This is a genomic window from Janthinobacterium sp. B9-8 (genome assembly GCF_000969645.2).
Lineage (GTDB): Bacteria > Pseudomonadota > Gammaproteobacteria > Burkholderiales > Chitinibacteraceae > Iodobacter.
The window spans coordinates 3621584-3679254 of record NZ_CP014222.1; the positions used below are offsets into that span (position 1 = coordinate 3621584).

At 49.7% G+C, this 57671-nt stretch carries 51 protein-coding genes and 3 rRNA genes (2 of these 54 running past the window's edge); 23 read left to right on the forward strand and 31 right to left on the reverse strand.

From position 1 onward, the window contains the following. A protein-coding gene (locus VN23_RS22195; protein ID WP_231743285.1) for a patatin-like phospholipase family protein crosses the window boundary here: on the reverse strand, positions 1 to 94 show its beginning. Its footprint begins 152 nt before the window's first position; only the first 94 of its 246 coding nucleotides appear in the window; the start codon lies at positions 92 to 94; the stop codon falls past the left edge of the window. A 357-nt stretch (positions 95 to 451) separates the two neighbouring features. Between VN23_RS22195 and creB the strand changes: the two genes are divergently transcribed. From creB to creD, 3 genes are all read left to right on the forward strand, one after another. Next, positions 452 to 1135, forward strand: a complete 684-nt coding sequence (gene creB / locus VN23_RS16325) for a two-component system response regulator CreB (RefSeq protein WP_046352509.1) — start codon at positions 452 to 454, stop codon at positions 1133 to 1135. Continuing rightward, on the forward strand, positions 1135 to 2568 hold the full coding sequence (gene creC / locus VN23_RS16330) for a two-component system sensor histidine kinase CreC (protein ID WP_046352508.1): 1434 nt from the start codon (positions 1135 to 1137) through the stop codon (positions 2566 to 2568). Before creB ends, creC begins: the two co-directional genes overlap by 1 nt. Before the next feature lie 492 nt (positions 2569 to 3060). Beyond that, entirely contained in the window at positions 3061 to 4491 is a 1431-nt protein-coding gene (gene creD / locus VN23_RS16335) for a cell envelope integrity protein CreD (RefSeq protein ID WP_046352507.1), read from the forward strand. A 150-nt stretch (positions 4492 to 4641) separates the two neighbouring features. Here the strand turns inward: creD and VN23_RS16340 are convergent, their stop codons facing one another. Next, positions 4642 to 5763, reverse strand: a complete 1122-nt coding sequence (locus VN23_RS16340; RefSeq protein WP_052746656.1) for an efflux RND transporter periplasmic adaptor subunit — start codon at positions 5761 to 5763, stop codon at positions 4642 to 4644. A 73-nt stretch (positions 5764 to 5836) separates the two neighbouring features. Then, the gene (locus VN23_RS16345) at positions 5837 to 8920 is read right to left on the reverse strand and encodes an efflux RND transporter permease subunit (protein ID WP_046352506.1); all 3084 of its coding nucleotides are present in this window, start codon (positions 8918 to 8920) and stop codon (positions 5837 to 5839) included. A gap of 266 nt (positions 8921 to 9186) precedes the next feature. Here VN23_RS16345 and VN23_RS16350 point away from each other — a divergent pair, with 266 nt between their 5' ends. From VN23_RS16350 to tyrS, 6 genes are all read left to right on the forward strand, one after another. Beyond that, positions 9187 to 9903, forward strand: a complete 717-nt coding sequence (locus VN23_RS16350; protein ID WP_046352636.1) for a 16S rRNA (uracil(1498)-N(3))-methyltransferase — start codon at positions 9187 to 9189, stop codon at positions 9901 to 9903. 143 nt (positions 9904 to 10046) lie between these two features. Continuing rightward, the gene (gene msbA / locus VN23_RS16355) at positions 10047 to 11792 is read left to right on the forward strand and encodes a lipid A export permease/ATP-binding protein MsbA (RefSeq protein ID WP_046352635.1); all 1746 of its coding nucleotides are present in this window, start codon (positions 10047 to 10049) and stop codon (positions 11790 to 11792) included. A gap of 287 nt (positions 11793 to 12079) precedes the next feature. Continuing rightward, the gene (gene purE / locus VN23_RS16360; RefSeq protein WP_046352505.1) at positions 12080 to 12568 is read left to right on the forward strand and encodes a 5-(carboxyamino)imidazole ribonucleotide mutase; all 489 of its coding nucleotides are present in this window, start codon (positions 12080 to 12082) and stop codon (positions 12566 to 12568) included. Continuing rightward, entirely contained in the window at positions 12565 to 12825 is a 261-nt protein-coding gene (locus VN23_RS16365; protein ID WP_046352504.1) for a hypothetical protein, read from the forward strand. The genes purE and VN23_RS16365 overlap by 4 nt, the downstream gene beginning before the upstream one ends. A 4-nt stretch (positions 12826 to 12829) precedes the next feature. Next, positions 12830 to 13969 carry a 5-(carboxyamino)imidazole ribonucleotide synthase gene (locus tag VN23_RS16370; protein WP_046352503.1) on the forward strand — a complete coding sequence of 380 codons (1140 nt, stop codon included), beginning with the start codon at positions 12830 to 12832 and terminating at the stop codon, positions 13967 to 13969. A gap of 246 nt (positions 13970 to 14215) precedes the next feature. Beyond that, a complete protein-coding gene (gene tyrS / locus VN23_RS16375) occupies positions 14216 to 15481 on the forward strand; it encodes a tyrosine--tRNA ligase (protein ID WP_046352502.1) in 1266 nt (421 codons plus the stop codon). 59 nt (positions 15482 to 15540) lie between these two features. Here tyrS and VN23_RS16380 read toward each other — a convergent pair whose 3' ends face one another. Continuing rightward, positions 15541 to 15867, reverse strand: a complete 327-nt coding sequence (locus tag VN23_RS16380) for a hypothetical protein (RefSeq protein ID WP_046352501.1) — start codon at positions 15865 to 15867, stop codon at positions 15541 to 15543. Positions 15868 to 15959: 92 nt separating this feature from the next. Between VN23_RS16380 and VN23_RS22310 the strand changes: the two genes are divergently transcribed. Continuing rightward, entirely contained in the window at positions 15960 to 16082 is a 123-nt protein-coding gene (locus VN23_RS22310; protein WP_257722031.1) for a hypothetical protein, read from the forward strand. Between the two features lie 177 nt (positions 16083 to 16259). Here VN23_RS22310 and pssA read toward each other — a convergent pair whose 3' ends face one another. Continuing rightward, positions 16260 to 17603 carry a CDP-diacylglycerol--serine O-phosphatidyltransferase gene (gene pssA, locus VN23_RS16385; RefSeq protein ID WP_052746655.1) on the reverse strand — a complete coding sequence of 448 codons (1344 nt, stop codon included), beginning with the start codon at positions 17601 to 17603 and terminating at the stop codon, positions 16260 to 16262. 127 nt (positions 17604 to 17730) lie between these two features. Further along, on the reverse strand, positions 17731 to 18939 hold the full coding sequence (gene pncB, locus VN23_RS16390; protein WP_046352500.1) for a nicotinate phosphoribosyltransferase: 1209 nt from the start codon (positions 18937 to 18939) through the stop codon (positions 17731 to 17733). Between the two features lie 318 nt (positions 18940 to 19257). Between pncB and VN23_RS16395 the strand changes: the two genes are divergently transcribed. The 4 genes from VN23_RS16395 to fabI are packed head-to-tail and all read left to right on the forward strand — an operon-like array spanning position 19258 to position 24896. Further along, positions 19258 to 21423, forward strand: coding sequence for a DUF3141 domain-containing protein (locus VN23_RS16395; RefSeq protein WP_046352499.1), 2166 nt, complete (start codon positions 19258 to 19260; stop codon positions 21421 to 21423). Positions 21424 to 21435: 12 nt separating this feature from the next. Next, positions 21436 to 22824 carry a bifunctional enoyl-CoA hydratase/phosphate acetyltransferase gene (locus VN23_RS16400; protein ID WP_046352498.1) on the forward strand — a complete coding sequence of 463 codons (1389 nt, stop codon included), beginning with the start codon at positions 21436 to 21438 and terminating at the stop codon, positions 22822 to 22824. A gap of 37 nt (positions 22825 to 22861) precedes the next feature. Next, positions 22862 to 24049 carry an acetate/propionate family kinase gene (locus VN23_RS16405; protein ID WP_046352497.1) on the forward strand — a complete coding sequence of 396 codons (1188 nt, stop codon included), beginning with the start codon at positions 22862 to 22864 and terminating at the stop codon, positions 24047 to 24049. Positions 24050 to 24107: 58 nt separating this feature from the next. Next, positions 24108 to 24896: an enoyl-ACP reductase FabI gene (fabI, locus tag VN23_RS16410; protein ID WP_046352496.1), complete on the forward strand. Its 789-nt coding sequence runs from the start codon at positions 24108 to 24110 to the stop codon at positions 24894 to 24896. An 86-nt stretch (positions 24897 to 24982) separates the two neighbouring features. Here fabI and VN23_RS16415 read toward each other — a convergent pair whose 3' ends face one another. Next, the gene (locus VN23_RS16415) at positions 24983 to 26188 is read right to left on the reverse strand and encodes a glycerophosphodiester phosphodiesterase (RefSeq protein ID WP_046352495.1); all 1206 of its coding nucleotides are present in this window, start codon (positions 26186 to 26188) and stop codon (positions 24983 to 24985) included. Between the two features lie 215 nt (positions 26189 to 26403). Between VN23_RS16415 and VN23_RS16420 the strand changes: the two genes are divergently transcribed. Continuing rightward, complete coding sequence (locus VN23_RS16420) at positions 26404 to 27420, forward strand: transporter (RefSeq protein ID WP_046352633.1); 1017 nt, start codon at positions 26404 to 26406, stop codon at positions 27418 to 27420. An 11-nt stretch (positions 27421 to 27431) separates the two neighbouring features. On the opposite strand, the gene VN23_RS16425 is transcribed toward VN23_RS16420, so the two are convergent. From VN23_RS16425 to VN23_RS16510, 18 genes are all read right to left on the reverse strand, one after another. After that, complete coding sequence (locus VN23_RS16425) at positions 27432 to 28196, reverse strand: CHAD domain-containing protein (RefSeq protein ID WP_046352494.1); 765 nt, start codon at positions 28194 to 28196, stop codon at positions 27432 to 27434. 360 nt (positions 28197 to 28556) lie between these two features. Then, a 5S ribosomal RNA gene (rrf, locus tag VN23_RS16430) occupies positions 28557 to 28670 on the reverse strand. 131 nt (positions 28671 to 28801) lie between these two features. Next, a 23S ribosomal RNA gene (locus VN23_RS16435) occupies positions 28802 to 31691 on the reverse strand. Between the two features lie 332 nt (positions 31692 to 32023). After that, positions 32024 to 33557: ribosomal RNA gene (locus VN23_RS16440) — 16S ribosomal RNA — on the reverse strand. Together the 16S, 23S and 5S rRNA genes form the textbook arrangement of a ribosomal RNA operon. Before the next feature lie 415 nt (positions 33558 to 33972). Continuing rightward, entirely contained in the window at positions 33973 to 34938 is a 966-nt protein-coding gene (locus tag VN23_RS16445) for a flagellar motor protein MotB (protein WP_046353550.1), read from the reverse strand. After that, positions 34939 to 35805 (reverse strand): flagellar motor stator protein MotA, encoded by an 867-nt coding sequence (motA, locus tag VN23_RS16450; RefSeq protein ID WP_046353551.1) that lies wholly within the window; start codon positions 35803 to 35805, stop codon positions 34939 to 34941. It lies immediately after the preceding gene. A 19-nt stretch (positions 35806 to 35824) separates the two neighbouring features. Next, positions 35825 to 36526, reverse strand: a complete 702-nt coding sequence (gene fliA / locus VN23_RS16455) for an RNA polymerase sigma factor FliA (RefSeq protein WP_046353552.1) — start codon at positions 36524 to 36526, stop codon at positions 35825 to 35827. A gap of 3 nt (positions 36527 to 36529) precedes the next feature. Then, positions 36530 to 36970, reverse strand: coding sequence for a hypothetical protein (locus VN23_RS16460; RefSeq protein WP_046353553.1), 441 nt, complete (start codon positions 36968 to 36970; stop codon positions 36530 to 36532). Positions 36971 to 36987: 17 nt separating this feature from the next. Beyond that, complete coding sequence (locus VN23_RS16465) at positions 36988 to 37920, reverse strand: flagellar hook-length control protein FliK (protein WP_052746787.1); 933 nt, start codon at positions 37918 to 37920, stop codon at positions 36988 to 36990. Beyond that, positions 37917 to 38198, reverse strand: coding sequence for a hypothetical protein (locus tag VN23_RS16470; RefSeq protein WP_046353554.1), 282 nt, complete (start codon positions 38196 to 38198; stop codon positions 37917 to 37919). Before VN23_RS16470 ends, VN23_RS16465 begins: the two co-directional genes overlap by 4 nt. Beyond that, entirely contained in the window at positions 38185 to 38571 is a 387-nt protein-coding gene (gene fliS, locus VN23_RS16475; RefSeq protein ID WP_046353555.1) for a flagellar export chaperone FliS, read from the reverse strand. The genes VN23_RS16470 and fliS overlap by 14 nt, the downstream gene beginning before the upstream one ends. 69 nt (positions 38572 to 38640) lie before the next feature. Next, a complete protein-coding gene (fliD, locus tag VN23_RS16480) occupies positions 38641 to 40002 on the reverse strand; it encodes a flagellar filament capping protein FliD (RefSeq protein WP_046353556.1) in 1362 nt (453 codons plus the stop codon). Between the two features lie 81 nt (positions 40003 to 40083). Further along, on the reverse strand, positions 40084 to 40524 hold the full coding sequence (locus tag VN23_RS16485; RefSeq protein ID WP_046353557.1) for a flagellar export protein FliJ: 441 nt from the start codon (positions 40522 to 40524) through the stop codon (positions 40084 to 40086). Continuing rightward, entirely contained in the window at positions 40521 to 41831 is a 1311-nt protein-coding gene (gene fliI / locus VN23_RS16490) for a flagellar protein export ATPase FliI (protein WP_046353832.1), read from the reverse strand. The genes VN23_RS16485 and fliI overlap by 4 nt, the downstream gene beginning before the upstream one ends. Positions 41832 to 41833: 2 nt before the next feature. Continuing rightward, positions 41834 to 42493: a flagellar assembly protein FliH gene (fliH, locus tag VN23_RS16495; protein WP_046353558.1), complete on the reverse strand. Its 660-nt coding sequence runs from the start codon at positions 42491 to 42493 to the stop codon at positions 41834 to 41836. Continuing rightward, complete coding sequence (locus VN23_RS16500; RefSeq protein ID WP_046353559.1) at positions 42490 to 43506, reverse strand: flagellar motor switch protein FliG; 1017 nt, start codon at positions 43504 to 43506, stop codon at positions 42490 to 42492. Before VN23_RS16500 ends, fliH begins: the two co-directional genes overlap by 4 nt. Beyond that, a complete protein-coding gene (gene fliF, locus VN23_RS16505; protein WP_046353560.1) occupies positions 43490 to 45160 on the reverse strand; it encodes a flagellar basal-body MS-ring/collar protein FliF in 1671 nt (556 codons plus the stop codon). The genes VN23_RS16500 and fliF overlap by 17 nt, the downstream gene beginning before the upstream one ends. A 15-nt stretch (positions 45161 to 45175) precedes the next feature. After that, positions 45176 to 45508 carry a flagellar hook-basal body complex protein FliE gene (locus VN23_RS16510; RefSeq protein WP_046353561.1) on the reverse strand — a complete coding sequence of 111 codons (333 nt, stop codon included), beginning with the start codon at positions 45506 to 45508 and terminating at the stop codon, positions 45176 to 45178. Positions 45509 to 45728: 220 nt separating this feature from the next. On the opposite strand from VN23_RS16510, the gene VN23_RS16515 reads away from it, so the two are divergent. From VN23_RS16515 to flhA, 8 genes are all read left to right on the forward strand, one after another. Continuing rightward, positions 45729 to 46544: a FliM/FliN family flagellar motor switch protein gene (locus VN23_RS16515; RefSeq protein WP_046353562.1), complete on the forward strand. Its 816-nt coding sequence runs from the start codon at positions 45729 to 45731 to the stop codon at positions 46542 to 46544. A gap of 4 nt (positions 46545 to 46548) precedes the next feature. Continuing rightward, positions 46549 to 46893 (forward strand): flagellar motor switch protein FliN, encoded by a 345-nt coding sequence (gene fliN / locus VN23_RS16520; protein ID WP_046353833.1) that lies wholly within the window; start codon positions 46549 to 46551, stop codon positions 46891 to 46893. Then, a complete protein-coding gene (gene fliP, locus VN23_RS16525; RefSeq protein WP_046353563.1) occupies positions 46890 to 47621 on the forward strand; it encodes a flagellar type III secretion system pore protein FliP in 732 nt (243 codons plus the stop codon). Before fliN ends, fliP begins: the two co-directional genes overlap by 4 nt. Next, the gene (locus VN23_RS16530) at positions 47621 to 47893 is read left to right on the forward strand and encodes a flagellar biosynthetic protein FliQ (protein WP_046353564.1); all 273 of its coding nucleotides are present in this window, start codon (positions 47621 to 47623) and stop codon (positions 47891 to 47893) included. Before fliP ends, VN23_RS16530 begins: the two co-directional genes overlap by 1 nt. Before the next feature lie 344 nt (positions 47894 to 48237). Further along, on the forward strand, positions 48238 to 49023 hold the full coding sequence (gene fliR, locus VN23_RS16540; protein WP_046353566.1) for a flagellar biosynthetic protein FliR: 786 nt from the start codon (positions 48238 to 48240) through the stop codon (positions 49021 to 49023). Further along, on the forward strand, positions 49016 to 50158 hold the full coding sequence (gene flhB / locus VN23_RS16545; RefSeq protein ID WP_046353567.1) for a flagellar biosynthesis protein FlhB: 1143 nt from the start codon (positions 49016 to 49018) through the stop codon (positions 50156 to 50158). The genes fliR and flhB overlap by 8 nt, the downstream gene beginning before the upstream one ends. Beyond that, positions 50155 to 50307, forward strand: a complete 153-nt coding sequence (locus VN23_RS21880) for a hypothetical protein (RefSeq protein ID WP_156455215.1) — start codon at positions 50155 to 50157, stop codon at positions 50305 to 50307. The genes flhB and VN23_RS21880 overlap by 4 nt, the downstream gene beginning before the upstream one ends. Then, on the forward strand, positions 50304 to 52397 hold the full coding sequence (gene flhA, locus VN23_RS16550) for a flagellar biosynthesis protein FlhA (protein ID WP_046353568.1): 2094 nt from the start codon (positions 50304 to 50306) through the stop codon (positions 52395 to 52397). Before VN23_RS21880 ends, flhA begins: the two co-directional genes overlap by 4 nt. A gap of 383 nt (positions 52398 to 52780) precedes the next feature. Here flhA and VN23_RS16555 read toward each other — a convergent pair whose 3' ends face one another. From VN23_RS16555 to flgK, 6 genes are all read right to left on the reverse strand, one after another. After that, positions 52781 to 53680 carry a hypothetical protein gene (locus VN23_RS16555; RefSeq protein WP_046353569.1) on the reverse strand — a complete coding sequence of 300 codons (900 nt, stop codon included), beginning with the start codon at positions 53678 to 53680 and terminating at the stop codon, positions 52781 to 52783. 178 nt (positions 53681 to 53858) lie between these two features. Beyond that, positions 53859 to 54713 (reverse strand): flagellin N-terminal helical domain-containing protein, encoded by an 855-nt coding sequence (locus tag VN23_RS16560; RefSeq protein ID WP_046353570.1) that lies wholly within the window; start codon positions 54711 to 54713, stop codon positions 53859 to 53861. 134 nt (positions 54714 to 54847) lie between these two features. After that, positions 54848 to 55582, reverse strand: a complete 735-nt coding sequence (locus tag VN23_RS16565; protein WP_046353571.1) for a substrate-binding periplasmic protein — start codon at positions 55580 to 55582, stop codon at positions 54848 to 54850. Between the two features lie 100 nt (positions 55583 to 55682). Then, the gene (locus VN23_RS16570; protein WP_052746788.1) at positions 55683 to 56714 is read right to left on the reverse strand and encodes a hypothetical protein; all 1032 of its coding nucleotides are present in this window, start codon (positions 56712 to 56714) and stop codon (positions 55683 to 55685) included. A gap of 49 nt (positions 56715 to 56763) precedes the next feature. Further along, a complete protein-coding gene (locus VN23_RS16575) occupies positions 56764 to 57660 on the reverse strand; it encodes a flagellin N-terminal helical domain-containing protein (RefSeq protein ID WP_046353572.1) in 897 nt (298 codons plus the stop codon). Between the two features lie 10 nt (positions 57661 to 57670). After that, position 57671, reverse strand: a 1-nt sliver of a protein-coding gene (gene flgK / locus VN23_RS16580) for a flagellar hook-associated protein FlgK (RefSeq protein WP_046353573.1). It continues 1397 nt past the right edge of the window; only 1 of the gene's 1398 nt is visible here; the start codon falls outside the window, past its right edge — the gene reads right to left on this strand; only part of the stop codon is in view: it crosses the right edge, with 1 base visible at position 57671.

Genomic DNA, 57671 nt, shown 5'->3' on the forward strand with positions numbered 1-57671 from the left:
GTCCGTCTTCAAGCAAAGCATCCAGCACGCCCCAAGTAAACGCGCCATGCGCGCCGCCACCTTGCAAAGCAAGATTAATCACTTTCTTAGTCATAGCCAGCCCTCTGCGGCTTAAACCTTGCTGTGCAGGTTTCAAACCGTGGTATCTAGCAGCCTGTCAGACTTAAGAGTGTCCTACTGAGGAAACGCCGGATTTGGCCATATTTCGAGCTTTTTCTCGTTAAATAGCCAGCTATCCGCCTCAAAAAACCTCAAAATCCATCTCAAACCGGACGTTTTCTCGCTACGGACGCTCAGGTCCGACAGGCTGCTAGCGTGTGATGTAGCAAAGCCACTCAGCTTAAAGTACGGAGATTAAACTTATGCTGCAATGCAGCATAGCAGGAAATATGCTGACAACAATGGCATAAAGTCACTTACAATCAAGGCCATCCAATAAGAGTTCCTCCCTATGTCATCCATCATCCTGATCGAAGACGAAGCGGCCATTACCGATACGCTGCGCTTTGCGCTGGAGCGGGAAGGTTTTGCCGTGAGCTGCTACACACTCGCCCGAGAAGGCGAGGCGGCAATTCAGGCGCAAAAACCCGATCTGCTGATTCTAGATATTGGCCTGCCCGACGATAGCGGGCTGGAAGTGCTCAAACGCCTGCGCCGCCATAGCGAGCTACCCGTGCTGCTACTCACCGCCAGAAGCGAGGAGTTCGATCGGATTTTAGGATTGGAATTAGGCGCGGACGATTATGTACTCAAGCCCTTTAGCCCGCGCGAAGTTGCTGCCCGAGTAAAAGCGATTTTAAAGCGCAGCAGCCTAAGCGCTGCCATTAGCCATTCCGCCATCAATAATGGGCTGTTTGTTCACGATACCCACGCCAAACGAGTGCAATACGCAGGCAATAATCTGACGCTTACGCCATCAGAATACCGCCTGCTGATCACCCTGCTCGCCCATCCCGGCCAAGTATTTAGCCGCTCCCAATTACTGGATGCCCTCGGTGAAGCCGCCGAAGATAGCTTTGAGCGCACCATTGATAGCCATATCAAAAGCCTGCGCGCCAAATTGCGTGTGGTGAGGCCCGATCTTGACCCCATCGCCACCCACCGTGGCTTTGGCTATGCGCTGGAGCAGGTTTAATGCGCTTTTCACTGCGAATTTTCTTTGGCTACTTTTTGCTGGTCAGCCTGCTGGCAACCTATGTACTCAGCCTCGTAAGAGATGAAATCAAACCCGCAGTGCGCCAATCCAGCGAGGAAGTCTTGGTCGATACCGCCAATCTGCTAGCCGAGCTGATTCAGCCAGATTTTATAGCTGGGCGCCTCGATGCGGGCCGCTTTGCCAAAGCGATCAAGCTGTTTGCCGAAAGAAACCCTCAAGCCCAGGTTTGGGGTGTGCAGCGCGATAAAACCTTTCTGCGTGTGTATGTGACCGACGCCCAAGGCAAGGTCATTATGGATTCCACCGGCCAGGCGCTAGGTCAGGATTACAGCCAGTGGCGCGATGTTTACCTTACGCTACGCGGCCAATACGGTGCGCGCAGCTCGCTGGCCGACCCAAAAAATGAGCTATCTACCGTGATGCACGTTGCCGCCCCGATTACCAAGGGCAAAGAGATTGTGGGCGTGCTCACCGTCGCCCGCCCCAATTGGGCCATGCAACCGTTTATTGACCGTAGTGAAAATAAACTCTGGCGGGCAGGCCTCTTGCTGCTAGCCATTGGTTTAGTGATTGGCGCAATGTTTTCATGGTGGCTAAGCCGAGGTATTAACAAACTCACCGGTTTTGCACTCGCCGTGAGCGAGGGCCAGACCGTGCCCGTGCCGGTCTTTACCGCCAATCGCGAGCTCACCACTTTGGCTACGGCACTCGGCACGATGCGTGAACGCTTGGAAGGCAAAGCCTATATAGAAAACTATGTGCACGATCTGACCCATGAGCTGAAATCGCCCTTGGCAGGCATCCGAGGCGCGGCAGAAATTTTATTTGAAGAAGGCCTAGCGCTCAAAGAAGGTGATCACAGCCGTTTTACCGGCCATATCCGCCAGGAAACCGCCCGTATGCAGCAAATTGTCGACCGCCTGCTGCAACTAGCCACACTGGAAGCGAGGCATGCCCTTAAAGATGCCGAGCCGGTAGATATCGCCAGGCTGCTCGACGAAGTGATCACCGCACTCAGCCCACAAGCTGGTACACGGCAAATCCTGCACGCGCCGTGGCCATCCGCCATCATCCACGGCGAAGCCTTTTTACTCACCCAAGCCATCAGAAATCTGCTGCAAAACGCACTGGACTTCACCCCTGAGCACGGCCAAATCCATATCGGGATGACGATAGCAGCGCAAAGCTTGCAAATTGCCATCCACAACCAAGGCGAGCCCATCCCCGATTACGCCCTCACCCGCCTATTCGAGCGCTTCTACTCCCTACCCCGCCCCGCCACCGGCAAAAAAAGCACCGGTCTGGGGCTAGCTCTCACCCGCACCATGCTGGAATTGCATGGTGGAAGTGTGAGCCTGGCGAATCATGCGGAGGGAGGTGTGGTGGCGAGGGTTTGCTTGCCCTTGGGTTAACTAAATAGCAAAAACCCAAATCTTGAGGAGGAAAGCATTTTCTTGAATTAAGCTATTTGCTCTTTGCGCTTTGAGCATTTCCAAATTCAATGATCTGGATTTATATCGTGACTCGTAGCACGGGGCTTTAAATCCCCCTGAAGCACGCCGAAGCGAGGAACAAGCGGGGCGGGGTTTCTTTGATCCTGTTTGAGCGAGCGAAGCGAGTGAGTCCCGCAGCCGCCGACTCGATTGTCCGCAGTGAGGGGCCTTCGTGCTTTGGGGGTTGCGGCTTGGCTTCGTTTCTTGGCCGTTCAAGAAAGGAAGGCCCCCGCGGCTACCGCTCCTAAATCAACGTGCCGAAGGCACTACTTAAAAACACACGGCTAGATTTGAAGCATTTCACCTCGAGAACAAAACACCCATCTCCACACAATCTCCACATTCCCCGCATTTTCCCTCCACATCAGCCCCTCAAAATGCCCCCATCACACAAGCGCACTGGGGAATATCATGAAGTTAAAGTGGAAAATCATCACCATCGGCCTGCTGATGCTGGGGATGCTGTTTGTTTTAAATCTGGTGCGACATTTGGTTTTTGAGCGGCAACAACGCGCTCAGGAAGTCCGCCAAGAGATTTCGCAATTTAGCGCGGGTGAGCAAACGGTGAAAGGGCCTTTCTTGGTGCTGCCATTAACAGAAACCACCAGCAAACTGATTGAGCAAACCACCCCACAAGGTAAAACCAGCAGTTGGGAAGAAAGCACCAGCAGCCGCAATATCATTATCAGCCCCGAGCAGTTCTCAGCTAAGGGACAATTAGCCGTAGAAAGCCTGAAACGCGGCATTTTTGAAGCGCCCATTTACCGCAGTGATTTAATTCTATCCGGGCGCTTTGCCTTAGCACCACTCCTCAGCTTTGAGCAGCAGCCCAGCTCTAGCCGTGAAAAAATCAGCAGCCGCTGGGGCCAGCCTTATCTGGTGCTCAGCTTATCGGATGTACGCGGTATCCAAAATATGGGCGGAACGCTGGCGGCCGATACGCTGAATTTTGAGCCGGGCACCTCCCAATCAGCAATCGGGACTCATACTACGGCCAACACAGCAGAAGACAGTGCTGCAGCCGTTGCAGTAGCAGCACCTGCTCCAGTTGCCAAAACAAATCTCGGCAATGGCGTGCATGCCATGATTAAGCTGCCGGACTCCGGGCAATCACTGGATTTCAAACTCCACCTTAAACTCAGTGGCACTACGCAATTGCTGATCGAGCCGGTGGGTAAAGAAAGCCATGTGGCACTCGCAGGCAACTGGCCGCACCCTAGCTTTAGCGGCAACTTTGCACCGGTAGAGCGCAGCGTAACGGCTCAAGGGTTCAGCGCACGCTGGCAAACCAGCCAGCTGGCTACAGGCGGCGCTCAAACCAGCAAATGCAGCGAATCAGAATGCTCATCCGCCTCACTAGGCCTGCGCCTTGTTGATCCTGTAGACAGATACGTCTTAAACGAGCGCACCATTAAATATGCAGAATTATTTGTACTGGTGATTTTTGGCGCGGTGTTTTTAATGTCGCTGATGAGACGAATCGAGATCCACCCCGTGCAATACGCCTTAGTCGGCGCAGCCTTAGCCCTGTTTTTCCTGCTAACGCTATCGCTATCCGAGCATTTGGGCTTTGCCAAAGCCTATTGGACTGCCGCAGCGGCATCGGTGTTATTGCTCGGCTATTACGTGAGTTTTGTCTTAGCCGCATGGCAACGCGGGGTGGGGTTTGCTGTGGTATTAGCTGCACTATACGGCTTGCTATATGGCATCTTGCAATCAGAAGACATGGCGCTACTGATGGGCAGTATCACGCTATTTGGCTTACTCAGCTGCGTAATGATCCTTACCCGTAAAATGGATTGGCAAGCATTACGGCCAGCGAGTGCAGAGACTGTGGTTTAAAGATATGTAGGGTGGGTTAGGCCACTCCTGATGGTGATTAGGGAGCTAATTTATCTTGGCCGTAACCCACCGTGACACTGTGGTGGGTTACGGCCAAGCTACGGTTGCGCCCATATTGAATGCATTTTCTGGCCTAACCCACCCTAAAAATTAGCCACCCACCGCAGTCGCCACCATGCCCGGCTTGATGCCATCCATTTTTCTGGCCAGCACTTTGGCTCCGGCATTCAGGCCTGCGGTGATTTCTATTAAGCCGCTGCGCTCGTCACTGCTTCCCAACTTCACCTTGCTTTGAGCGATTTTTCCGTTTTCCAGGCTGTAAACATAAGGATCGGTTGCACCGCCTTGCACAGCGCTATTAGGGATCGTGAGCTTAGGCTGCGATTGCCCCAAAGCCAGCTGGCCTTTGGCAAACATGCCGCCGCGTAAAGCGCCGTTGGGGTTTTTCACCGCAATAAAAACAGTAATGGCGCGGGAGTTTTTTTCAACTTCCGGGTTAATGCGCTGCACCGTGCCATTAAATACTTTGCCGTTAAATCCATCCACTTGAAACTCCGCGGGCTGGCCTGCCGATACATTGGCAATCTGGCTGGCTGGCACCGCTACTTGCAGCTCCATGGCGGATAAATCGACGATATTAAACAGCTCGGAATTCTGATCAACTTTTTCACCGGGCTGAATAAAACGCTTACTAATCTGGCCATTAATAGGCGCACGCAGCACCATATCGTCCATCGCATTTTTAGCCACCGCCACTTGTGCTTGCATGGCTTTTAATTTGGCTTGGCTGACGGTCAGGCTGCTGGAGCTGCTATCAAAGGCATTGCCAGAAATAAAACCCTGCTTTTGCAAAGTTAAATTCTTGCCGTGGGTTTTTTCTGCAAGGGTAAGCTCGGCCCTGGCCATTTCCAGATTGCTTTGCCGCTCGTTTAATTGCGCCGCAATATTGCTGGCATCAAAGCGCGCCAAGATCTGCCCTGCTTTAACTTCCTCGCCTTCACGCACCAAAACGCTATCAACCTGAGCCGATACTTTAGAGCGCAGCGCAGCATAGTTCACCGCCTGCAAAGCGCCATTAATCAAAATGGACTGATCCAGCGGGCGCAACGACGCCACAGCTAAATCTGCGGCGGCAAATTCAAGTTTGCGCGGGGATTTATGGTCTTCTGACTTATCCGCTTTGCCCTTGCCCTGAGTAAATGCCACTCCACCAATAGCAAGCACAAGGAACAGCACACCCAAGCCAATACTTCTTTTTTTAAACACAGTCATCGCATTCATCCTGATTAAAGAGTTTTGTAGCATGGGCGACATTCGATACCCATCGCAACAGCCTTGCCTATGGCTAAACGATGGCTAGCTTCAAAGCCTTACGCGCTTTCCGCTTGACAGCCCAGCCATCCAGATAGGCGTATAAAATCGGCACCACAATCAAGGTGAGTACCGTGGATGAAATCACCCCGCCGATAATTGCCCGGCCCATAGCCGCCTGAGTTTCACCACCCTCGCCAAAGCCAATTGACATCGGCAACATGCCAAAAATCATGGCTGCTGTGGTCATCAGAATAGGGCGTAAACGCACTTGCCCTGCTGCCAGCAAGGCCTCTCTGACGGCTTGCCCGCTACGTTTGGCCGTGTTAGCAAAATCCACCAGCAGAATCGCATTTTTAACAGCCAGCCCCAGCAACATCATAAAGCCGATCATTGAGAATAAATTGATGGTGGTGCCGGTTAAGAATAAAGCCAGTAAAGCGCCTGTGAGTGAGAATGGCAAAGAAGCCATAATCGCCAAGGGCTGTAAAAAACTGCCAAATTGCGAAGCCAAAACAAAGTAAATAAAGATCACCGCCAAGCCAATTGCAGCTAAGAATGCAGCAAATGCTTCTTGCATCTCGGCCTGCTGACCGCCCGCGCCAAAGTGATAACCCGGCGGCAATTCGGTTTTATCCAGCAGCGCCTGCACTTCTCCGCTAACCGTGCCGCTAGGACGGCCTTGCACATTGGCGTAAAGCGAAATACGGCGTTGCATATCCAGCCGCTTTAATTGCTGGGCACTGCTGCTTGGCTCTAAAGACGCCACCTGACGCAAAAGCACAAGCTTGGGCGATCCATCAGCATTGCTTTTACTGCTGCTTAAATATAAATCGCCTAAGTCAGCCGCAGTGCGCCGGTCGGCTTCTGCCAATTGCACTACCACATCATAATTTTGCCCATCACTGGCCAGATAATGGCTAATAGTTTCGCCTGAAATCAATGAGCGCAATGCACTGCCGATTTGAGCGTTATTCAGGCCCAAATCATTAGCAGCTTCATTATCAATTTTGATCGCCACCGTAGGGGTAAAGGCTTTTTCGCTGCTTTCCAGATCAACCACGCCCGGAATCTTGGCGATCTTCTTCATTAAATCGCCCGTGATCTGGGTGAGCTTGCTTGGATCCGGGCCAAATACGGTAATAAAGATCGGCTTCCAGCCGCCCACCGATAGCTGAACGCCCGCCACCCGGCCAACAGTCTCACGAATTTCTTTTTCAATATCCTCTTGCGATCTACGCTTTTTACGCTCCACCAGCTTGAGCGTCACTTCCGACATATTTTTACTATTTTGCACACCTACCGCGCTTTGAATTGAAGCAATTTCCTTAAATGCTTTTAAAGAATCTTCAATCTGCTTTGTCTTCGCATCGGTGTAGTCAAGGCTAGAGCCGGTAGGGGTCTCCAGTTGCAAGTTAATCAAGCCTTTATCTTGCTTAGGCTCAAACTCGGTGCCAATCAGGGGCAGTAAAAACAGGCTGGCAATAAAAGCGGCCATTGCCCCTGCCAACACCGTTTTTCTTTTATGCAAAGACCAAGCCAGAAAGCGCCCATAGATATCGTGCAGCTTGTCAATCTGGCGCTCAAAAGCAGCCATAAACCGTCCCATCAGCGGCCAGCTTTTAAAGCGATCACCTTCCGGATCGTGCCAAATAGACGACAACATCGGATCAAGCGTAAAGCTGACAAATAAAGAAACTAAAACCGCCACCGTAACGGTAATACCAAACTGAAAGAAAAAGCGCCCGATAATGCCATGCATAAATGCGACGGGTACAAACACGGCCACAATGGCAAAGGTCGTTGCCATGACAGCCAAGCCAATTTCTTCGGTGCCTTCATTCGCGGCGCGAAAATGATCTTTGCCCATACCCAGATGGCGGACGATGTTTTCCCGCACCACAATCGCGTCATCAATCAATAAGCCAATCGATAAGCTCAGTGCCATCAGCGTCAGCATATTCAAAGAAAAACCGCAGGCGTGCACCACAATAAACGTGGCAATCACTGAGATCGGCAAGGTTAAAGCGGTAATCACCGTGCTGCGCCAGGAATGCAAAAACATAAACACGATCAGCGTGGTCAAAATCCCGCCTTCCAGAATCGTGGTTTTTGTTTGATTCAGCGCACTTCTGATTTCATCAGAATTAGCTTGCACAATGGTCAGCTCGGCGCCTGCTGGCAAGGAAGATTGCATCTTCTCTACTACCGCTTTTACCCCATCGCCCAGCTCTACAATATTGGAGCCCTGAATAGGGAAAATATCCAGACTGATGACCGATTGCCCATCAAGGCGCGAGATCGAAGTGCGCTCTTGCTCGCCATCAATCACATCGGCCACTTGCTCCAGATAAACCGGTGTATTGGCTTGGCGCGCCACAATGATTTTTCCAAATTGCTTAGGATCTTTAATCTTGCCCTCAAGGCGCACCAATTGCTCGTGGTTACCATTCACAATGCGTCCGGCAGGCACATCCTGATTGGCTTCACGTACGGCATTAATCACCTGATCCACGCCCAGCCCGTAGCTGCTTAACGCATCACGGCGCAGGCGCAGCTGAATCTGGCGATTCACCAGACCATGGCTATTAATACTCCCCACCCCCGGCGCGGTGCGCAAACGCTTCACGACAATCTGCTCGGACAGCATACTCAGCTCACGCAGGCTAAGCGTGCCAGATCGCAGCGCTAGCTGAACTACAGGCTCATCTTCGCCACTAATATCGGCCTTTAACACCAGCGGATCTTTCGCTTCCTTTGGAAAAGTGGGCTTAATCAAAGCCACTTTATCGCGGATCTCCTGCAAGCCATTGGCCGAGTTCGCATCCATACGAAACTCTACCGACATAAAGGCCGAGCCTTCACGCGCGGTGGCCCAGATATGCTTTACGCCATTTACGGTATTAATCTGATCTTCTAAGGGCTTGATCAGATCATTTTCAATTGCCTCTGGCGATGCACCCGGATAACTCAGCTGTACAAACACCTGCGGACTGGCCACGGGCGGCATCCGCTCCACCGGCAGCAAGCCATACGACGCCATACCCAATACCAGCAGCGCCAACATCACCATCGTCGCAAAGACGGGATGCTTGATACTTACCTTGGTTATCCACATGCAGAAGCTTCTTTCAAAAGAGGTTAAACATTGAGCACCAGAATAATGCCACACAGCCCACCAGCATATTCTGCTTCAATTTGATGTCATGAGGCTTATAAAGATTGTATTAAATTTGTACTTAATCAATACACCAACCCCATACACAGGGCATGCTTGAGGCGCAGCGTGATTTCTAGCCCCCTAAACCTCAGGCAAAATCCCGCCAGTACTTGAATCCACCCTCGCCTTGCGGTATACCAACTCCTCAAATGCACGAGGTGGATATGCCCAGATTTTTCCTTGATATGCCGCTGGCCGCTGGCCTTGGCTTTAACCTGCCAGAAAGTGTTGCCCGCCATGTGCAAGTGCTGCGCTTGCAGTCCGATGACGATATCATTTTATTTAATGGGCAAGGCGGTGAATACGCCGCGCGCGTCACCGAAATGGGCAAGCGCCATGTTAGCGTCGAAGTACTCACATGGGATGAGCAAGATCGGGAGTCTCCGCTTGATCTCACACTCATCCAAGCCATCTCGTCTAGCGATCGTATGGATTACACCATCCAGAAAGCCAGCGAGCTTGGGGTAAGCCGTATTCAGCCGGTGATCTCGGAATACTGCCAGCAGCGCCTTAGTGGCGAGCGCGCCGAAAAACGCCTCGCCCATTGGCAGGCCATTGCGGTGTCGGCCTGTGAGCAATGCGGGCGTACCCGTGTGCCCACCATTTTGCCCGCCATCAAGTTTGAACAAGCGCTGGCGCAGACAGCCGAACTCAAGCTACTGCTATCGCCAATTGGCGCAATCCGGCAAAGTGAACTACCAGCCAGCGCCCGCAGTGCCGCCGTTTTAATCGGCCCGGAAGGTGGGTTTTCGGCGACAGAAGAAGCGCTGGCCGTAACCGCGGGTTACACCCCACTCATCCTTGGCCCCAGAATATTTCGCACCGAAACAGTAGCGCCGGTGATTTCGGCGATATTGCAAAGCAGATACGGGGATTTGTGAGCGGCCAAATAAGCTGGGTGGGTAAAGCTAGCCATAATGGGCATTAAATACGCCCCAAACGCCTTCCGCCCATGAACAGCAAGCTACAGCGTATAATCCGCCCCTGTCTGTAAAACCCGAACCAAGGCACGCCGATGTCAGCGATGAATAATCGAGCTCTTTATATGCGCATTCTGGGCGAAATTCGCCCTTACTGGAAAATGGTCGCCATTTCCATTGTTTGCCTAGCTGTAGCTGCAGCAGTGGATGTTGCCTTGGGTGGCTTATTACAGCCTCTAGTCGATAAAAACCTAAAATCCACTGCCGCCGCAGAGGCACTTGCTAGAAGCCAAGCCTGGATATTGCCCGCCCAGATTCTTGGCCTAGCCATGATGCGATTGATTTCCAACTTTGGAAATGACTACACCAGCGTCTGGATTTCATCGCGGGTCATGCACAATTTGCGTAGCAGAATGTTCAGCCGCCTGCTTACTCTGCCGGTTAAGTTTTATGACCAAAATTCGGTTGGCGTCTTGCTATCGCGCGTCACTTACGACGTGAACCAAATTATGGACGCAGGCACAAAAGTGCTTACGGTGTTGGTTAAAGACTCGCTTTTCCTCGTGTTTCTTATCGTCTATATGCTGTATTTGGATTGGCAGCTCACCCTGCTCTGCCTGATTTTATTGCCTGGCGTAGCGGTGAGTATCAGCGTAGTGGGCAAACGCCAACGTAGGCTTTCGCGTGAAACTCAGGCAGCCATGGGACAGATGACACAAATCTTAGATGAGAGCTTATCTGGCCAACGCATGATTAAAATATTCGGTGGCTTTTCTTACGAAACCAATCGTTTTGGCACGACCAATAGCAATGTGCGCCATCTCTCTGTCAAGCAGGCCATCACATCCAGCACCAACTCTGGGCTGATTATGTTTTTGATCGGCGTTACTTTGGCTGTCATTGTGTATTACGCCAGCTTGCGAGCACAAAGTGGTGCGCTGACTGCTGGATCATTTGTGGCTTTTATGGTGCTGATGATGATGTTGCAACAGCCCATCAAAAACCTAACCAAAATTAATGAAAGCCTTCATAAAGGCCTTGCTGCCGCTGAATCGGTTTTTGCCATTCTGGATGAAATCCCGGAAGCCAACCAAGGCCAATATCAGCTTCCCCGTGTGCAGGGGGCGATTTCTCTGCAAAATATTCGTTTTGCTTATAGCGACGATGGCAAGCCAGCCTTAGACAGTATTTCACTGGAAATTCTACCGGGTGAAACCGTCGCTTTGGTTGGCAGCTCAGGTAGTGGCAAAACCACACTGGCTAATCTGTTACCACGCTTTTATGAGCTAAATGCCGGGCAAATTTTAATCGATCAAGTACCGCTCGCAGATTACCAGCTGGCTAATTTACGCCAGCAAATTGCACTAGTTTCACAAGATGTGATTCTATTTAACGATAGTGTGATTGCTAATATTGCTTACGGCAGTGAAGTGGATATCGACCGTGTGCGTCAGGCGGCAAGTGCTGCACACGCACTGGAATTTATCGACACCATGCCTGAAGGAATGAACACCCTGCTGGGCGAAAACGGCATGCGCTTATCCGGCGGCCAGCGCCAGCGTTTAGCCATTGCCCGTGCTATTTATAAAGACGCACCGATTTTGATTCTGGACGAAGCCACCAGCGCACTCGATACCGAATCCGAACGCAAGGTTCAGGACGCATTAGAAAACCTGATGCAAGGCCGCAGCACCATCGTGATTGCCCACCGCCTTTCTACCATTGAAAACGCCAACCGTATCGTGGTGATGCAGCAAGGAAAAATCGTAGAAAGCGGCACGCATCAAGCACTGATGGCGGCCAATGGCATCTATAGCAAGATGCACGCGGCACAGTTTGCCAGCGTGTAATAGACGAAAAAAAACGCTAGGTGGCAAGCCGCCCAGCGTATCAATTATTTGTGAATTACACGGTATATAACCGCGAAAACAGGATGCCTCAGAGCCTTATATTAGTCAATTTATTTATTAGCAAACACTAATCTGTATAAATTTCATCTGGCAATCGCACTAAAGTACGGCTTTTGCACGTTTTTTTCATACCAAACATGCACCGCTACGTTATAAGGTAAGCGCAATTGAAACTGTGCCCACTGGCATTTTTTCGGTAACATCCATTCTTTACTCGGGGGAAACCCATGATTCAAGTCGGCGTTGTAATGGGTAGCAATAGTGACTGGGAAGTCATGCAGCATGCCGCTAAGCAACTAAAAGCCTTTGGTGTGGCATTTGAATGTCGCGTTGTCTCGGCACATCGCACCCCTGATCTCTTGTTTGAGTACGCCGAAACGGCCGCTAGCCGCGGCTTGCAGTGCATTATTGCAGGTGCAGGTGGCGCAGCACATCTGCCAGGAATGATTGCCGCCAAAACCACCATTCCGGTGCTGGGTGTGCCTGTTCCGTCTAAATACCTGCGCGGCGAAGATTCACTGCTTTCCATCGTGCAAATGCCTAAAGGCATTCCGGTTGCTACATTTGCGATTGGCGAAGCAGGCGCTGCTAATGCTGCGCTATTTGCTGTTTCTCTACTCGCGAATGCCATCCCTGAGCTGGCTGCCAAGCTAGCCATATTTCGGACCGAGCAAAAAGAAACCGTGTTGGCGATGGAATTACCCGAAGTAGAATGAAACCCACCAAAGAGCTGCTGGCAGAGCTAGAAGAAAAAGGCTTTTTATTCAGCGTTTTTTACCGGGGCGCCCTCTGCTGGGGGCTGCCTTTTGGTTTGCTTTCTTCTTTGGCTATCAGCTTTTTTGCACACACATCATATATCGCCGCCATGATCCAAATCCTGCCTATAGCGCTTATTTTTGGCGCTATCTTTGGCTGGGGCTTATGGGGTGTTGCCCTTTTGCAGGGCGTAAAACAAAGACAAGATAAGGATTGATAAGATGGCCATTAAGCCAATTCTGCCGCCTGCGATGCTTGGCATTCTGGGTGGCGGCCAACTGGGCCGCATGTTTGCCATGGCAGCGAAAACCATGGGCTATGGTGTAACCGTGCTCGACCCTGATCCAAGCTCCCCCGCTGCCGAGATCGCCGATGTCCATCTTTGCAAACCCTATACCGATCCAGAAGCACTCGCCGCACTCGCCCAGCAATGTGCAGCGGTCACCACCGAGTTTGAAAACGTCAACGCAGACAGCATGCGCTGGCTAGCAAGCCAAGGTGTAAAAGTCAGCCCATCAGGTGATTCAGTCGCGATTGCGCAAGACCGGATGAAAGAGAAAAACTTTATCCGTGATGCAGGCCTCGCCACCGCCCCTTTTCTTGTTATCGAAAATTCAGGCGATCTGGAGCAAGACCTCAGCCCCTACCTGCCAGGAATTTTAAAAACCGCCCGTAATGGCTACGACGGCAAGGGCCAGGTACGGATCAAAAGCCTAGAAGAAGCCCGCTACGCCCTATCCGAGCTAAAGCATCAGCCCTGTGTGCTAGAAAAAATGCTGCCGCTTAAAGCCGAGGTTTCGGTGATTGTGGCCCGTAGCGCCGCCAATGAAATCGCCTGTTTTCCGCCAGCAGAAAATATCCATACCGATGGTGTGTTAGATATCTCCATCGTGCCTGCTCGCATCAGCGCAGAAATCACTGAACGTGCGCGCGCAATGGCGATCCAGCTTGTTGAAAAGCTCGATTACATCGGCGTGATTGCGGTTGAATTCTTTGTGTTGGAAGACGATACGCTGGTTATCAACGAAATGGCACCGCGCCCGCACAATAGCGGCCATTACACGCTGGATGCCACATTTAGCAGCCAGTTCGAGCAGCAAGTACGCACCATGTGCGGCCTCTACCCGGGCAAACCTGATTTACACACGCCAGTGGTGATGGTGAATCTGCTCGGTGATGTTTGGCACGATGATGGCAGCGATCCACACTGGGAAATCATGCTCACCGCCCCCAACACCAAGCTGCACCTCTACGGCAAAAAAGAAGCCCGTGCTGGCCGAAAAATGGGTCATTACAATGTGCTGGCCAGCAATGTGGATAGCGCTTTAGAGCAGGCTTTGGCACTAAAAGAAACGCTTTAATTATACAACCCAGGTCTTGAACCACGGAGGGCACAGAGAACACGGAGTTCCACGGAGAAAACCATTGGAATGACAATCACCAAGGAAATAGCAATGTGTGGCTGAGTTTGCTTATTCTTTATAAATTGATTGTTTGCCTTAAGGTTTTCTCCGTGATCCTCCGTGTTCTCCTTTACTCCGTGGTTCAAGATTTGGGTTTAAAAATCTATATCAGATTCAAATAAAACAAACCGGAGCAAGAGTGAAATGAATTTAATCAGCGATTTACAAGCACGTGGCCTGATTGCCCAACTGACTGATGGCGATGCGCTAGAAAAACGGCTGGCTGAGAAATCTATTACTCTTTATTGCGGCTTTGATCCCACTGCAGACAGCCTGCACATCGGCAGCTTAGTTCCGATTCTGGTGCTCAAACGCTTCCAGGAAGCAGGCCACAAGCCGATTGCTCTGGTAGGTGGCGCCACCGGTATGATTGGCGACCCTAGCTTTAAAGCCACCGAACGCAAACTCAATACCCTCGATATTATCGATAGCTGGGTGGGCAAAATCCGTAAGCAAGCTGAGCCTTTCCTCAACTTTGAAGGCAGTAACGGCGCCATTATGGCCAATAACCACGATTGGTTTGGCAAGATGGACGTGCTGACTTTCTTGCGCGATATTGGCAAGCACTTCTCTGTGAACGCCATGATCAAAAAAGAAGCCGTGCAACAGCGAATTAACCGCGACGATTCCGGCATTTCTTTCACCGAATTCACCTACAGCCTGCTGCAAGGTTACGACTTTGTTGAGCTAAATAAGCAACACGGCTGCGAGCTGCAAATTGGTGGCTCTGACCAGTGGGGCAATATCACTGCCGGTACAGACCTCACCCGCCGCATGAATCAGCAACAGGTGTTTGGCCTAACCATGCCGCTGGTTACTAAATCGGACGGTACTAAATTTGGTAAGACTGAAAGCGGCACGATTTGGCTGGATGCTAAAAAAACCTCGCCATACAAGTTTTACCAATTCTGGCTGACCACAGCCGATGCCGATGTTTATAAATTCCTACGCTACTTCACCTTCCTAAGCACGCAAGAAATTGACGCCATTGAAGCGGCAGATAAAGAAGCTGCGGGCAAACCGGAAGGCCAGCGCATTCTGGCCGAACAAGTGACCACCTTGGTACACGGCAGCGAAGCCGTAGTTGCAGCACAGCGCATCAGCCAGAGCCTGTTTTCAGAAGATCAAAATTCACTGACAGAAGACGATTTTGAGCAGCTGGCACTCGATGGCTTGCCACATATTGAAATCAATAAAGACCAAACCGGCCTGCTCGATGCACTCGTTGCTGGCGAGCTAGCCACCTCCAAAAGCCAAGCCCGTGGCTTTATCGAAAGCGGCGCGGTGATTATCAACGGCGCTAAAATCACTGACGTGGCTTACAACCTGAGCGACGCAGACCGCCGTTACGGTAACTACACCCTGCTGCGCCGTGGTAAGAAAAATCATTGCCTGGTGATCTGGAAGTAAGTACACAGTAGCCACGGTGCAATGCGCCGTGGCCTGAATATTGAAAAAACCAACCTGCCCTACTTTCCAAGCCTCAAACTCAGAAATCCGTAGCCATAGCGTGCCAAGACGCCTTCGTGCAAGCGGCGCAGCTCTTCCACCATCAAAGCCTGCACACCAGAGCGGCTATCCTCAGCTACTTTTTCCAGCGCAATTTGCTGAATCACTAAAAAAGCATCTACATCTGGCTGCCTGACCACACCCCTAATCGCCGCTCTAATCACATCCCGCCATGCCAGCCGAATAGGATCTGGCTCGACAAGATTTTGCTTAATCGCCAAATATTCCTGCGTTGATCGCTCGTAAGCCCAAACGTATAAATGACGCAGCAACTCCACCTGCGTCATTTCATAAAGCCCCAAGGGTGGCGCGGCTATAAACTTGGAAAAGTATCCACTTCCCGCACATACACCGTAGCGGCTGCGACTGGGCTCTGATAATGTCGAGCAAAATACCGCCGAGCACGCCCCTCTCCCAACGCCATCATTTGCTGATCGGCAAGAAGCTGGCTAATCCAACGCTGCGCAGTTCGACTGCGGCACATCCTGATGCTGAGCCATAAGCTGTGCCAGAGTTAAGCCTGTTGGGGATGCTTGAATGCTGTAAGCAGCTTGATTGCAGTGGACATACTGACGTTTGGAGCAGTTTATTTATACAGCGCCATATTGGCTGAGCCAGATATAAAAAAAAACCACAACGAATCGCTGTGGTTTTCTGCATACTTTTAGTAAGGAAATGACTAGAGTAGCCTAGAAATCAAACGATCCGCCCTAAAGCGTGACAAGCGAGTCAGTAGCTTTTTAACAGGTGGCGGGTAATCCAGCACGGTTTCCAGCTCGCGGTAATAAGCAATACGCGTGGTATTCTTAGCAATTTCAGCTTTTTCCTGCTGTAATTGCTCTTTTAATTCATGTTTTGGATCATGAATAAGCAACGCGTTTTCCAAATCCAGACTAAACGCACGCGGGTTCAGATTATTACCGGTAAGCAGAATATAATCATCATCTACCCAAATGCCTTTCAAATGATAACTATGGCCGGGATCATTCCAAAGCATTAAATTAAGCTGGCCACGGTGAATATCTAATTGATGCAATTTAGCAAAACGACGTAAATGCGTTTCGTATAAATAGGGCAAAGCACCAATCGTTTTAAATGGCTCACTTTCAGGAATATAAAAGTCATTGGCTTTTTTCTCACCAACAATAATATCAACCTTCACGCCCTTTTGTAGCAAGCGATTGATTTCTTTGATCACAGTACGGGGCAAATTAAAATACGGGGTACAAATTTGCACATGCTGTTTGGCTGCCCCCAATAATTTAATAATCAGCCGGTTTAATGAATTACGTTTACCCACCCCTACAACCGGAGTAATGCCCAAGCCGGACACTTCATCCTGAGCATGATGAGTTGCATATTGAGCCACTTTAAGCCGCTGACGTAATTGTCGAATATCCGGGCTAATTTGCTTTGTGCTAGGAATAGGGTCTAAATCTAAGCGATAAACAGCGCTACTATTTAAGAACTCTGTTTGTAAGAAATTAACCATGCTATCGGCTAAAGCAGAATTTTTAATCACCTGGTATCGATCATAGCGATAGCGATCGCCTACATTTAAATACACATTATTTAAACTGGCACCGCTATACACCACGGTATCGTCAAAAATAAAGCCTTTCAGATGCAATACGCCAAATAGCTCGCGCGTTTGCACCGGCACGCCATAAATAGGCACATTCAGCTCGTGATCAAATCTAATGCGCTGATACCAAGCAGCATTTCCCGCCTGTGCACCTGCGCCAATCAGCCCGCGCTGCGCACGATGCCAATCGACAAAAACACGGATATCTAAATCCGGGCAACGTGCACGAGCGGCATATAAAGCATCTAAGATTTGCGCACCCGCTTCATCTTCCTGCAAATACAGCGCCGTAATATAGATCCGTGTTTGTGCCTTACTAATCAGATCGAGTAATTTCTGGCGAAATGACTCAGTCGTCAGCAAAGTCTGAAAATGAGCTGGATCTTGTGCAAAACGCGGCAAAGATGCCAAATATGAGCGGTTAGTTTCAAAAAGCATAAATGATCTGCAAAAGCAGTGTGACCTATCAAGCGGATTGAAGCCTAGTATCTTAGCACTATGCTTTCTAAGAAAGGAGATGTATTAATTGCAAGTAAAGGCATTGCGCAATTTTAAACACACGCGATTACTGACGGGTAATTTGAAAAACATCGCAGAGATAATTAAGGAAATTTTCATCCTCACACATTCCCTTACCCGCAGTATCACTCACTTTTGCCACCGGCTGCCCATTACAAGACACCAGTTTCATCACAATCTGCAGTGGCACTTGGCCGCAATCATTGGATAAGTGAGTGCCAATGCCAAAACCGGTACGAGTGCGTGGGGCAAAGTGGCGGTATAAAGCAATCGACTTATCCAACGTTAAACCATCACTGAAAACTAATTGCTTTGTACCATAATCAATATTCATTTTTTTATAATGGGCAATGACCTTTTCGCCCCATTCAAACGGATCGCCCGAATCATGGCGTAAGCCATCAAATAGTTTACAAAAATACAAATCAAAATCGCGTAAAAAAGCATCGGTTCCCACCACATCGGTAAGCGCAATACCTAAATCACCACGATACTCCCGCACCCAATGCTCCAGCGCATTGGTCTGAAAATCACGCAAACGCGAGCCAAAGCATTGAAACGCCTGCATATATTCATGCGCCATCGTGCCAATCGGCGTTACGCCATATTGCATCGCCAATAAAACATTGCTCGTACCACGAAAATAGGGTGCAGCCTCTTTGGTCAATAAACCGACCATTTCTGCATGCCAGACTCTGGAAAAACGCCGCCGTGTACCGAAATCAAAAAATACAAAGGGGTTAGCGGGCATAGCCCCGGCAGATAAATGCTTAAGGGTTGCTAATTTAGCCTGCAAATGCTCGCGGCCAATAATAAATGCGGCTTGTGCAGGAAACTGCCTAAAGTAAATTTCATTCACAATAGATAAAACATAAATCTCAAACAACATGCAATGCAACATCGGCCCGGCAACACGGATATCTAAATCATCAGGGTGAGCGTCTTGCACTGTAATGTGAATAAAGCGCCGCTGTAGCTGGAATAAACGCAAGAAATCAACAAAATCTGATTTGATAAAACGTAACTTAGCTAAATAGGCTAATTCTGGCTCGCTAAAGCGCAAAGAGCATAAATGATCCAGCTGGGCCTCAATTTCACTTTTAAGCAAGGCCAAAGGTAAAGCGGGCGTATTGCGGCATTTAAAAGCGTAAGCAGCTTGAGTCTCAGGCTGATGATGCAATATTTCTTGCATCATCGTAAATTTATAAAGATCGGTATCCAGCAAGGATTCGATCACTGGCGTGCAGCCAAGCATGAAAAGCTCCATTAAATAAACATGCTCTAAGAACTTCCGGTACTTGCAACACTCAATCTCAAAGCAAACACAGTAAACGACTTTGCCCGACTCGCGTCAAGCGGGCCATATGCTTGCCAGCCCGCAATAAATCCACCTTGTGATATGCACACATTCACGATAAGCCAACAAAACTTATACATACTACTGTCATGTTTCCCATTTAGCTTGTCAGCTTCTTTATCCTTATTTACTATCTGCTGCAGATTTCTTTATCTTATTAATCAAAAGCTTACAAACACGACAATCTCTCTACAACTTCTTACAGCGAGTGGCGCAATGACCCAAACAACCTTTCCTTCTCCCCTGGCTCTTTTGGAACAGGCCTGGGAATATTGCTTAGACACCACTCAGCGCTCAACACTTTTTCTTGATGTCATGCGGGAGCGAGGCAATATTTCGATTGCACATGCCCAAAATGGCAAACCGCCACTACTGGCCTTTGACTATGAATTGCTAATTGATGCTCGCAGCTTAGCTACGCCTTGCAACTATATGCTGCTGCGCGTACTCGCGCCGGCTGGCACGCCTATTGATGACACAAAACGCCCTTATATCATTATCGATCCAAGAGCGGGCCATGGTGCAGGAATAGGTGGCTTTAAAGCCGATTCACAAGTCGGCGTGGCCTTGCGGGCCGGGCACCCCGTTTATTTTGTGGGCTTTTATCCAGATCCGGTTCCCGGCCAGCGTTTACAAGACGTGATGCAGGCCGAGGCCTTATTTGTAGAAGAAGTGATCAAGCGCCACCCCAAAGCCCGCGGCAAGCCCTGCATTATTGGCAACTGCCAAGCAGGCTGGGCGGTTGCGGGTCTTGCCGCAATGCGTCCAGAGATTATGGGGCCGATCGTGCTCAATGGCGCGCCACTATCTTACTGGGCAGGCTCTGACGAACAAAACCCGATGCGCTATGCAGGCGGCGTCAATGGTGGCTCGTGGATGGCCGCACTGAGCGCAGATTTAGGCGGCGGTGTATTTGATGGCGCGCATCTAGTTAAAAACTTTGAAAACTTAAATCCTGCCAATACGATATGGGGGAAGCCTTACCATCTGTATGCCAATATCGATACCGAAGCGGAGCGTTACTTAGAGTTTGAACGTTGGTGGGGTGGGCACTTCCGCATGACGGGCCAAGAAATTGAAGTCATCGTCAATCAACTCTTTATTGGCAATAAGCTAGCAAGCGGACAAATCCAGACGCCAGACGGCAGCACCCTTGATTTACGCAAAATCACCGCACCTATTATTGTTTTTGCCTCTTGGGGCGACGATATCACGCCTCCGGCACAGGCTTTAAATTGGATTATCGACCTCTACGGCCACGAAAGCGCCATTGTGGAAGAAGGCCAGATCATTGTTTATTTACTGCATAAAGATGTCGGCCACCTAGGCATTTTTGTAGGCGGCAAAGTGGCGCGCAAAGAACATGCCGAACTAGTGAATGTAATGGAGATAGTGGAGTCTCTACCACCCGGCCTTTACGAAATGGTCATTGATGCCAAGACCGCTGATCTAGCCTATTCAGAACTAGAACAAGGTGACTACACCGTTAGCTTCGAGACCAGAAGCATTGAACAATTACGCCAAGTAGACCCCGGCACTCGTAGCGATGAAGCCATTTTTAGCACAGTGGCACAAGTTTCTGAAATTAACGATGCTATTTATAAAAATACAATACGCCCTGTTTTGCAGGCGGTGGTGACATCTGAAATAGGCGAATGGTCACGCAAGCTCAATCCGGAGGCCTTACAACGTTACGCTTATTCCGACTTCAACCCTCTCATGGCAGGCGTAGCCATTCAGGCAGAGCAAATTCGTCAATATCGCCACTCTGTATCAGCAGATAATTTTTTCCTGGGCCTAGAAAAACAAGCCTCCGAACTGATTATCGAATCGCTCAATAATTATCGTGATCTACGCAATGCCACCACCGCCAACTATGTAAAAGCAGTGTATGGCCCACTAGGGCTGGGTGCATTTTTTCCACCAGCAGCTCCGATAGAAGAAAAAGTGCGCACTGAAGCTGAGCAGCGCCTGAATACGCTTCGTAGCGAGGCTGAGCCACAATTTGAACAAGGCAGCTTTACCGAAGGCCTCGCTCGATTATTTGTGCTCGCCATGCATCACACTGGCAATATCGAACGACGCTCTTTCTTAATTGGCGACAGCATTAAAGCGAATTTGCCAGAAATTGACCCGATGGCGTGGCGACAAGCACTTGAAGAGCAAACCTTGCTCATTACCTTAGATGCGGAGCGCTCGGTAGCAACCTTACCTAAGCTCTTAAAAAATCTGACTGAGCGTAAGCGTGCCGTAGAAATCGTCGCTAAAGTAACGATGCTGGCCCCCGAGCTAGAAGATCCCTCATCGCCCCTTGCCATCAAGGCAAAAGAACTATTAGGCATTAAAGCCAGCCGAGCTAAACCTACTGCCAAAAACACCTAAAAGGCTGAATGAATGAGCTCAATCACCTTACAAAATCGCTGTTTTGATGAAATACAAATCGGCGATTGCGCGAGTGCGCAGCACACCTTGTCTATGCGTGATATTCAGCTTTTTGCCACCATAGCAGGAGACTTCAACCCAACGCATCTAGAGACCGCCTTTGCCAATCATGCCGGGTTTAGCGGGGCAACCGCCCCTAGCATGTGGCTGGGAGCGCAGATATCGGGGCTGCTAGGCAGCCAGCTACCAGGGCCTGGCACGGTTTATGTAGGGCAAAATCTACAATTTCATGCGGCGGCTATCTTAGGAGACACGCTGGAAATCAGCATTACCGTGCGAGAAAAATACCCAGAAAGCCATATCATCAGTTTTGATTGCCAATGCAGTAATCAGCATGCCCAAACTATTATGACAGGCATTGCCAAGGTTGTTGCCCCCTCAGAAAAAATCACCTTAACTCGCCCTGATGCAGGCCTTGTCAGCGTGCAAACCCATCATGCATTTGAGGCCCTGCTCGAGCGCTGCAACGAGCTGCCTGCCTTTAGCGTAGCCATTGCTCACCCTTGCGACGTTTCCTCACTAAAAGCAGCAATTGCAGTGGCAGAACAGAACTTAATGCAGCCGATTCTAGTTGGCCCAAGAGCCAAGATCCAAGCCATCGCCACACAATATGCTCTGGATATCAGCACCTTCAGAATCGAAGACGTAGCACATAGCCACGCAGCGGCCAACCGGGCAGTAGAGCTAGTCACCAGCGGGGAAGCACACATACTGATGAAGGGCAGCCTGCATACGGATGAGCTAATGAGCGCGGTAGTTAAAAGCACACTACGCACCGAGCGCCGGATCAGCCATGTATTTATTATGGATGTGCCGACTTATCATAAAGCGCTTTTGGTGACTGATGCAGCGATCAATATCTACCCCGACCTGCTGGATAAACTCGACATTTGCCAAAATGCCATCGATTTAGCGCACATCTTAGGAATTGCTAAGCCTAAAGTGGCTATTTTATCTGCGGTAGAAACCATCAATCCTAAAATCCTCTCTACCTTAGAAGCCGCCAGCCTGTGCAAAATGGCCGATAGAGGCCAGATCACCGGCGCAATTCTCGATGGCCCCTTAGCATTGGATAACGCCATTAGCTATGAATCGGCTCGCATTAAAAAAATCGACTCATCGGTCGCCGGGGATGCTGACATCTTACTGGTGCCCGATTTAGAAGCAGGCAATATTCTCGCCAAGCAACTCACCTTTATGAGTAATGCCGACGCAGCAGGGATTGTTTTAGGCGCCAGAGTGCCGATCGTGCTCACTAGCCGTGCGGATAGCGACCGCACCAAGCTTGCTTCTTGCGCGATTGCCTGCTTAATCGCCGAGGCCAGCAAGGCTAGCATTTAAAGATACTAATCACCCGTGCTCACATAGGATTAAAGCGATGACCAAGGCCATTCTGGTTCTGAACGCAGGCTCATCCAGCCTTAAGTTTTCTTTGTTTGAATATGAAGCAGCGAGTGATTTGCATCTTATGACCAAAGGGCAAGTTGAAGGCATAGGCACCGCGCCGCACTTTGTAGCCAAAGATCATCATAATCAGATTTTGGCCGATCAGCCTTTACCTGAAAGCAATCAAAGCATCGGCCATAGCGAGGGCCTGCACGCCATCGCCACCCTGCTACGTGACCAATATCCTGATCTTAAATTACTCGGTGTTGGCCATCGTGTGGTGCACGGCGGTGCGCACTATGCCGCACCACTCCGGCTTACCCCTGGCACGATAGGCGCACTCGAAGGGCTAACGCCCTTGGCCCCGCTGCATCAACCGCATAATCTGGCCGCTATTCGTGCCGTAGCAGAAGCACGGCCAGACTTGCCTCAGGTCGCCTGCTTTGATACGGCGTTTCATCGCAGCCAAGAGCAGATCAACCAATTATTTGGCCTGCCCTATAACTGCTATGAGCGTGGCATCCGCCGCTATGGCTTTCATGGCCTGTCTTATGAATACGTGTCTTCCGTGCTCAAGCAGCAAGAGCCTGAAGTGGCTGCAGGCAAAGTCGTGATCGCCCACTTAGGCAACGGGGCCAGCATGTGCGCCGTGCAAAATAGTAAAAGCGTGGCAAGCAGCATGGGGTTTACAGCATTAGATGGCCTGATGATGGGCACGCGCACCGGCAATCTGGATGCAGGTGTCGTCTTATATTTACTACAGCAGGAGCAACTTAGCGTTCAGCAAGTAGAAGAGCTACTTTATAAACGCTCCGGCCTACTTGGGCTATCGGGCATTAGCAGCGATATGCGCGTTTTACTCGATAGCCATGAACCGCAAGCCGCACTGGCCGTTGATTATTTCGTACATCGCATCAGCAGGGAACTAGGCTCGCTCGCCGCCAGCATGAATGGCTTGGATGCACTGGTTTTTACCGCAGGCATAGGCGAAAACAGCGCCATTATCCGCCAGCGAGTGTGTGAGCAAGCACAGTGGTTAGGCATCGAGATTGATCCCCATGCCAATGCCGCAAATGAATTCTGTATCAGTGCCATAGATAGCCCCACCACCGTATGGTTGATTCCAAGCAATGAGGAACTCATGATTGCACGCCATACTCGTACCCAACTCGGCTTGTGATTGGGCAAGCTGGCCGCACAGTACGCCCCTCCCACACTCAACCATTTAAGGACGCAAGATGACCCAGCTCAGCATCTCCCCGCATGAAACACTGGCAGGTAAAAAAGGCATTATCATCGGCATCGCTAACCAGCATTCCATCGCCTACGGCTGCGCTAAAGCATTCCAACAAAGAGGAGCCGAGCTAGCCATCACCTATATCAACGAAAAAGGCCGCCCCTATGTAGAGCCACTGGCTACCGAGCTGGAAGCCTCGATTTTTCTGCCTATGGATGTGCTGCAAGCAGGGCAAATGGAAGCCGTATTTGAAGAAGTTCGCAAAAAATGGGGCCGCTTGGATTTTGCCATTCACTCGATTGCCTTTGCCCCTAAAGAAGCCCTGCATGGTCGTGTGGTTGATGTCACCGAAGAAGACTTCCATACGGCAATGAAAGTCTCCTGCTATTCCTTTATCGAAATGGCCCGCCTTGCCGAGCCGCTGATGGATAAAGGCGGCACGCTGTTTGCCATGAGCTATTACGGCGCAGAAAAAGTGATCAAAAATTACAATATCATGGGGCCGGTAAAAGCCGCGCTAGAGTCCGTCTGCCGCTATACCGCTGCCGAGCTAGGCCCTAAGGGAATTCGCGTGCATGCTATCTCGCCCGGCCCACTCAAAACCCGTGCTGCGTCAGGCATTGCAGAGTTTGATGAATTACTCGATAAAGCGGCCGCCGAAGCCCCCGCCCGCTCGCTCGTGAGCATCGAAGATGTAGGTGCCGCCTGCGCTGGCCTTGCATCAGACAGTGCGAGGCTAATTACCGGCGGCACTATTTATATTGATGGTGGTTTTCATATCATGGGCTGATGATCTGCGCCCTGTTCCACGTGAAACGGCTTTGCTGCAAAGACAGCAAAGCCGTTTTTGTTTAGCACAAGAGCACTATGGCGTGATTAGCGCCCCATTTCTTTCAAGTATTCATTGCGGGCCGCAACGGCAGTATCAGCAAAATCACTAAATACGCCATCAATCCCTAGGCGGAAAAACGCTTTGTATTCTGCTTTAGGATCATTTTTAAAATCAGCTGGAATACGGCGCTTTTCATTGCGGAAAGTATAAGCATGCACCATCAAACCTGCTTTATGCGCGTCGCTAATCAAGGTAGAAGGCGCAATGCTTGAGGCATCTGAGTAATCAACTTTGCCATCGCCGTTCACATCCATCACCTTGCCATCAGCAGCAAGCTGGCCTTTCACCGAAATAATATAAGGTTTCCAAGGGCCAATACCATCTGCATAGGTTTTGATTTCAGCAAGGCCTGCGGGTGTCAGCATATCGGTAAAAAACCGCTTATCACCCGAAGTATTCCAGTCAAATGGGCGATCATAAGGGTAGGCTAGTGTCACCTTGCCTGTTTTCAAATCAACATCATCACCATCCACCAGCTGAATTAGCTTGGTCTTTAAGCCCTTCTCTTTCATATATTTCAAGCTGCTTGGCTCAAAGCTTTGCACAAAAATCGGTGCAGTCTTGCTGTTCCAGCCTGCTTTATTAATCATTTCAATGACTTTATCTTCCAAAGCCAGCTTTATATTTCTATGATAAGTAGGATTTTTGGTTTCAGGATAAACCGCGATACTACGGCTGCTCGTCGATTTGAGCTTGGCTAAATCAATAATCTCTTGAAACGTTGGAATTGCATACAGCCCATTAAATTGCTGTGGACGTGCTGGATCCGTGGTGATTTTGGCGCGCAGCGTTTTGATCTCAGCCAAAGTAAAATCGCTGGCAAACCAACCATCAAACGCTTCGCCATCTACCTTATCTTTTCGCTTACGATTTGCAAATTCTGGGCGGCTATCCACGTCAGTGCTGCCGCTAAGCTCAGGATCATGACGTGAAATCAACACGCCATCTTTTGTCGAGATCAAATCAGGCTCAATCGCATCCGCGCCCATCTCAATGGCTTTCGCATAAGCCTCAAGCGTATGCTCAGGCAAAACACCTGAAGCCCCACGATGAGCCACAACTAAAGGCTGCTGGCCATCCAGTGTTAATAAAGCAGGCTTTACTGCCTCTGGTGTTGCATCATCACTACCACCACCACAAGCACTCAAAGCGAGAGCAATACTACAAGCGAGGATCGAAGGTTTTAACATGGCGTATTGATCTGCAAATAGATAAAACGCTCATTTTAGAAACAATTAATTGCATTATTAAGTCATAAAAATGACGTATAGATGAATTTTAAAAAGGATCTAATAAAGCAGCTATATTGCCTATGCCTGATGCTCAGAGCAGTAGCGGTCATCTGCAACAAAGCCAAGCTAGTATGGTCACTTTTCAACCCGTATTGTTTATAAAAGCAGGTGTTATGGCTGCAAATTTAGTCGGCAATTATGGCTCAGACCAAACAGGAATGATTTGTGGCTATTTATTTCTACCCGGCTTACCCGGCCAGCAAATTGAATCAGAACAAATCAAAGATTATCTAAAGACGGCAAATAGCGAAGCTTCAGAAGAATATTTATGGCTGCATTTTAACCTGACCAATATTGCGGCAGAAAAATGGCTTAAAGCCAATCTCTGCCTGTCCGAGCAATTCTTCGAAGCCTTACATGAAGGCACGCAATCAACCCGTATTGAATACGCCGATCACAGCCTGATTGGCGTAGTGAATGATGTTTTATTTGATTTTGCTTTCAACGCCTCAGATACCGCCACCCTCTGGATGAGTGCGGACCGGCATGTATTGATTACCGCACGCAGCAAGCCGTTACGCTCGATTGATAAGCTACGCGATCATGTGCGGGCAGGAGCACTCTTTCGCTCTCCCGTTGATTTGATGGTTAATCTCTTACGCGATCAGGCCGATGTCTTAATAAAGATCGTGCGGGAAGCGGCGGTAAAAGTAGATAAAGAAGAAGACCGGCTGCTCACCTATCGTCCCAATATCAAACTGGCAGATTTAGGCGTACTGCGACGCGTGCTAGTGCGTTTATGCCGCTTATTAGCCCCCGAGCCAGCCGCCCTGTTCAGGCTATTAAACAGGCCTCCCGAGTGGATCTCTCCATACGATGTACAAGATCTACGCCAATCTACTGAAGAGTTTTCAGCGGTTTTAAGTGATATCTCCGCTCTGGTAGAGCGCATCAAGCTATTACAAGAAGAAGTGGCTGCCAAAGTAAGCGAGCAAACCAACCGCAGCATTTATATTCTTACCGTAGTGACAGTGCTGGCACTGCCGGTCAATATTATTGCCGGTTTAATGGGTATGAACGTGGGAGGCATACCACTTGCCGAACACCCACATGGCTTCTGGATGATTGTTGCAGTCATCATGATTATTTTAATATTCGCCGCCACTTGGGCTTTTCGCAATAAAGACTAAAAATAATTACTCTAACCTAAAACCATAAACTCAGCCTTTTGCAGGCATCTTAGTTTATGCCAAGCTTTGTAAGCTTTTCTTATCAATGGCTTTTTTATCTTCTGTTTATGCATAAATTGGGCAATTAATTCAGCATCATGCAATTTACCAATCGCCGTTTGAGCTTGTTTAAGCGGTATTTGCAATTGATTTACCCTATTAGGCAACCACTTCGCGGCAAGCAGCGATAAATAACGCAGCCGCTTAATTGTCAGCCGCCGCTCATGCCATTGCTCTAACGATGGAGATTCATTCTTCGCGGCTTGATCCAGACAATTCTCATAGCCTTTCGCTTGTGATTTAATCCTCCGCTTCAAAAGCAAAGAGCCACAAACCTCAATTCTCAAACGGCATTGCTGCAGAGAAATATGAGCAAGTTGTGCAAAATCAGGCCCCGCTAAAGCGGCTGAAATCGCAGCCAGGCCTTCACGGTGTGTTACAGCTAATGCAGCTCTTTGCGATGCACTCATCTGCTCCCCCACCAAAGAGAGCAACACTTCGGCATCTCGGGTTGGCCCTGTAAATTGAGCCAAGGCCTTCCATGCGGCAAGAATTCTGCCATCCAGCCGCTTTGAGCGCTTCAGCACAATGGGCAGCAAAGAGCGCAAACTACGCAATGCCACACGAAAATCATGCAATGCCTCTGCATCCTGCCCATTCAGCAACCGCGTACGTGCAGCATCAAGCCGACTTAGCTGCACCGCAATAATCTGCAAAAACTCATTCTTTTTAGGCATAGCTATCCCAACACCCTATGAATATTGATCAGCAGTAGCATGAGCAAGAAAACCATCTTCAACCTTGCATTAGCCATAAAAAACCTGCCAATTAAACCCCTAGTTTACTTTCATAGCAAGAACTTGATCCTGAATACAATCCTCCTTAAGCGCAGCTTCGCAAGGAAACTAGGCAAACATCACTTCACATAGATCGGGTAGCAGTCTGCATGTGAGGTTTACCTCGTGTAGGTTGGGGTAGCAGCTTTATCGCTTAACCCAACACGCAAACCACGGGTGGTTCTTGCAACCACTTTTCTTCCGCGCAAAGCAAAACCCCCGCCTCTTTCGAGTACGGGGGTTCTGTTTACTGCATAAGGTGTCTGGCAATGACCTACTTTCACACAGGTAATCTGCACTATCATCGGCGCTAAGGTGTTTCACTGTCCTGTTCGGGATGGGAAGGAGTGGGACCACCTCGCTATGGTCGCCAGACTTTAACGGGTTAACACGTTGTGCTTATTGCTCCACAACGCATTCAGTTCAATAGAAGAAGTAATTCAATACTCAAACTTAACTCTTAATCTGGGTAGATTATACCGTCGCGCACACGCGTCTCAGGTTATAGGATCAAGCCTTACGGGCAATTAGTATCGGTTAGCTTAACACATTACTGCGCTTCCACACCCGACCTATCAACGTCCTGGTCTCGAACGACCCTTTAAAAGGCTTAAAGCCTTGGGGAAATCTCATCTTGAGGCGAGTTTCGCGCTTAGATGCTTTCAGCGCTTATCTCTTCCAGATTTAGCTACCCGGCGATGCCACTGGCGTGACAACCGGTACACCAGAGATCTGTCCACTCCGGTCCTCTCGTACTAGGAGCAGCCCCCCTCAAATTTCCAACGCCCACTGCAGATAGGGACCAAACTGTCTCACGACGTTTTGAACCCAGCTCACGTACCACTTTAAATGGCGAACAGCCATACCCTTGGGACCGGCTACAGCCCCAGGATGTGATGAGCCGACATCGAGGTGCCAAACTCCGCCGTCGATGTGAACTCTTGGGCGGAATCAGCCTGTTATCCCCGGAGTACCTTTTATCCGTTGAGCGATGGCCCTTCCATTCAGAACCACCGGATCACTATGTCCTGCTTTCGCACCTGCTCGACTTGTCTGTCTCGCAGTTAAGCCGCCTTATGCCATTACACTATCAGTACGATGTCCGACCGTACCTAGGCGACCTTCGAGCTCCTCCGTTACAATTTGGGAGGAGACCGCCCCAGTCAAACTGCCTACCATGCACGGTCCCCGATCCGGATAACGGACCAAGGTTAGAACCTCAAAGGGGTCAGGGTGGTATTTCAAGGACGACTCCACACAGACTAGCGTCCATGCTTCAATGTCTCCCACCTATCCTACACAAACCACTTCAAAGTCCAATGCAAAGCTACAGTAAAGGTTCACGGGGTCTTTCCGTCTAGCAGCGGGGAGATTGCATCTTCACAAACATTTCAACTTCGCTGAGTCTCAGGAGGAGACAGTAGGGCCATCGTTACGCCATTCGTGCGGGTCGGAACTTACCCGACAAGGAATTTCGCTACCTTAGGACCGTTATAGTTACGGCCGCCGTTTACTGGGACTTCAGTCAAGAGCTTGCACCCCATCATTTAATCTTCCAGCACCGGGCAGGCGTCACACCCTATACGTCGTCTTTCGACTTTGCAGAGTGCTGTGTTTTTGATAAACAGTCGCAGCCCCCATTTCTCTGCGACCCATTTCTGCTCCAGCCGCAAGGGCCTTCACATACTCTGGGCTCACCTTCTCCCGAAGTTACGGTGATAATTTGCCGAGTTCCTTCTCCTGAGTTCTCTCAAGCACCTTAGAATTCTCTTCCTACCCACCTGTGTCGGTTTGCGGTACGGTCAATATAAAGCTGAAGCTTAGAGGCTTTTCTTGGAAGCATAGGATCAATCACTTCAGTCCGAAGACTTCGTCGTCACGTCTCAGCGTTAAAGCAGCCCGGATTTGCCTAAGCCACACGCCTACTCGCTTAAACCACCTATTCCAACAGATGGCTGACCTACCTTTCTCCGTCCCCCATCGCACTTTACATCGGTACGGGAATATTAACCCGTTGTCCATCGACTACGCATTTCTGCCTCGCCTTAGGGGCCGACTCACCCTGCGCCGATGAACGTTGCGCAGGAAACCTTGGGTTTTCGGTGTGCGGGCTTTTCACCCGCATTATCGCTACTCATGTCAGCATTCGCACTTCCGATACCTCCAGCATCCTTCTCAAGACACCTTCGCAGGCCTACGGAACGCTCCTCTACCATATGCACATCGTGCATATTCGCGTCTTCGGTTATCAGTTTGAGCCCCGTTACATCTTCCGCGCAGGACGACTCGACCAGTGAGCTATTACGCTTTCTTTAAATGATGGCTGCTTCTAAGCCAACATCCTGGCTGTCTATGCCTTCCCACCTCGTTTTCCACTTAACTGATTATTTGGGACCTTAGACGGCGATCTGGGTTGTTTCCCTCTTGACCATGGACGTTAGCACCCACAGTCTGTCTCCCATGCTCGCACTTGACGGTATTCAGAGTTTGCCATGGTTTGGTAAGTCGCGATGACCCCCTAGCCATAACAGTGCTTTACCCCCGTCAGTGATACATGAGGCACTACCTAAATAGTTTTCGAGGAGAACCAGCTATTTCCAAGTTTGTTTAGCCTTTCACCCCTATCCACAGCTCATCCCCTAATTTTGCAACATTAGTGGGTTCGGACCTCCAGTGCGTGTTACCGCACCTTCATCCTGGCCATGGATAGATCACTTGGTTTCGGGTCTACGCCCAGCAACTATGCGCCCTATTCGGACTCGGTTTCCCTACGCCTCCCCTACTCGGTTAAGCTTGCTACTGAACGTAAGTCGCTGACCCATTATACAAAAGGTACGCAGTCACCCCATTTTTCAAGGGCTCCCACTGTTTGTATGCATCCGGTTTCAGGTTCTATTTCACTCCCCTCCCGGGGTTCTTTTCGCCTTTCCCTCACGGTACTGGTTCACTATCGGTCGATGATGAGTATTTAGCCTTGGAGGATGGTCCCCCCATCTTCAAACAGGATTTCTCGTGTCCCGCCCTACTTGTCGCATGCTTAGTACCAACCAATCTTTTTCGTGTACGGGGCTATCACCCACTGTCGCCAGACTTTCCAGACTGTTCCACTAAAGTTTGATTTATCACATGCAGGCTCTTCCCATTTCGCTCGCCACTACTTTGGGAATCTCGGTTGATTTCTTTTCCTTCGGCTACTTAGATGTTTCAGTTCGCCGAGTTCGCTCTACACTGCCTATGTATTCAGCAGTGAGTGACCCAAAAGGGCCGGGTTTCCCCATTCGGATATCTACGGATCAATGCTTATTTGCCAGCTCCCCGTAGCTTTTCGCAGGCTAACGCGTCCTTCTTCGCCTATCATCGCCAAGGCATCCACCAGATGCACTTAGTCGCTTGATCCTATAACCTCAAACACGTGTTGCACTCTATTCGTCAATGAAGACGAGCAAAGCGATTCACATCCTTAAAGTATCTGATTTCGCTTTGTTTGCGACATCGATCATTCAGTTCTGACTTCGAATAATCGATTTTGATACAATCTACCCTTATTTATTTCTAAATTTGAGTATTACTTCTTCTATTTTTTTAAAGATCAATTTACTGTCTTGCTGATTTTAGAAATCAGAATTAATGTGACTTTGATAAGCCCTATTAATTCCGAATCCTATTCAACAATCCTTAAACCTACAGTCGATGAGTGTGAGTACTCAATCCAAAAGACTTTTCTCTTGAAAGGAGGTGATCCAGCCGCAGGTTCCCCTACGGCTACCTTGTTACGACTTCACCCCAGTCATGAATCCCACCGTGGTAAGCGGCCTCCTTACGGTTAGCCTACCTACTTCTGGTGAAACCCATTCCCATGGTGTGACGGGCGGTGTGTACAAGGCCCGGGAACGTATTCACCGCGACATGCTGATCCGCGATTACTAGCGATTCCGACTTCATGGAGTCGAGTTGCAGACTCCAATCCGGACTACGATCGGTTTTATGAGATTAGCTCCACCTCGCGGCTTGGCAACCCTCTGTACCGACCATTGTATGACGTGTGAAGCCCTAGCCATAAGGGCCATGAGGACTTGACGTCATCCCCACCTTCCTCCGGTTTGTCACCGGCAGTCTCCTTAAAGTGCCCAACTAAATGGTAGCAACTAAGGACAAGGGTTGCGCTCGTTGCGGGACTTAACCCAACATCTCACGACACGAGCTGACGACAGCCATGCAGCACCTGTGTTCAAGTTCCTTGCGGCACTCCTCTATCTCTAAAGGATTCTTGACATGTCAAGGCTAGGTAAGGTTTTTCGCGTTGCATCGAATTAATCCACATCATCCACCGCTTGTGCGGGCCCCCGTCAATTCCTTTGAGTTTTAGCCTTGCGGCCGTACTCCCCAGGCGGTCTACTTCACGCGTTAGCTGCGTTACTAAGGAACGAATTCCCCAACAACTAGTAGACATCGTTTAGGGCGTGGACTACCAGGGTATCTAATCCTGTTTGCTCCCCACGCTTTCGTGCATGAGTGTCAGTATTAGCCCAGGGGGTTGCCTTCGCCATCGGTGTTCCTCCGCATCTCTACGCATTTCACTGCTACACGCGGAATTCCACCCCCCTCTGCCATACTCTAGTTGAACAGTTTGCAATGCAATTCCCAGGTTGAGCCCGGGGCTTTCACATCACACTTAATCAACCACCTGCGCACCCTTTACGCCCAGTAATTCCGATTAACGCTTGGACCCTACGTATTACCGCGGCTGCTGGCACGTAGTTAGCCGGTCCTTATTCTTCCGGTACTGTCATCCCCAATGGATATTAGCCACTAGGATTTCCTCCCGAACAAAAGCGCTTTACAACCCGAAGGCCTTCTTCACGCACGCGGCATTGCTGGATCAGGCTTGCGCCCATTGTCCAAGATTCCCCACTGCTGCCTCCCGTAGGAGTCTGGACCGTGTCTCAGTTCCAGTGTGGCGGATCGTCCTCTAAGACCCGCTACAGATCGTTGCCTTGGTGAGCCTTTACCTCACCAACTAGCTAATCTGATATCGGCCGCTCTAATAACGAGAGGTCTTGCGATCCCCCTCTTTCCCCCTCAGGGCGTATGCGGTATTAGCTATCCTTTCGGATAGTTATCCCCCATTACTAGGTACGTTCCGATATATTACTCACCCGTTCGCCACTCGTCAGCGGTGCAAGCACCCTGTTACCGTTCGACTTGCATGTGTAAAGCATGCCGCCAGCGTTCAATCTGAGCCAGGATCAAACTCTTTAGTTTAATCACTATGCTAGTACTTACTGGCTTACTTTATTCAGAGCAACCATCGCTGGTTACTCCTTACTAATGCAAGCACTTGTTTCGCTTCCAAATCAAGCACTCACACTCATCGACTGTATTTTTTTAAAGATCGTTTCGCCACTGCTCGAACACTGTGTTGCTGTGTGTGCTGCAGCGAGAGGCCGAAATATACGGGCTGGAGCCGCATCGGTCAACACCCTTGCTGAGATAAAACTAATTAAGTCGCTAAGTCATTGATCTAACTAACATCTGTTTTGTTTCTTTTTTACCTTCACACCGTAAAGCCACAGACCGGCGCCGTTTTAATATTGAAAACTTCTCAAAAAACCTGCGGGTTTTGATCATTTATTCAGTAATCAGGAAAAATCAAGCTCACGAATCTACATATACATTGTTATGGCGCTGCTTTGGGCTTTTCTAGCGATGCATTCATCTGATCCACACTGATTTCATTCTTGCCACCATTGGGCATGCCAAACATATCGGCCATTTGCTGTGCTTGATCTTGCGTGAGTACTAATAGCTCGATGCGGCGATTAGATGCGGCTTGTGGATTTTGTACGTCGTAAGGGGCTCGATCGGCCATGCCGACAACTTGCAAGATATTCTCTACAGGCATGCCGCCTTCCAAGAGACCGACTCTGGCGGCCATCGCTCGGTTGCTGGATAAGCTCCAATTAGAGAACGCGGCGTAATTGGCATTCTTATATTGCATTGAATCAGTATGCCCAATCACTAAGAGCTGGTGATCTATGCGGGAGAAAATCGCCCCCATTTTCAGCAGCAATCGCCGAAAGCGCTCGCTAGGCACTTGGCTGCCACGCTCAAACATGCCCTGCTTATCGGTATCGTGCAGCATGATGCGCAAGCCATAAGGGGTAATAATGGTTTGGATATTTTCAGAAAGCCCTGCTTCTTTAAATAGCTGTAGAAATGTTTGTGCTAATTCCTGCATATCGCGCGGAGTGTCGTACTGTTTTTTAGGCGAGGCATTATCTGAATATTGCAAAGAAGCCTGGGCGCCGCCGCCCTGCCCCTGAGCAGATTGAATCGCTCCCGATTGATTGGTACCAAGTACTGGCTCACGTGGGATTAAACTTCCTTTGGGATTGCCTTGATGATCAATCAGCTCTCGATTGCCATTGCTAGCTAAAGAGCGCCCCGCGCCATTACGCAATACGCGCTCGATATTTTCTTTATCGCGGGCTGAAAGCACCCATAGCACTAGAAACAAACACATCAAAGCCAATACGAAATCCGCAAAGGCCACTTTCCAAGCACCGCCGTGTGCTTCAGAACTTTGCTTGCGTGAAACCCGGCGGATAATTGTTTCTTCATGCTTATTATTCTTATTACTCAATTAAGCCGTTCCCTCTAGCGTGTTGATCCACGTTTCAAGCTGAGAAAAACTTGGCTTAATATTCAGCTGCACCAAACGACGCCCCGCATCAATTGCCAGCAAAGGCGGCTTGCCCGATACATGCGTCACCAGCACCACTTTTACGCATTCCAAATTAGATAGCTCTTCTTTCACCAGCTGATGCATCATATTGCACAGCGGATCAAGCACGCCGTAGCAGAGGAAAATACCGATAAATGTCCCTACCATCGCGGCCCCCACGCGCTCGCTGATTTCGGCGACTTCAGCGCCTTCACTAATGGTATGCATGGTCATCACAATCCCCAGCACCGCAGCCAAGATACCAAAGCCGGGCATACCTTCAGAGATCTTATGCAGCGATTTGGAAGGCTGATTTAGCTCTTCGTGAATCGCTTCTAATTCCTGCTCCAATACGCCTTCTAATTCATGCGCATTGATTTTTCCCATCGCCATCAGGCGGAAGTTATCCACAATAAATGCAAGCAATTTGGGTTGTTCCAGAACAAGTGGGTAACGCTGAAATAATGCGCTTTCTCTTGGCGATTCGACGTGCTGATCTAATGCTTTAAGCCCTTGGCCCGCAGTAATCAGCAGCTCATACATCAATAATAATAATTGGCGCTGAAAATCCGGCCCCTGCTTCTTGCCCATCACCACACGGCGGATTTGCCCCAGCATTTCTGCCAGCACATGCTTAGGATTACCCAGCACCAGCGCACCAAAGCCCGCGCCAATAATAATAAGCAGCTCAACCGGTTGCCAGATTAGGTGGAAAGTACCCCCAATCAAAAAAAAGCCACCAAACACACACATCATCACGATGCCGATACCTAAGAACAGCTGCATGCTTTATTCCAACTCTATATTAAGCCCCACCCAGGGCGATTTTCATTTTCTTAATTGCCGATTTATTAATCTGACAAACCCGTGCTTCTGTTAAATCCAGCACCAAAGCAATTTCTTTTAAATTCAGCTCAAACTCGTAATACATCTGGATAACACGCTGCTCTTTTTCATCCAAACCAGACAAAGCCCGCGCTAAGCTAAGACGATTAATTACCCCGTTTTCCGGCGATTCTGCTCCGCCTGATTCATGCACGCCCTCAGAGAGCAAATCATCAAAACTCGCCAGTACTTCGGCATTTTCGGCCATTTGATAATCACGGTATTCTTTGGCGGAGATGGCTAAGCCCGCGACTGTGTCAGCTTCGCTTGGCTCCCTGCCTAGTTTTTTCCTTAAGGCGCGGATCTCATCCCGAATACGATGCGCACTTTGCCTGACTGAACGTGGCCGCCAATCCAGACGCCTGAGCTCATCCAAAATAGCGCCGCGCATCCGCAGCATTGCAAAGCCAACAAACTGATCGTCAGGTGTGCCATAACGGCGCAATGAATCGAGCAGGGCCATCAGGCCAATTTGCTCCATATCTTCACGATCCAGCACACAGCCCACCTGCGATGAAAGCTGCCTAAGCACACGATTGAGCAGCGGCATATAGGCGGCCAGCTGAGCGGCTTCTTGCTTGCTATCTAAAGCGCTATGAACGTAAGCGTCGGCAAGATCCACGATTTACTCAACAATCAATTTGCTGACCATCACATCAGAAAAAGGCTTATCTGATGCAACGCCTTTATAGGCAACGGAGAACTCTTTATTTAAGAGCGCGTGATAATCCTCAATGGTCATTTTATTGGCCATATTCAGATTGAGATGAGACAAGACTTTAACGGCGGTGCTCTTTAAAAAAGGCAGATGATTTTTAATCTCGGCTTCTTTTTCCTTGCTGGTTCTAAACACCAAATCCACCGCAATATAATGGGTCGATAAAGAGCTGCCATCATCATTACGCAGCATGACTATGATCTTATCCACCGAGGCAAACTTATATTCAACTGGCTCGGCCTTGGCAACCTTAGGCGCGCTATCTTGCTTAAAGTAATAAGCCGCCCCGCCGCCCACTCCGGCAGCAACTAATAAACCTAAAACAATAAAAATAATATTCTTAGACATGGTGATTTCCAGATCGATTAAATGCGCGCCAGAATGGAGCCAAACTCACTCGCTTCTTCGTCTAATTCCGCCAAAGCCTGGCCGACCTCATCCGTTTCAGCCGCATGTTTTTTGGGAGATCCATCTTTATTCGCCGATGGATCTCTCACCTCAACCGCCACGCTGCTGTATTCCTTTTGGCTTAAATCAGTACGCATCTGCTCAGTAATTGCATGCAGCTGCTTGGTGACATCGCTATTGCTGGCGTGCAATTGCACCGATAAAGCGCCCGCTTCATGTTTAATGCTGATTTCTAATGAGCCGAGCATAGGCGGGGATAATTTAATCACCGCGCGCTCAATACCATGCCCAAGCTGCACATCGAGGCGATCTTTTAGTGCGGTTTCTAAATGACGAGACCAGCTGGCAGGCTGCGTAGGCTCTAGCTTGATGGGAGCCCATTCTGAAGACTTGGCTTCTGGCATGTGGCTTACTGCCATCGTATTTAATTCAAACGGACGAATGGCTACAGGCTGATCCGGCACATCATTAGCGATCACTGCTGCGGCATCATTTTTTAGCACGGGTGCATCTACATCACTATTAGATGTAGTTAAGAGCTGTGCGGGTACAGTAGCGAGCTGCTGAGGCGCTAACGATACCTGCTCCGCTAAAACTAATTCAGCGGCGGGTGCTGATGCTTGTCGCTCAGGCATTTTAGGAATAATGGGCGCGAAAAATGCGGGCATGCTCAAGAGAGAAGCATCCACACTGGCTACGACTGCAGGCTGCTCAGTAGCATCCGTCGTAGCCGCAGCCTTCACTTCCCCCTCAACTGCTGGAAGTGGCGCTGCACAGTCCAACATTTCACCGCTAAAAGACATGACCAGCAAAGGATCAAGCGGTAAGGTATTAATGAGCTGAGGCGTTAAATCCGCAGGGGCCGCCATCGTGCTTGCAAGCAGATTCATAGTGCCTCCGCTGCATAAGCAAGGCTGGCATCTCGCTGCTCGGCAAACTGGGCCAATTTATCTGCCAGCTCCTTGGTCGCTAGGCGGCAGGCTTCCTGCATAGTGGCATAAGCACTATGCACATTTTGCAAGGCTTGCTGCTCTTGCTCACTCCAAGCATGACCCGACAGCAAAGCGGCAAACTGTGCATCCAGAGTGAGAAGTTGTTCCCAATCTTGCTCTGCCAACGCGCCCTGCATTTCGGCCATTTTGGCGCTGATTGCTTTAAGCCTTGGCATCACGCACACCCAGCCAACCACCGCGCAAGGTGCCTAATAATTGCTCAACTTCTACCACGCCTTCAACATCTAACTGGCTGCTAGCGCTATAAAGCCGGTAGACACAAAAATCGTATAAACGTGCCAGATTGGTGACCACTTCACCACCCTGATCAAAATCAAGCGCGCTGGATAAACCATTTAAAATATCAATGCACTTATTAATACTCTCGCCCTTCTGCTCGAAGCGCTTGTGTTCCATATGCGCTTTGGCACGAGCGAGCTCTTCCAAAAGGCCATCAAATAAAACCAAAACCAATTGCACTGGCGAGGCATTGGAAGTCTGTGCTTCCAAATTCACCGAGTGATAACTGCTATACGCTTCGTAATCCATTACAACCTCGTTTTGCTTGCATGTATCTGGGCTAACCCGCGCGAGCACGCCCAGAGCCCACCCTAATTACTAAACAAACGACATACTGTCGAACATGCTAGATGTTTCACTCATTTGCGCCTGCAGCTGCTTAAGCTGGGTAAATTGCTTTAAAGCACGCTGATAAGCTTGATCGTATTGCTTAGAAATTTTATCGGCCTGAGCGCTTAAATCACCCGCTGCTTTAGAAACTGATTCCTTGCGTGTTTTTAATAAACCATTGCTGGCGTTCAACCATTTGCCAAGATAATCGTTATTTTCTTTAATCAGATCAGTACCGGTGCTGGCGTTAAAAATCTTTTCTAGCCCTGCCGGGTTTTCGATCAGCGCTTTATCGAGCTTGGTGCGATCAAGCGATAGATTGCCGTCGCGATCGGTTTTTACGCCAAAGTCCATCAGACGCGCACCATCAAAGCTTTGTCTGACCAAACCATTTAATTTATCCCGCAGCGCGCGAATACCCGAATCAGATGCGAATGCACCACCGGCATCCCGTTTACCGCCATCATTTTTATCATTTTTGGCATTGGCCAACATGGCGGTTAACGATTTCTTCGCCGCATTAAAACCATCAATAAAGGTCTGCAAATTAGCTGCGGTATCATTATTACTGGTGCTCACAGTGAGCTTTAATGCTGGGTCGCCGCTTTTCATTGCACGGCTTAAATTAACCGTTACGCCTTCAATGCCGGTAAACGTATTCGATGCCTGCTTGATCGGCACGCCGGTGTTTTCGTCCCCTAAATACACCAAGGCATCTTGCGCCTTAGATAAAACCTTAGGCGCTTCAAGTGCCAAAGCAGCCTCGACCCCTGCCCCACTCCCACTGACTTGCAAGCTATTGGCTTCGCCTGTCTGGCTGGAAGTCAGCACCAATTGCGACTGGCCATTAGCCGTCAGCACCATGGCGCTTACTTTGCCCGAGCTGTCTTTGGATTGATTAATACTGCGCGCCAATTCGGTAAGCGATAACTTACCGTCGGCGTCTTTATCTGCTGTGGCTAAATCAATGGCAATGGTTGCCGCGCCCACTTTGATATTGAGCTTATCGCCAGCGGCCACACTCATCCCATCGAGGCGGGCAAATGCCTGCTGCTCTGCCGTGGCGACTTGCTTTACAAACAGCGAGTAATGACCATCCTGCGCCTTAGCACTGGCCGTTACCGTAGCAACCCCTTCCTGACTCAAAGCTGCAACATGGGCCACGACCGATTTCTTGCCACTTAAACCACCCAGCGTGGTTTTAAAATCTTGCAGTGTTTTTTGCAGCTGAACCAAGGCATCAGAACGCGCTTTATTATCTTTGGTCCGCGTGTCATTACGGCTTTGCGCCTGCTGTACTGCATAGCTGGCAACTTGGCTGGCCAGTTGCTGGGGATTAATTTCTGCCATGGCGTTTTGTCCGTAAAAGCAAATTAGAGGATTCTAATTAAACAAGGCGACCAAAGCCTTGCCATTAAAAAATGTAAATAATTACACCAACCCTCTTCTACGCAAATAAGCTTGCGTAGCCGTTTCATCAGATAACTTTTGCAAAGCCCGCTCACGCAGCTTTTGCAGTGCTATACGCTCTTGCTCGCCTAATTTATCCATCACTTCACGGCGCGCTACAGCCGCTAATAAATCTTTGCGTGCCACCGCCAGATCGGCATCACCCAAGGCTAAGTCTTGCTTTTGCAAGGTGATTAGATTGAGCAGCGAATGTTTAAACGCGCTGGCATTGATCGCCAAAGCAGGGTGCGGCATAGCGCTTGCGCCTAGGTGCTGGCAAAGCGATTCCATGCGGCTGATATTTTTTTGATAGCGCTGCGTCAGCTGGTGCTTATCACGCACCACGGTTTCTTGCTTATCCACATCACTTTGGCGTAAACGCAGCATCAGTGCTAAACGCTGCACGGCTTGGGGCGTACTCATTGCAATAGCGCCTTTAAATCGGCCAGTGAATCGGCCAGCGGTGCGGCTTCATTCACGGCCTGCTGTAAATAGGCTTCGATACGCGGAAATAAACGCACCGCTCTATCGGTTTCTGCATCGATACCCGGCACATAAGCGCCCAAGGGGATCAGATCTCGCACTTCGCGGTAGCGCGATAACAGCGCCTTAATCTGCCGCGACACGGCGTTATGCTCACCACTGCTGATTTGGCTCATACAACGGCTAACTGATTGCGCAATATCGATGGCGGGGAAATGCCCGCGCTCGGCCAGCTGGCGTGATAAGACAATATGGCCATCTAAAATGGCTCTGGCGGTATCAACCACCGGGTCTTGCTGATCATCCCCTTCGGCCAGCACGGTATAAATCGCCGTCATACTGCCCTGCGGATTTTCGCCATTGCCTGCGCTTTCAGCCAGATTAGGCAATAGCCCGAACACCGATGGCGGATAACCACGGGTTGCGGGTGGCTCGCCCAGAGCCAAAGCCACTTCGCGCTGCGCCATGGCGTAGCGAGTGAGCGAATCCACCAGCAGCAAAACACGATGGCCCTGATCACGATAATGGGCAGCAATGCTGTGGCAAAGCTCGGTGGCGTTCAAACGCATCAGCGGCGATTCATCGGCAGGGGCCACCACCAGCACGGCTTTTGCCAAGCCCTCCGCGCCCAGCGAGTGATCGACAAACTCACGCACTTCACGGCCACGCTCACCGATCAGGCCAACGACTACGATATCGGCCGAGGTATTACGAGTAATCATTCCCAGCAGCACGCTTTTACCCACGCCACTACCGGCAAATAAACCGACGCGCTGGCCCTTGCCTAAAGACAGCAAACCATTAATGGCGCGCACGCCAATATCTAGCGGCTCGACCACCGGCTGTTTACGCAGGGGATTAATTTTGGGAGGTGCGGCAGCCAACGGTTTGTCTCCTCCTAGCGGGCCAAGATCATCCATCGGCTCGCCCAAGCCATTCACAATCCGGCCCAGCCACGATTCACCAATCATCAGCGAGCTGGTCTGCGGTGCGGCCTGCACTCTCGCGCCCGCCAGCAAGCCAACCGGCTTTTTGAAAGGCATTAAAAATGAAACTTCACGGCGAAAGCCAACCATCTGCGCCTGAATCCACTCCCCTGATGAGGTTTCAATCAGGCAACGCTGGCCGGTTTCTAAGGGGCAACCAATACTTTCTAATAAGATACCCGTCACGCCAATCAGGCGTCCGGTCATCGTGGCAACAGGAACGTCATTTAAATCTAAGCGGCGCAGCGCGTCACCAATCACACTCATTCGGCAACCTGCACCAGCTGCTCTTTCAATTGATCCATGCACAGATCCAAACGCTGCATACAACCCGCATCGGCTTCCATTTCTGCACTGCGAATCCGGCACTCGCCCGGCGCCAGATCCGGATCGGCCACCAGCTGCCAGCGTGCGGCGCGCTCTGGGGCCAGCTCAATCACACGCTGGCATTCTTCGGCATTTAAATGCACGGCAACCGAGGTATTCGTTTGCGACGTTGCTGCTAGGGTTTCATCGACCAAGGCCAGCAATTGCACCGGCTGTAAAGTCAGCTCACAGCGAATCACCTGCTTGGCGACCTTGGCCACCAAATCAACCACTTCTTGGCGCAAGGCCAGTTGGTAATCATCGCTCGCTCGCTGCACCTGTTGTAAAAGCTGCTCCATCAGGGCGGCTTTCTCATCAAAGCGTGCTAAGGCAGCCAACCTTGCTTCGGCCTCGCCTTGAGCAAGACCCGCCGCGTGGCCTTCGGCAAAACCTGCCGCATCGCCGCTGATTAAACCCTCGGCATGACCATCGTTATGGCCGCTATCCCAACCCTGTTGATAAGCCTCGGCGGACAAGGGTGCAGCATCTTCGGTATGGCTAGACTGAGCTTGTAAGCGCTGTAAAGAAGGAAAACGATGAGGGCGAACCGATTTCACTCGACCACCGCCTCTGGAAAGAGTTGTAAATCAATTTCGCCCGTGCTGGCTAATTCGCGCACGATGGCCATAATTTCTTTACGAACTTCTTCCACGCGGCTCAGCGGCACGGGGCCGGAGCGGCGCATCATATCTTCGAAGCTTTGAGCCTGACGGCGTGGCATAGTTTGGGTAATCGCCTGACGCACTTCCGGCTCTGCGCCTTTCAATGCAATCGCCCACTGCTCTAGCTGAACGTCTTCCACAATCCGCATCAAGGCTGTTTCGGTCTGACGCGACAAGATAAAGAAGTCGTACATACGGCTTTCGATTTCTGCCACCAGATCTGCATCATGGGCGCGCAATAGCTCGATCATTTGCTGCTTATTGCCCGAGTAGCGATTAATAATGTCGGCGGTTTGCTGCATACCCGCCACTTCGGTACTTTGAGTATGCAAATTATCCAAGCAGCGATTCACCAGCTCTTCCAGCTCAAGCAGCAACTCGCGATCCACTTCTTTTAGGCGGGCAATACCAACCAGCACATGATCTTGCGTCGCCACCGGCAGCGCTTCAATCACTTGGCCTGCCAAGTTAGGTGGCAGAAAAGCTAAAAACACCGCCTGCATGCGCACATGCTCGTGGCTAATTCGGTCCGCCAGCCACTGCGGGGAAACCCATTGCAGCCGCGCCATTTTCGGGCGAATCTCGTCGCCATAAATACTATTGAGCACGCTATTGGCAATATCGCCGCCTAAGGCCAAATCCAAAGAGCGCTGTAAAAACGAGCGCGAAGCACCGTGTACGCCACTTTGCTCGCGGTATTCATCAAAAAATTTCTGAATCGATACCTTTACCGTATCGACCTTAATGCCACTCATGCGCGACATCACCTGCGTGACGGCCAGCAATTCTTCACGCCCTAGGCAGCGCAACACATTGGCAGCAGGCTCTTCGCCCATGCTCAATAAAACAATGGCTGCCTGCTCAACCGGCGTCATTGCGGTTTCGGGCTGATTATTGATTGCGTCCATCTTTTTGCACCCATTGTTTAACGACTTCGGCAACGCGTTCCGGCTCTTTAGCGGCCAGCTCTTTCAAGTGATCGACCAGCACATCAACGGATGAGCCCGCCGGAGGAAGATCATAATTTTCTAGTAAAGGCACCACCGGCATTGCCGAGCTGTGGGCTGTTGTAGATTTGGCATGGCCTTCTGCAGCAAGCGTAGCGGAGCTGGCTGGCGTGATATCAAGCTCGCTTGGCGGTGCGGCTAGGCTCAAGGGAGTAGCAGGCTTGGCGGTCCATTCTTTAAGCAGCTTAAATACCGGTCGCACCAAAAATAAGAACGCCAGCAAAAGACCAAGCACATAAGCCAAGGCACTAATGGCATCGTAAATGGTGCTGCGCTCTTGCCACCAAGGCATCGCCACCGGGCGGGCCGTAAACGGCAGGGCAGAAACCATGAGCTGATCGCCCCGCTCGCTATCGATCCCCAAACCATTACATAAAATCTTTTCAATATTGGCAATTTGCGCTGGCGTCCAACCGGTTTTTACCGAAGGAGCTGCTGCATTACTCAAGACCACCGCCACATTTAAGCGACGCAGTGCGCCACGGGCTTTTTTAGTGCTGGTAATACTCTTGTCGTAAGCATACTGACGAGTCATCGCATTTTTCTTAAAGCGGCTATCGTCAGTTTCAGGATTGGCAGGCGCAGCATTAACAGGGCGATTGCTTAATGAACCAGGAATACCAATCGCGCTTTTCTCACTGGTTTGCTCGTCACGCGTGGCCTCACTGGTGATTTTTGGCTGCTCACCATATTGCTCACGCGTCTCTTCTACCTGATCGTTATCAACATCGGCGGTGACGCTCACCTTGAAATGATCAGCGCCTAACACCGGATCAAGCAGATCACGAATGCTGCGTAATGTTTCTTCGCGGTAGCGGCTGGCGCTATCGTTTTCATTGCCTGAAAAACCAGCAGCACCAGCCTCAAGACGCGCAGATAAAAGACTACCCGCCTCATCCACCAAAGTGACTTTTTGCGGGCTAAGGCTAGACACGCTGCCTGCCACTAAATTAACAATGGCAGCAATTTGTTCCTGATTTAATTTTTGGCCGCGCTTTAAAGCAACAATCACCGAAGCAGAGCTTTTATCAATGCCCGAATCAACAAATGAAGAAGATCTGGCAATTGATAAATGCACCCGCGCATTAGCAATAGGCTCTAATGCCAGAATACTCTGCACTAATTCGCCTTCTAGGCCACGGCGAAATCGTACATCCTGTACAAACTGGCTGACGCCTAAGGGATCGTTTTTATCGAGTAATTCAAGGCCGGCGGGTAATTTGGCGACCACGCCTTTAGCAGCCAATAGCATACGAACACGGCCTAAATCGGCGTTTTCAACCAGAACCTGGCCACTTTGTGGATGCAGACGATATTTAATATGCTCCGCATCTAGCACGGCCATCATATCTGCAGCGGCAATTTTTTCTGTATTACCAAAAATAGGTTTGTAATTAGAATCGTCGTGCCATAAATACAGCATAAGCAATACGCTAATTGCAATGGCCAATACAATAATGGGTAAAACCAGCTTAATAAACGACGCAGGATTGCTACTACGCTCTATATTCTTTAAGCGTAAATTTTCAAATCCCGTTTTTAATTGTGCGAACATATTTTCCTGCTGCCTTTATAAAGGCATTTTCATCAGATCATCAACAGCACCCATGACCTTATTGCGCACTTGCATCATCATTGAGAACGACAAACTCGCCTCTTGGCTCATCAGCATTGCGCCCACTAAATCGTTGCTGGCACCGCTATCGACATCCGCCATTTTGGCTGCCGCCAACTGATCTTTGGCATCCACACCCCGAACAGCATCGACCATGATGGCCATAAATCCGCTGCTATTCTGACCATTACCAGCAGGTGAGTGAAAGCTGTTTTGAGAGATGGCGGCCATCTCACCCAGCATATTTGCCTGCTCTGTTTTTAGCGCCGAAGCGATTGCGTTTACCATCAAAGCACCTTGCTCCGCCTTAGAAAAGGCACGATTATTTTTACAAATCTCTTACAGGGCGCGGATTCTAACAGCAGTACAGAGGCATAGTGAGGTGTGAATTTTTACCATGCAAAACAGATGCATGAACATATCATAAAATTCTAATGTTGCAGTACAATACGCGCGAATTGTCAAATCACCCCCTCTTTAGTTCTTTTCCTGATCGGTATAAAGCAGCGTGTCTATTGCAAAAGCAAAACGTGCTCTGCACGAAAAAAACAGCACTACGCTGGATCACAGCACGCTGGGTAGGCCTCTGCATCTTTTAGCAGGGCTGAACGAGCGGCTAAAAATCGAAGTCGATGCATTTCTCAAAAGCGAATTCAATCGCCCCTATCGAGCTGCGCTGGGCATCAGCCAAATTAGCCAATCCGCAAGCAAAGCCAATCCTGTGCAATGGATAGATTTAGGTGTTGGGCAATTAGCGGTTGAGATGTCGCGCTCATTTTTGCTACGCACTTTGGATTACCGCTATGGCGCAAAAGCCAAACCGACAGAAATAAATGAAGCGCTTTTATCCAGCGAAGAAACCAGCACCGAACAGCGTTTAAAAAGCAGCCTCGCCAATAAAATGGCCCAGCTTTTTTTAGGCTTTTTAAATCAAAATACAGGGGCTCACAGCGGGCAACGCCCTGAAGCGGTATGGCAAATTGAAATTGAAATAATTGATCAAATTGATCAGCTAAAAAGCCAAATCTGCTTAGTGCTGGACCATGCCCTATTTGATTTGCTATTAAAAATGGTTGCCAAGCCGCGAGCGAATAGCAAAAGCCAAACTGCTTTCTTTGATCAGCTCAAAATAAAATGCCATGTGCATTTAGCAGAAAAATCACTGACTTTGGATGATGTACTCAAACTAAAAATTGGCGAGATTCTGCCAATTAGTTTACAAGCCAGAGCCAATGTTTATATCGGAAAAAGCAAATTGTTTACCGCCAGCGTCGCCGAAAATAACGGCGCTTTATGCCTCACATCATTTGAAGATGCAGATTAATCCCATGAATATGAATGACGATTTTGATTTGGAAAATGCTTTGCAAGATATGGAATCAAATACAGAAACCCCAATCCCGGTAACAACTAAGCGTGATCTAAATCCATTTTTAAGAAAAATCCCCGTCACACTAACTTTAGAAGTGGGCGCGAGCGATATTTCCTTAGCCGAGTTATTAGCAATTGAATACGGATCGGTATTAGAGCTCAATAAACTCGCGGGTGAGCCGCTGGATATCAAAGTAAATGGCACCACCATCGGAAAAGCCGAAGTGGTCATTACGGGCGAGAGCTATGGCCTGCGTGTCGTTGAATTAGATCACCTCGATTTACAAACTCTGGCCGCATGAAGTTCTTTTGGCGATTAAGTGCCCTACTACTGGCCTCTGCCCCCGCATGGGCCGAAGATTCACTCAAGATCTTATCTAATAGCGCAACGGTCGGCGATTTAACGGTAAAAACTCAGGTTTTAATCATTATGACTTTGCTGGGATTGATTCCCACGCTGGTTTTGATGATGACCTGCTTTACCCGTTTTGTGATTGTATTGTCGCTACTGCGGCAAGCTCTGGGCTTGCAGCAGGGCATGCCCAACCGGATTACCACCGGCATGGCGCTGATTTTAACGCTGCTGGTGATGCGCCCTGTAGGAGTGGAAGTCTGGCAAACCGCCATGTTGCCCTACGATCAGGACAAAATAACCCTGCTAGCCGCACTGCAAATCGCCGAAAAACCGATGTCTAAATTTATGCTGGCACAGACTAATAAATCGGCACTGGCACAAATATCACGCCTCGCTGGCGAAGGCCCGGTTGCCAAACCCAGCGATCACGCCTTTACCGTAAAGCTAGCCGCCTTTGTACTGAGCGAGCTGAAAACCGCGTTTCAAATCGGCTGTATGCTGTTTATCCCCTTTCTAGTGGTCGATCTGGTGGTCTCTAGCGTCTTAATGGCGATGGGGATGATGATGCTCTCGCCCTTGGTGATTTCATTGCCACTTAAATTACTGCTATTTGTACTGGTAGACGGTTGGTCGCTGACTGTAAACACCCTTGTCACCAGCATACAGGCCTACTAATGATCACCCCCGATACCGCGGTTGATCTGGTCAACCAAAGCCTTTATGTAGTGGTGAAGCTGGTGATTTTGCTGGTGCTGCCAGGGCTGATTGTGGGTGTGCTGGTCAGCCTGTTTCAGGCGGCTACGCAGATTAACGAGCAAACCCTCAGCTTCCTGCCCCGCCTACTCGTCACCCTCGCCGTCATCGCCCTCGCCGGGCATTGGATCGTTGGACAACTCATGACGTTTTGCATCGAGATTTTTAATAATGCAGCGATGTTGGTGGGGTAGTGGATAAGGCGATAGGCATCAAATGACCTGCTACTCAAGGTGCTTCAGTTCGCCTTGATAGAGAGCTAAACCTTGAACCACAGAGAAAAAGGAGGACACAGAGGGCACAGAGAAAGCCATCGATCTATCGCTTCCTCTGTGAAACTCTGTGCTCTCGGTGTTCTCTGTGGTTCGAGATTTTGCACCCTTAGTTTTAAGCTGAAGCATTTTTATAACGTTTGACGGGAACTTCCCCGCGAAAGCGCTGCATATCTCAACATTCGCAGCTAAAGCCGCTCCTACGTTACAGGTCCTTAAGTTGATAGGATCGGCGTTTACCCAAAATACCCCCATACAAGAAAACAATGGACTCCCTGATTAAGGAATTACTCGCAATCCTACCCCTGCTCTGGTGGCCTTTTTGCCGCTATATGGCGGGGTTTAGTTTTGCGCCCTTAATTGGCGAGGCCATGGTGCCGGTTCGTGCGCGGATTAGTTTATCACTGGTGCTTAGCGTAATCACCCTGCCCATCATGCAAAAAACCCAGATCAGTATTGATCCCTTCTCGATGCACTGGATTGTTGCCACTTTCGCTCAGGTGATTATCGGGCTGATTTGTGGCATGGCGTTTCAGCTAGTGATGACCATCCTATCCATCTTAGGATTTTTGATTTCATCGCAAATGGGCCTGAGCATGGCGGTGATGAATGATCCTATGAGCGGCAGCTCGTCGGATGTGATTTCCACCCTGCTGTATTTATTAGGTGCGCTGCTGTTTTTTGCGATGGATGGGCATCTGGTGATTGTGCAGGTTATCTACAGCAGTTTTAAGCTTTGGCCTGTGGCGGATGGGATTAATTTTGTATCTCTCAAGATGCTGGCGCAAAGCTTAAGTTGGGTCTTTGCTGCGGCTTTGCTGCTAGCGATCCCCAGTATTTTTTCTACTTTTATTGTGCAATTGGGCTTGGGCTTATTAAATAGAGTGGCTCCGGCTTTAAATTTATTCTCTCTAGGCTTTCCCTTAATCACCCTGTTTGGCCTGTTTACCCTTGGTCTGATTAGCCGTTTTATTCCCGGGCACTATAGCCAGCTCAGCGAAAAGATTTTGCAAATGATTGAGCAAATGCTGCATGGGGGCGTGCATGGCTGAAGCGTCTAATGGCGATAAAACAGAAAAAGCCAGCCCGCAGAAATTAAAAAACGCCAGAAAAGAAGGGCAAATTATCCGCTCGCGTGAAGTCGCTTCTGCCGTGGGTTTGCTCGCCAGCTTAAAAGTATTTGCCATTCTGGCTCCCAGCTATTTAGTCGATTTTAATGCGCTGTTTAATCTGGCTTTTAGCTCTTTGGATCAGCCCGGCAGTATGGACGAGGTATGGTCTAATTTATTCAGCGGCAGCTTTCTTTTGCTACTCAAAATGCTGCTGCCTTTGGCCATTATTCCGCTGATGATTATCATCGCCTCGCTCTATCCGGGCGGCTGGATATTCTCTGGCAAGCAGCTGATGCCTAAATTTGAGCGCATGAATCCGCTTTCTCATTTTGGGCGGATATTCTCTGCCCAGCATGCCAGCGAGCAAATCAAAGCCATTATTAAGGTGCTGATTTTAGGCATCGTCTTGTTTTATGTTAGCCGGGATAGCCTGCCTAAATTCTTTAGCCTGCAAGAGCTCACCCTCACCGAAGCACTCACAGGCGCGGCGCAATTATTATTTGATGCGCTATTTAGTTTTTGCTTTGTGTTTATCTTATTTGCCGCAATTGATTTGCCGCTGCAGATATTTTTGTTTATGCGTAAACAAAAAATGAGCAAGCAAGAACAAAAAGATGAATATAAAACCAGCGAAGGCCGGCCAGAGATTAAACAACGTATCCGGCAGATTCAGCAGCAATTAGCCCAGCGCAGTATTCGCAAAGCCATTCCCAATGCCGATGTGATTATCGTCAACCCGCGCCATTATGCGGTGGCTTTAAAGTACGACGAAAATCGTGCCCAAGCGCCTTTTATTGTGGCCAAGGGCATGGATGAAATGGCGATGTATATTCGCCAACTGGCCGAAATCCACAAAATAGATATTGTGCCGATTCCGCCCTTAGCCCGCGCTATTTATAAAACCACCCAAGTGAATCAGCAAATTCCTGCGCCTTTATTTAAAGCCGTGGCACAGGTGCTGACCTATGTATTGCAGCTCAAAGCTTTTCGCAGCGGCGGCCGCCGTATTGCGCCCCAATTACCCAATGATTTGGGCATTTCGCCAGAACTAGCAGAGATTAAAGAATCAGCATGAAATCAATCGCCCCTTATTTAAGCGCCCTAAAGCAATTCAAACTGGCAGCACCGCTATTCTTGCTGGCCATGCTGGCGATTAATGCTCCCCAATTACCTAGCGAATTGGGCATTTCACCAGAACTAACAGGGATTAAAGAACCAGCATGAAATCAATCACCCCTTATTTAAGCGCCCTAAAGCAATTCAAACTGGCAGCGCCGCTATTTTTGCTCGCCATGCTGGCGATGATTATTCTGCCTATTCCGCCGCTGGTATTGGATCTCTTATTCACCTTTAATATTGTGCTGGCGATTATTGTGATGCTGGTGGCAGTTTCGGTGAAAAGACCGCTGGATTTCTCTGCCTTCCCAAGTATTATTCTGGCCACCACCCTGCTGCGGCTTACGCTCAATGTGGCCTCTACCCGTGTGGTCTTACTGCATGGCCACCAAGGCACGGAAGCCGCGGGTAGGGTGATCGAGGCCTTTGGTAAGGTGGTGATCGGCGGTAATTTTGTGGTGGGGATGGTGGTGTTTGTCATCCTGATGATCATTAACTTTATTGTGGTCACCAAAGGGGCCGAGCGCATTGCCGAAGTATCGGCGCGCTTTACGCTGGATGCCATGCCCGGCAAGCAAATGGCAATCGATGCCGATCTAAACGCAGGTTTGCTTAATCAGGAACAAGCCCAGCAACGCCGCCGTGATATTGCCGCAGAAGCCGATTTTTATGGCTCGATGGATGGTGCATCCAAGTTTGTACGCGGGGATGCCATTGCCGGTATTTTGATTCTGCTGATCAATCTAATTGGTGGGGTCGCCATCGGCGCAGCGATGCACGATTTAAGCATGGGTGAAGCGTTCCGCCTCTATGCTTTGATGACCATTGGTGATGGTTTGGTTGCACAAATCCCAGCCCTGCTGCTGTCTGCCGCTGCCGCAATTGTAGTCACTCGCGTCAGCGACTCTGGCGATATGCAGGAGCAAATTGGAGAGCAGCTGCTGGCCTCGCCAACGGTGCTGATGAGCGCTGCGGGCATTATGTTTGTGCTGGCGATTATTCCCGGCATGCCGGTCGTACCCTTCCTTGCCTTTGCTGCATTGCTGGCCTACTCCGGCTGGAAAATGCATCTGAATGCAGAAAAAAACCCTAAGCCTGCCCAAGACTTAAAAGCCATCGAATCGGCGCTTCTCAGCAGCGATGAGGCCGAGCTGGATTGGCAAGCCCTGCCCTATGTGGATGTGCTAGCGATCTCGCTAGGCTATAAATTGGTCGGTCTGATGGATAAGGAACAGGGCGCGCCGCTAAGTAAACGCATCCGTGGCGTGCGCCAAACGTTGAGTGAAAATATGGGTATTTTGCTGCCGCATATCGCCATGCGGGACGATCTACGCATTAAGCCATCGCAATACACCATCCGCCTCAATGGCAGCGTGGTGGCGCAGGCAGAAGTATTTAGTGATCACTTGATGGCGATTCCATCGCCTGAAGTTTATGGCAATCTGGACGGTATTCCCGGCGTAGACCCTGCCTACGGCATGCCAGTCACCTGGATTGCCAGCAGGGACAAAGCCAATGCGCTGGGGCTGGGCTATCAGGTGATCGACTGCCCAAGCGTGATTGCCACTCATTTGAATAAAGTGATCCGTAGCCATCTGGCCGAGCTGTTTCGCCACGACGATGTCAGCGCTTTATCCGAAAGGCTCACCGTGCTGGCACCTAAGCTAGCCAGCGCATTGAATACCGCACTGAATGCCAACCAACTACTGCGCGTTTACCGCTATCTGCTGGAAGAAAATGTCTCGCTCAAAGACATCGTGCCGATCGCCACAACCTTGGTCGACGCCGCCGACAACGCCAAAGACCCCATCATGCTAGCCTCCGAAGTGCGCTGCACCTTAAAACGGCAAATCGCCCAAGCCATTCTGGGCAATAAGAGCGAAATCAAAGCCTTTAACCTCAGCGCCGAGCTAGAAAACATGCTGTTGGGCTCCCTCAGCCAAGCCCAGCAAAATGGCAAAGTAGCGCTGGATAGCTTCCCGATTGATCCAAATGTACTCAGCCAACTACAAAGCAATATGCCGCTCGTGCGTGAGCAGCTCAAACAACAAAGCGCCCCGCCGATTTTGCTAGTGATGCCACAAATCCGCCCCATCCTCGCCCGCTACGGCCGCTTGTTTTCACCTGGGCTGCATGTGCTTTCTTATAACGAGATACCAGAAAATTACGATGTGAGTTTGGTTGGGACGATGGGGTGATAGCGTTTATAAACCCAGATCTTGAAACACGGCGAGGGGATGCAATCCCGCTGAGCAAAGTCAATAAGACCTTTTTAGTGCCTTCAGCACATTGATTTTGTAGCAGTAGCCGCTGCGGAAATTCGATGTACTTGTTCCCCCTTTGAAAAAGGGGGCTAGGGGGGATTTGTCATTGCCATTGTATATTTTCACCCAAAGACGCCAAGCCACACAAAGGCAAATCCCCCTCAATCCCCCTTTTACAAAGGGGGAGGCTGAAGCGCTGAAGTGACGGCTAAAGTTGTATAGAGATTGTGCTTTGAAAACATTCCAAACCAAGCCAAATATTTTGCCTTTCTCAGTGAAACTCTGCGTTCTCTGTGTTTCAAGAGTGGGTTTTCTGCTCAATAATCCATCGCCTCCAACAAAACCAGCACTTCAGCTGCAAATTTAAACAGAGGGAGTGGAAGCTGGGCAGCGCGGAGGGTGGCCGCTTTGCTGGTGGGCATGCTGCGCGGGCGCGGTTGCCCGGCGATGCTAAAGCGGGTTAGCCGTAGACCAAGCCGGATCGCAGCAGCTTTAAAGTGATACTCCAAAGCGCTTAGCTCGTCGTACCAAAGCTCATCCACCCACAGGCTAAGCGCTAAAGTCTTGGCTTCTTGGCTAAGCACCAGCTTCATTCTCCCCCATTTAGGCAAGACAATTTCTAGCAATAGCTCCAGTGGCGCAGGCTTTGCAGGGCTGTTCTTCGGGGAGTCTTCTTCTACAAACCACAGCCGTAAGATGGGACCACCCCATAGCCAGAGCGGGATATTCGCTGATTCGGCAGGAGCTTGCTGGCTCATCAATTGCGCGCTGAATAAACTACCCGATACGTATTGCCCGCCATCTTGCGCCACACGCATCGCCAGATAGGAAATCGTGCCTAATAATTGCACCCGCCAGGCATTGGCCAGCTCAAAAACCTGCGGTTTATGTTTGGAAAACCTAGGGTTATCCCGTAAAACCAGCGCATCGAGCAAACCATCATTCATGCGCTCCGCCGGCTGAGGCATTGATTCCAGCACAAGTAATAGGCGGGGCTGGTTTGCCAATACACGCAATAAGAGTGGCCGTGTTAAAGGCCAATCTGTCGCTAAATTAGGTAGGCAAACATCAAGCTCCAAGCCCTCTGCACTGCGTAAACGCAGCTCGCCCGAAGGCTGGCGATGGATAATTTCCAGAGTCAGTAATTCATTTTTTTTAAAGGATTCTTGCATACGCAGCAACGGCGTGACACCAAACTCGCTCACTCTTACCTGCATTTTTTAAGTCCTAAGGATGTGGCCAATGTTAACTTCCCTAAACACAGATCGCTGGCGTAGCTTGGATTAGCAGGTTTATTAGCGGCTTTCTTGCTAATAAACCTGCTAATCCAACATACTCTGGCGAAAAAAAACCAGCCGCAAGAGCAGCTGGTTGGTTCATCCGGAATAAGCCGGATTATTGCATCAGAGACATCACCATTTGGCTCATCGAACCGCTTTGCTTCAGCATCGAAGTACCGGCTTGCATCAGCATCTGGTTAGAAGTCATTTTCGCTTGTTCGGTAGCGTAGTCTGTATCCATGATACGACCCTTAGCCATCTTGGTATTGCTGTCCATATTGCCCAAGTTGTTATAAACATGTTCAAGACGGTTGGCGTTTGCACCGAGGTCGGAACGAACGGTACCTACGGCTTTCAGGGCGGTATCTAATAATGTGATTTGCGCATTAGCGGTAGTCATTTCTGCACCCGCTGAACCATCGGTATAGCCCTTAGATGCCGCTTTCAATGCATCATCCAATGCCTTCATCGTGGTTTTCATATCTACAGACATTTTTTCTGCAGCGCTGGAACCAATCTGGAAATCGATTGCAGCTGCACCTAATTTGCCTGTAACGCCCAATAATTTATCGCCACCAAATGAAGTATTGGTCACGATATTGCTCATTTCTTTACCCAACGCATCAAACTCAGACTGCATCGCTGCTTTATCATCAGTTGAAGCGGTGGCATTGGCGCCTTCAGTAGCAAGGTCTTTCATACGCAATAAGATGCTGCTTACTTCGCCCAAAGCGCCTTCAGCTGTTTGCAACATGCTGATCCCGTTTTGAGTGTTCTTCATCGCAGCCTGCATACCGCGGCTTTGTGCGTCCATACGTGTGGCAATTTGCAAGCCAGCAGCGTCGTCCATTGCAGAATTAATGCGCAGACCTGTACCCAGACGAGTCATGGATGTGGTCAGGGCAGATTGGCTGGTGCCCAGATTACGTTGGGTAGAAAGGGCAGCGGCGTTTGTGTGCAGGCTCAACATGGGGAAGAACTCCAAATGACAAAGTAACGGCACCCGCCATTGGGCGCCTCTACCTTTCTAAGGCGACACCCAGCTGAAATTTCTTAAGTAGAATATTAGTAAATATTTACATACGGAAGATAAAGGGGGAGAAATTATTGTGCAGGGCTAGCAGAGCGGTATTTTTTCTCGATCTGACGATAAACGCCATTATGACGAATGGTGGCAAGCCCTTGATTAAAGCGGTCGCGTAAATCACGGTTACGAAACAGGACTTTATAATGGGTGGCTGGAAAGATAGCGCTAAATTGCAGCGTTTGCTGCGCATCAACACGACTAGGTAAGAGCCGATTTAGATACTCAAAAATAAGTCGATCACCAATAACCACATCAACTCTGCCTGTATACAGCAATTTATTTTGCGTCAGCTGATTGGGTATTTCCTGATAGCTGGCCTGCATAATCGCTGCAGCATATTCGGAACCAAGTGCTAGCTTGGCATTTTGAAAGGCGGCGATGCTGTGCCCGGCTAAATCAGACATTTTCTTGATCGTAATCGCCCTGCTCGCCAAAGTAATGGCATAGTTTTGGTAAAAGATATGAGAATCAGACCAATAACCCACTAAATGAGAGCCTTCATTTACCGTGGTAATGGCGTCAAGCTGGCTGTTTTTAAACATATGCAGCATGCGCGCTGGCGGCAAAAATACGACTTTCATTTGTAACTTTTCAGCCGACAACGCCGCCTGCACAATATCAAGCTCTAAGCCACTTTGAGTTTCAGGAATAACATAGGGTGGCTTAGAATAACCTGTGCCAACCTGAATCGTCGCTTCTGCAGAGCAAAATAGTGGCAAAAGCAGGCAGCAAATAGCAAGTAGCCTAGGCATAATCAACCTCTCCTCTACCATTAAAGTAGCCAAGAGACTAAATTACAAGGCTGTAAACTAGGTAATTAGGCTTAAAGCACACGCCGACGAAGGCGACGCTCTATCTCAGCGCTAGCAAAGACAGCACCCGATAACGGGTCATCCCCATCAGGGCGGGGGCAATATCACTGAAGAAGCGGTAATCGCTACTTTGATTAAAGCGCCCATTAAAATCACCCACAAAGCTTTGCGCCCATTGCGATTCGTCCATCGTGGAGAGCTGCTCAATTGCCAGCTTCGCCTCTCCCATGGCGCTGCTGATTGCTGCACGGGTTTGCTCTAGCTGCTCGAGCGCCATCACTACTTTTTGCAAACTCTGCCGCACGCTGGCGTGATCATCGACGCCCCAGCTAGCTGGCGAGATGGCGACGGCTTCGCTTTCTATTTTTAAGCGATTAGCCTGCCCGGCAGGAAAACGAATTCCTCCACCCCGAATCGCCAGCTTACTCTGCAATGAAACTAAGGCCTCTTCGGCCACCGAAAAAGTGAGTGCGCCACCTTGATCGGCTTCGGTACGAATGCCCGATGGCGCGAGTGCGCGATTAAACTGGCGCAGCAGATTTTCACTGCTTATTCCCCCCCCCACAGCCACCGAAGCGGGGCCAGTGCCACGTGCTCCGGTATAAAAAGTCAGCGTTTCAGCTTGGCCGCTACTTAAGGATTCCAGCTCTAAGCCGCGAATGCGGAAGACTTCTTTAGCATCCTGCGACAGGTGAAACTTTAAACGACCATCCACACTACCGCCGGTACGCTGACTGCGCGCCGTCCATAGCGCAGAAAAATCAGCCACTTTGGCACTCAGATCATCCCGATCGACTCGGCGTTGCCCCAGCTCCTGGCTTAATTTCAGCTTTAAGTCGATCAATTGGCCGCTAAGTTGATCCACATAATCCAGCGCCCGCTGCCCAGCAGTCAGCTGCTCATTTAGCTGAGTGCTGTAGCGCCATACACCAAGCCGCTCGCCTTTTTGCTCACGCACAGCGGCCAGCTCGCCCGATGCGGCTGGCGCAGCGGCAGTCACTGGCCTGCTATTAATCCCTAGGCTGCTGCCTAATTTATGACTGCTATCCAATCTGGGCAACGGTGCTGCCATACCCAATATCCTTTTAAATCACTGCAAAATGCTCGAATCGAAACCAATGTTAAAGCACGTCAAACAAAGATAAGCTGCTGATCTTGCCATAAGCCTTTTGCGAAGCTTGTAAAGCCAGCTTATAGCTATCCATCGTAATCATCGCTTCACCATAATCGAGGCTGCCTAATAACCTTGCCGATTGCTGATTCGATAAGCTGACATTGGCGTGGTTGTCTTCCATCATCTGCATATTATTTTGCGCGCCACCCAGATTGGCGATCTTGCTACCCACACTTCTGAGCGCCACATCAATTCCATTAATGCCCTGCTCTACTGCTGGGCGATAACCTGTGGCGGGTGGATTTTGCAGCGCAGTAATGGCCAGATCAAACTGATTTAATAGCGCCGCCATTTCTGGCAGCGCCACATTCGAGGCTTGCGTCACGCCATTGCCCACCACCACCAGCTGCTGATCACTATTACCTAGAGCGGTATAGCGGCTACCCGCAGCGCCCGTTTTATCTAAGGCCAAAGTAGCCGTCGAGCTGGCGGTGCCAGAGAAATAATAATGCCCTTCCTGATCCTTGGTGTTGCTCGTGAAATACAGGCTGTCTCTTAAGCTGACCAAGCTGGCGGCAATATCTTTTACATCTTCTTTAGAAACCGTATCGTCTGCCCCCAAGAGCAGTACCCGTGCCTGCATCAGATCTTGCGTCATGCCATCCAGATAAGATTCATTCATGGATAAGCGCGAGCGCAACGCGCCAATATTGCTGGTGTACTGAGTGATAGCGGCTTCTTCACGCTCTAATCGCAGTAAACGCACGCTAGAAATCGGGTCTTCAGAAGGGAGTAAATAACGCTTACCCGATGACATTTTTTGCAGCAACTCAGCCATATTGCCCGAAGCGGCTTGCAAAGATTCATTCAAGGTTGTTTGTAACTGGGTACTAGCGATACGCATAAATACTCCGT

What these genes read in the sequence shown, in the direction of transcription:
- creB (WP_046352509.1), top strand. Translation starts at nt 452, where the DNA reads ATGTCATCCATCATCCTGATCGAAGACGAAGCGGCCATTACCGATACG.
- creC (WP_046352508.1), top strand. Translation starts at nt 1,135, where the DNA reads ATGCGCTTTTCACTGCGAATTTTCTTTGGCTACTTTTTGCTGGTCAGC.
- creD (WP_046352507.1), top strand. Translation starts at nt 3,061, where the DNA reads ATGAAGTTAAAGTGGAAAATCATCACCATCGGCCTGCTGATGCTGGGG.
- VN23_RS16340 (WP_052746656.1), bottom strand. Translation starts at nt 5,763, where the DNA reads ATGACTGTGTTTAAAAAAAGAAGTATTGGCTTGGGTGTGCTGTTCCTT.
- VN23_RS16345 (WP_046352506.1), bottom strand. Translation starts at nt 8,920, where the DNA reads ATGTGGATAACCAAGGTAAGTATCAAGCATCCCGTCTTTGCGACGATG.
- VN23_RS16350 (WP_046352636.1), top strand. Translation starts at nt 9,187, where the DNA reads ATGCCCAGATTTTTCCTTGATATGCCGCTGGCCGCTGGCCTTGGCTTT.
- msbA (WP_046352635.1), top strand. Translation starts at nt 10,047, where the DNA reads ATGAATAATCGAGCTCTTTATATGCGCATTCTGGGCGAAATTCGCCCT.
- purE (WP_046352505.1), top strand. Translation starts at nt 12,080, where the DNA reads ATGATTCAAGTCGGCGTTGTAATGGGTAGCAATAGTGACTGGGAAGTC.
- VN23_RS16365 (WP_046352504.1), top strand. Translation starts at nt 12,565, where the DNA reads ATGAAACCCACCAAAGAGCTGCTGGCAGAGCTAGAAGAAAAAGGCTTT.
- VN23_RS16370 (WP_046352503.1), top strand. Translation starts at nt 12,830, where the DNA reads ATGGCCATTAAGCCAATTCTGCCGCCTGCGATGCTTGGCATTCTGGGT.
- tyrS (WP_046352502.1), top strand. Translation starts at nt 14,216, where the DNA reads ATGAATTTAATCAGCGATTTACAAGCACGTGGCCTGATTGCCCAACTG.
- VN23_RS16380 (WP_046352501.1), bottom strand. Translation starts at nt 15,867, where the DNA reads ATGACGCAGGTGGAGTTGCTGCGTCATTTATACGTTTGGGCTTACGAG.
- VN23_RS22310 (WP_257722031.1), top strand. Translation starts at nt 15,960, where the DNA reads ATGTCGAGCAAAATACCGCCGAGCACGCCCCTCTCCCAACGCCATCAT.
- pssA (WP_052746655.1), bottom strand. Translation starts at nt 17,603, where the DNA reads ATGCTTTTTGAAACTAACCGCTCATATTTGGCATCTTTGCCGCGTTTT.
- pncB (WP_046352500.1), bottom strand. Translation starts at nt 18,939, where the DNA reads ATGCTTGGCTGCACGCCAGTGATCGAATCCTTGCTGGATACCGATCTT.
- VN23_RS16395 (WP_046352499.1), top strand. Translation starts at nt 19,258, where the DNA reads ATGACCCAAACAACCTTTCCTTCTCCCCTGGCTCTTTTGGAACAGGCC.
- VN23_RS16400 (WP_046352498.1), top strand. Translation starts at nt 21,436, where the DNA reads ATGAGCTCAATCACCTTACAAAATCGCTGTTTTGATGAAATACAAATC.
- VN23_RS16405 (WP_046352497.1), top strand. Translation starts at nt 22,862, where the DNA reads ATGACCAAGGCCATTCTGGTTCTGAACGCAGGCTCATCCAGCCTTAAG.
- fabI (WP_046352496.1), top strand. Translation starts at nt 24,108, where the DNA reads ATGACCCAGCTCAGCATCTCCCCGCATGAAACACTGGCAGGTAAAAAA.
- VN23_RS16415 (WP_046352495.1), bottom strand. Translation starts at nt 26,188, where the DNA reads ATGTTAAAACCTTCGATCCTCGCTTGTAGTATTGCTCTCGCTTTGAGT.
- VN23_RS16420 (WP_046352633.1), top strand. Translation starts at nt 26,404, where the DNA reads ATGGCTGCAAATTTAGTCGGCAATTATGGCTCAGACCAAACAGGAATG.
- VN23_RS16425 (WP_046352494.1), bottom strand. Translation starts at nt 28,196, where the DNA reads ATGCCTAAAAAGAATGAGTTTTTGCAGATTATTGCGGTGCAGCTAAGT.
- motA (WP_046353551.1), bottom strand. Translation starts at nt 35,805, where the DNA reads ATGCAGCTGTTCTTAGGTATCGGCATCGTGATGATGTGTGTGTTTGGT.
- VN23_RS16460 (WP_046353553.1), bottom strand. Translation starts at nt 36,970, where the DNA reads ATGTCTAAGAATATTATTTTTATTGTTTTAGGTTTATTAGTTGCTGCC.
- VN23_RS16465 (WP_052746787.1), bottom strand. Translation starts at nt 37,920, where the DNA reads ATGAATCTGCTTGCAAGCACGATGGCGGCCCCTGCGGATTTAACGCCT.
- VN23_RS16470 (WP_046353554.1), bottom strand. Translation starts at nt 38,198, where the DNA reads ATGCCAAGGCTTAAAGCAATCAGCGCCAAAATGGCCGAAATGCAGGGC.
- fliS (WP_046353555.1), bottom strand. Translation starts at nt 38,571, where the DNA reads ATGGATTACGAAGCGTATAGCAGTTATCACTCGGTGAATTTGGAAGCA.
- fliD (WP_046353556.1), bottom strand. Translation starts at nt 40,002, where the DNA reads ATGGCAGAAATTAATCCCCAGCAACTGGCCAGCCAAGTTGCCAGCTAT.
- VN23_RS16485 (WP_046353557.1), bottom strand. Translation starts at nt 40,524, where the DNA reads ATGAGTACGCCCCAAGCCGTGCAGCGTTTAGCACTGATGCTGCGTTTA.
- VN23_RS16500 (WP_046353559.1), bottom strand. Translation starts at nt 43,506, where the DNA reads ATGGACGCAATCAATAATCAGCCCGAAACCGCAATGACGCCGGTTGAG.
- fliF (WP_046353560.1), bottom strand. Translation starts at nt 45,160, where the DNA reads ATGTTCGCACAATTAAAAACGGGATTTGAAAATTTACGCTTAAAGAAT.
- VN23_RS16510 (WP_046353561.1), bottom strand. Translation starts at nt 45,508, where the DNA reads ATGGTAAACGCAATCGCTTCGGCGCTAAAAACAGAGCAGGCAAATATG.
- fliN (WP_046353833.1), top strand. Translation starts at nt 46,549, where the DNA reads ATGAATATGAATGACGATTTTGATTTGGAAAATGCTTTGCAAGATATG.
- fliP (WP_046353563.1), top strand. Translation starts at nt 46,890, where the DNA reads ATGAAGTTCTTTTGGCGATTAAGTGCCCTACTACTGGCCTCTGCCCCC.
- VN23_RS16530 (WP_046353564.1), top strand. Translation starts at nt 47,621, where the DNA reads ATGATCACCCCCGATACCGCGGTTGATCTGGTCAACCAAAGCCTTTAT.
- fliR (WP_046353566.1), top strand. Translation starts at nt 48,238, where the DNA reads ATGGACTCCCTGATTAAGGAATTACTCGCAATCCTACCCCTGCTCTGG.
- flhB (WP_046353567.1), top strand. Translation starts at nt 49,016, where the DNA reads ATGGCTGAAGCGTCTAATGGCGATAAAACAGAAAAAGCCAGCCCGCAG.
- VN23_RS21880 (WP_156455215.1), top strand. Translation starts at nt 50,155, where the DNA reads ATGAAATCAATCGCCCCTTATTTAAGCGCCCTAAAGCAATTCAAACTG.
- flhA (WP_046353568.1), top strand. Translation starts at nt 50,304, where the DNA reads ATGAAATCAATCACCCCTTATTTAAGCGCCCTAAAGCAATTCAAACTG.
- VN23_RS16555 (WP_046353569.1), bottom strand. Translation starts at nt 53,680, where the DNA reads ATGCAGGTAAGAGTGAGCGAGTTTGGTGTCACGCCGTTGCTGCGTATG.
- VN23_RS16560 (WP_046353570.1), bottom strand. Translation starts at nt 54,713, where the DNA reads ATGTTGAGCCTGCACACAAACGCCGCTGCCCTTTCTACCCAACGTAAT.
- VN23_RS16565 (WP_046353571.1), bottom strand. Translation starts at nt 55,582, where the DNA reads ATGCCTAGGCTACTTGCTATTTGCTGCCTGCTTTTGCCACTATTTTGC.
- VN23_RS16570 (WP_052746788.1), bottom strand. Translation starts at nt 56,714, where the DNA reads ATGGCAGCACCGTTGCCCAGATTGGATAGCAGTCATAAATTAGGCAGC.
- VN23_RS16575 (WP_046353572.1), bottom strand. Translation starts at nt 57,660, where the DNA reads ATGCGTATCGCTAGTACCCAGTTACAAACAACCTTGAATGAATCTTTG.